The organism is Microbacterium sp. NPDC056569, from assembly GCF_042793475.1.
Lineage (GTDB): Bacteria > Actinomycetota > Actinomycetes > Actinomycetales > Microbacteriaceae > Microbacterium.
On the sequence record NZ_JBHTUV010000007.1, the window covers coordinates 170,756 to 228,426 of the forward strand.

49 protein-coding genes and 1 riboswitch (2 of these 50 running past the window's edge) are annotated in these 57,671 nt (G+C 71.2%); of the genes, 24 read left to right on the forward strand and 25 right to left on the reverse strand.

Translation table 11 applies throughout. From position 1 onward, the window contains the following. From ACFQ7C_RS10270 to ACFQ7C_RS10315, 10 genes are all read left to right on the forward strand, one after another. Window positions 1–193 carry the final stretch of an HpcH/HpaI aldolase/citrate lyase family protein gene (locus ACFQ7C_RS10270; RefSeq protein WP_378900033.1) on the forward strand. Its footprint begins 626 nt before the window's first position, so the window shows 193 of its 819 coding nt (coding positions 627–819); its start codon lies off the left edge, out of view; the stop codon is at window positions 191–193. A 71-nt stretch (window positions 194–264) separates the two neighbouring features. Beyond that, entirely contained in the window at window positions 265–1,062 is a 798-nt protein-coding gene (locus ACFQ7C_RS10275) for a transglutaminase family protein (protein WP_378900036.1), read from the forward strand. Between the two features lie 40 nt (window positions 1,063–1,102). Continuing rightward, window positions 1,103–1,675: a hypothetical protein gene (locus ACFQ7C_RS10280; RefSeq protein WP_378900039.1), complete on the forward strand. Its 573-nt coding sequence runs from the start codon at window positions 1,103–1,105 to the stop codon at window positions 1,673–1,675. A gap of 76 nt (window positions 1,676–1,751) precedes the next feature. Continuing rightward, entirely contained in the window at window positions 1,752–2,132 is a 381-nt protein-coding gene (locus ACFQ7C_RS10285) for a YciI family protein (protein WP_378900042.1), read from the forward strand. Beyond that, a complete protein-coding gene (locus tag ACFQ7C_RS10290) occupies window positions 2,132–3,187 on the forward strand; it encodes an RNA polymerase sigma factor (RefSeq protein WP_378900045.1) in 1,056 nt (351 codons plus the stop codon). Before ACFQ7C_RS10285 ends, ACFQ7C_RS10290 begins: the two co-directional genes overlap by 1 nt. A gap of 309 nt (window positions 3,188–3,496) precedes the next feature. Then, on the forward strand, window positions 3,497–4,351 hold the full coding sequence (locus ACFQ7C_RS10295) for a transporter substrate-binding domain-containing protein (protein WP_378900048.1): 855 nt from the start codon (window positions 3,497–3,499) through the stop codon (window positions 4,349–4,351). A gap of 22 nt (window positions 4,352–4,373) precedes the next feature. After that, window positions 4,374–5,219 (forward strand): amino acid ABC transporter permease, encoded by an 846-nt coding sequence (locus ACFQ7C_RS10300; protein ID WP_378900051.1) that lies wholly within the window; start codon window positions 4,374–4,376, stop codon window positions 5,217–5,219. Further along, complete coding sequence (locus ACFQ7C_RS10305) at window positions 5,216–5,950, forward strand: amino acid ABC transporter ATP-binding protein (protein ID WP_378900054.1); 735 nt, start codon at window positions 5,216–5,218, stop codon at window positions 5,948–5,950. Before ACFQ7C_RS10300 ends, ACFQ7C_RS10305 begins: the two co-directional genes overlap by 4 nt. Before the next feature lie 156 nt (window positions 5,951–6,106). Then, window positions 6,107–6,568, forward strand: coding sequence for a MarR family winged helix-turn-helix transcriptional regulator (locus ACFQ7C_RS10310; RefSeq protein ID WP_378900057.1), 462 nt, complete (start codon window positions 6,107–6,109; stop codon window positions 6,566–6,568). Then, a complete protein-coding gene (locus ACFQ7C_RS10315) occupies window positions 6,565–7,212 on the forward strand; it encodes an NAD(P)H-dependent oxidoreductase (RefSeq protein WP_378900060.1) in 648 nt (215 codons plus the stop codon). Before ACFQ7C_RS10310 ends, ACFQ7C_RS10315 begins: the two co-directional genes overlap by 4 nt. Before the next feature lie 2 nt (window positions 7,213–7,214). Here the strand turns inward: ACFQ7C_RS10315 and ACFQ7C_RS10320 are convergent, their stop codons facing one another. Further along, window positions 7,215–8,096 (reverse strand): bifunctional methylenetetrahydrofolate dehydrogenase/methenyltetrahydrofolate cyclohydrolase, encoded by an 882-nt coding sequence (locus tag ACFQ7C_RS10320; RefSeq protein ID WP_378900063.1) that lies wholly within the window; start codon window positions 8,094–8,096, stop codon window positions 7,215–7,217. Further along, window positions 8,093–9,367, reverse strand: coding sequence for a serine hydroxymethyltransferase (gene glyA, locus ACFQ7C_RS10325; RefSeq protein WP_378900066.1), 1,275 nt, complete (start codon window positions 9,365–9,367; stop codon window positions 8,093–8,095). The genes ACFQ7C_RS10320 and glyA overlap by 4 nt, the downstream gene beginning before the upstream one ends. A 47-nt stretch (window positions 9,368–9,414) precedes the next feature. Beyond that, a riboswitch (ZMP/ZTP riboswitch) is annotated at window positions 9,415–9,499 on the reverse strand. 151 nt (window positions 9,500–9,650) lie between these two features. Between glyA and ACFQ7C_RS10330 the strand changes: the two genes are divergently transcribed. The 5 genes from ACFQ7C_RS10330 (at window position 9,651) to ACFQ7C_RS10350 (ending at window position 16,479) form a co-directional block, all read left to right on the forward strand. Then, a complete protein-coding gene (locus ACFQ7C_RS10330; RefSeq protein WP_378900234.1) occupies window positions 9,651–11,171 on the forward strand; it encodes a beta-N-acetylhexosaminidase in 1,521 nt (506 codons plus the stop codon). 27 nt (window positions 11,172–11,198) lie between these two features. Then, window positions 11,199–12,335, forward strand: a complete 1,137-nt coding sequence (gene nagA / locus ACFQ7C_RS10335) for an N-acetylglucosamine-6-phosphate deacetylase (protein WP_378900069.1) — start codon at window positions 11,199–11,201, stop codon at window positions 12,333–12,335. 307 nt (window positions 12,336–12,642) lie between these two features. Next, on the forward strand, window positions 12,643–14,595 hold the full coding sequence (locus ACFQ7C_RS10340) for a sigma-70 family RNA polymerase sigma factor (RefSeq protein ID WP_378900072.1): 1,953 nt from the start codon (window positions 12,643–12,645) through the stop codon (window positions 14,593–14,595). A 79-nt stretch (window positions 14,596–14,674) separates the two neighbouring features. Beyond that, on the forward strand, window positions 14,675–15,091 hold the full coding sequence (locus ACFQ7C_RS10345; RefSeq protein WP_378900075.1) for a YrdB family protein: 417 nt from the start codon (window positions 14,675–14,677) through the stop codon (window positions 15,089–15,091). After that, window positions 15,088–16,479 (forward strand): FAD-binding oxidoreductase, encoded by a 1,392-nt coding sequence (locus tag ACFQ7C_RS10350; RefSeq protein WP_378900078.1) that lies wholly within the window; start codon window positions 15,088–15,090, stop codon window positions 16,477–16,479. Before ACFQ7C_RS10345 ends, ACFQ7C_RS10350 begins: the two co-directional genes overlap by 4 nt. A 54-nt stretch (window positions 16,480–16,533) precedes the next feature. Here the strand turns inward: ACFQ7C_RS10350 and ACFQ7C_RS10355 are convergent, their stop codons facing one another. From ACFQ7C_RS10355 to ACFQ7C_RS10380, 6 genes are all read right to left on the reverse strand, one after another. Further along, window positions 16,534–17,313: a glucosamine-6-phosphate deaminase gene (locus ACFQ7C_RS10355; protein ID WP_378900081.1), complete on the reverse strand. Its 780-nt coding sequence runs from the start codon at window positions 17,311–17,313 to the stop codon at window positions 16,534–16,536. Further along, a complete protein-coding gene (locus tag ACFQ7C_RS10360) occupies window positions 17,306–18,259 on the reverse strand; it encodes an ROK family protein (protein ID WP_378900084.1) in 954 nt (317 codons plus the stop codon). Before ACFQ7C_RS10360 ends, ACFQ7C_RS10355 begins: the two co-directional genes overlap by 8 nt. A gap of 43 nt (window positions 18,260–18,302) precedes the next feature. Then, window positions 18,303–19,220, reverse strand: a complete 918-nt coding sequence (locus tag ACFQ7C_RS10365; protein WP_378900087.1) for a carbohydrate ABC transporter permease — start codon at window positions 19,218–19,220, stop codon at window positions 18,303–18,305. After that, the gene (locus ACFQ7C_RS10370) at window positions 19,220–20,176 is read right to left on the reverse strand and encodes a carbohydrate ABC transporter permease (protein ID WP_378900090.1); all 957 of its coding nucleotides are present in this window, start codon (window positions 20,174–20,176) and stop codon (window positions 19,220–19,222) included. The genes ACFQ7C_RS10365 and ACFQ7C_RS10370 overlap by 1 nt, the downstream gene beginning before the upstream one ends. Window positions 20,177–20,252: 76 nt before the next feature. Continuing rightward, complete coding sequence (locus ACFQ7C_RS10375) at window positions 20,253–21,587, reverse strand: extracellular solute-binding protein (protein ID WP_378900093.1); 1,335 nt, start codon at window positions 21,585–21,587, stop codon at window positions 20,253–20,255. 127 nt (window positions 21,588–21,714) lie between these two features. Continuing rightward, complete coding sequence (locus ACFQ7C_RS10380) at window positions 21,715–22,914, reverse strand: ROK family protein (protein ID WP_378900096.1); 1,200 nt, start codon at window positions 22,912–22,914, stop codon at window positions 21,715–21,717. A gap of 220 nt (window positions 22,915–23,134) precedes the next feature. Between ACFQ7C_RS10380 and ACFQ7C_RS10385 the strand changes: the two genes are divergently transcribed. Further along, window positions 23,135–25,252 (forward strand): L,D-transpeptidase family protein, encoded by a 2,118-nt coding sequence (locus ACFQ7C_RS10385; protein ID WP_378900099.1) that lies wholly within the window; start codon window positions 23,135–23,137, stop codon window positions 25,250–25,252. Window positions 25,253–25,385: 133 nt separating this feature from the next. Here ACFQ7C_RS10385 and ACFQ7C_RS10390 read toward each other — a convergent pair whose 3' ends face one another. After that, on the reverse strand, window positions 25,386–27,599 hold the full coding sequence (locus tag ACFQ7C_RS10390) for an NADP-dependent isocitrate dehydrogenase (RefSeq protein ID WP_378900102.1): 2,214 nt from the start codon (window positions 27,597–27,599) through the stop codon (window positions 25,386–25,388). 146 nt (window positions 27,600–27,745) lie between these two features. Between ACFQ7C_RS10390 and ACFQ7C_RS10395 the strand changes: the two genes are divergently transcribed. Both ACFQ7C_RS10395 and ACFQ7C_RS10400 read left to right on the forward strand, forming a co-directional pair. Next, window positions 27,746–28,198, forward strand: a complete 453-nt coding sequence (locus ACFQ7C_RS10395) for a GNAT family N-acetyltransferase (RefSeq protein WP_378900105.1) — start codon at window positions 27,746–27,748, stop codon at window positions 28,196–28,198. A 161-nt stretch (window positions 28,199–28,359) separates the two neighbouring features. Continuing rightward, a complete protein-coding gene (locus ACFQ7C_RS10400) occupies window positions 28,360–29,328 on the forward strand; it encodes an acetylxylan esterase (RefSeq protein WP_378900108.1) in 969 nt (322 codons plus the stop codon). A gap of 31 nt (window positions 29,329–29,359) precedes the next feature. Here ACFQ7C_RS10400 and ACFQ7C_RS10405 read toward each other — a convergent pair whose 3' ends face one another. Both ACFQ7C_RS10405 and ACFQ7C_RS10410 read right to left on the reverse strand, forming a co-directional pair. After that, a complete protein-coding gene (locus tag ACFQ7C_RS10405; RefSeq protein ID WP_378900111.1) occupies window positions 29,360–31,495 on the reverse strand; it encodes an alpha-galactosidase in 2,136 nt (711 codons plus the stop codon). Further along, entirely contained in the window at window positions 31,492–32,514 is a 1,023-nt protein-coding gene (locus ACFQ7C_RS10410; protein ID WP_378900114.1) for a LacI family DNA-binding transcriptional regulator, read from the reverse strand. The genes ACFQ7C_RS10405 and ACFQ7C_RS10410 overlap by 4 nt, the downstream gene beginning before the upstream one ends. Window positions 32,515–32,803: 289 nt before the next feature. Between ACFQ7C_RS10410 and ACFQ7C_RS10415 the strand changes: the two genes are divergently transcribed. From ACFQ7C_RS10415 to ACFQ7C_RS10440, 6 genes are read left to right on the forward strand one after another with little or no spacing between them, the layout of a single operon-like run. Beyond that, window positions 32,804–34,117: an ABC transporter substrate-binding protein gene (locus tag ACFQ7C_RS10415; protein WP_378900117.1), complete on the forward strand. Its 1,314-nt coding sequence runs from the start codon at window positions 32,804–32,806 to the stop codon at window positions 34,115–34,117. A 21-nt stretch (window positions 34,118–34,138) separates the two neighbouring features. After that, complete coding sequence (locus ACFQ7C_RS10420) at window positions 34,139–35,131, forward strand: carbohydrate ABC transporter permease (RefSeq protein ID WP_378900120.1); 993 nt, start codon at window positions 34,139–34,141, stop codon at window positions 35,129–35,131. Beyond that, the gene (locus ACFQ7C_RS10425; RefSeq protein ID WP_378900123.1) at window positions 35,128–36,033 is read left to right on the forward strand and encodes a carbohydrate ABC transporter permease; all 906 of its coding nucleotides are present in this window, start codon (window positions 35,128–35,130) and stop codon (window positions 36,031–36,033) included. Before ACFQ7C_RS10420 ends, ACFQ7C_RS10425 begins: the two co-directional genes overlap by 4 nt. After that, on the forward strand, window positions 36,030–38,546 hold the full coding sequence (locus ACFQ7C_RS10430; RefSeq protein WP_378900126.1) for a glycoside hydrolase family 2 protein: 2,517 nt from the start codon (window positions 36,030–36,032) through the stop codon (window positions 38,544–38,546). Before ACFQ7C_RS10425 ends, ACFQ7C_RS10430 begins: the two co-directional genes overlap by 4 nt. Beyond that, the gene (locus ACFQ7C_RS10435) at window positions 38,543–39,514 is read left to right on the forward strand and encodes a glycoside hydrolase family 113 (RefSeq protein WP_378900129.1); all 972 of its coding nucleotides are present in this window, start codon (window positions 38,543–38,545) and stop codon (window positions 39,512–39,514) included. The genes ACFQ7C_RS10430 and ACFQ7C_RS10435 overlap by 4 nt, the downstream gene beginning before the upstream one ends. Next, window positions 39,511–40,425 (forward strand): N-acetylglucosamine kinase, encoded by a 915-nt coding sequence (locus ACFQ7C_RS10440; protein ID WP_378900132.1) that lies wholly within the window; start codon window positions 39,511–39,513, stop codon window positions 40,423–40,425. Before ACFQ7C_RS10435 ends, ACFQ7C_RS10440 begins: the two co-directional genes overlap by 4 nt. Window positions 40,426–40,682: 257 nt before the next feature. Here ACFQ7C_RS10440 and ACFQ7C_RS10445 read toward each other — a convergent pair whose 3' ends face one another. From ACFQ7C_RS10445 to ACFQ7C_RS10510, 14 genes are all read right to left on the reverse strand, one after another. Next, a complete protein-coding gene (locus tag ACFQ7C_RS10445) occupies window positions 40,683–42,512 on the reverse strand; it encodes an ABC transporter ATP-binding protein (RefSeq protein ID WP_378900135.1) in 1,830 nt (609 codons plus the stop codon). Then, a complete protein-coding gene (locus tag ACFQ7C_RS10450) occupies window positions 42,494–44,353 on the reverse strand; it encodes an ABC transporter ATP-binding protein (protein ID WP_378900138.1) in 1,860 nt (619 codons plus the stop codon). The genes ACFQ7C_RS10445 and ACFQ7C_RS10450 overlap by 19 nt, the downstream gene beginning before the upstream one ends. 393 nt (window positions 44,354–44,746) lie before the next feature. After that, on the reverse strand, window positions 44,747–45,256 hold the full coding sequence (locus ACFQ7C_RS10455) for a methylated-DNA--[protein]-cysteine S-methyltransferase (RefSeq protein ID WP_378900141.1): 510 nt from the start codon (window positions 45,254–45,256) through the stop codon (window positions 44,747–44,749). Beyond that, on the reverse strand, window positions 45,253–46,854 hold the full coding sequence (locus ACFQ7C_RS10460) for a DNA-3-methyladenine glycosylase 2 family protein (protein WP_378900144.1): 1,602 nt from the start codon (window positions 46,852–46,854) through the stop codon (window positions 45,253–45,255). The genes ACFQ7C_RS10455 and ACFQ7C_RS10460 overlap by 4 nt, the downstream gene beginning before the upstream one ends. A gap of 62 nt (window positions 46,855–46,916) precedes the next feature. After that, window positions 46,917–47,162 carry a hypothetical protein gene (locus ACFQ7C_RS10465; RefSeq protein ID WP_378900147.1) on the reverse strand — a complete coding sequence of 82 codons (246 nt, stop codon included), beginning with the start codon at window positions 47,160–47,162 and terminating at the stop codon, window positions 46,917–46,919. Beyond that, entirely contained in the window at window positions 47,159–47,542 is a 384-nt protein-coding gene (locus ACFQ7C_RS10470; RefSeq protein ID WP_378900150.1) for a hypothetical protein, read from the reverse strand. The genes ACFQ7C_RS10465 and ACFQ7C_RS10470 overlap by 4 nt, the downstream gene beginning before the upstream one ends. Further along, window positions 47,535–50,045, reverse strand: coding sequence for a hypothetical protein (locus tag ACFQ7C_RS10475; RefSeq protein WP_378900153.1), 2,511 nt, complete (start codon window positions 50,043–50,045; stop codon window positions 47,535–47,537). Before ACFQ7C_RS10475 ends, ACFQ7C_RS10470 begins: the two co-directional genes overlap by 8 nt. Beyond that, window positions 50,042–50,335 (reverse strand): hypothetical protein, encoded by a 294-nt coding sequence (locus ACFQ7C_RS10480; protein WP_378765147.1) that lies wholly within the window; start codon window positions 50,333–50,335, stop codon window positions 50,042–50,044. Before ACFQ7C_RS10480 ends, ACFQ7C_RS10475 begins: the two co-directional genes overlap by 4 nt. Then, window positions 50,332–50,661: a WXG100 family type VII secretion target gene (locus tag ACFQ7C_RS10485; RefSeq protein ID WP_378900156.1), complete on the reverse strand. Its 330-nt coding sequence runs from the start codon at window positions 50,659–50,661 to the stop codon at window positions 50,332–50,334. Before ACFQ7C_RS10485 ends, ACFQ7C_RS10480 begins: the two co-directional genes overlap by 4 nt. 80 nt (window positions 50,662–50,741) lie before the next feature. Beyond that, a complete protein-coding gene (locus tag ACFQ7C_RS10490) occupies window positions 50,742–51,035 on the reverse strand; it encodes a WXG100 family type VII secretion target (protein WP_109212292.1) in 294 nt (97 codons plus the stop codon). A gap of 118 nt (window positions 51,036–51,153) precedes the next feature. Beyond that, window positions 51,154–51,894, reverse strand: coding sequence for a hypothetical protein (locus tag ACFQ7C_RS10495; protein ID WP_378900159.1), 741 nt, complete (start codon window positions 51,892–51,894; stop codon window positions 51,154–51,156). A 76-nt stretch (window positions 51,895–51,970) separates the two neighbouring features. Next, window positions 51,971–52,642, reverse strand: a complete 672-nt coding sequence (locus ACFQ7C_RS10500) for an FHA domain-containing protein (protein WP_378900162.1) — start codon at window positions 52,640–52,642, stop codon at window positions 51,971–51,973. 118 nt (window positions 52,643–52,760) lie between these two features. Further along, window positions 52,761–57,092 carry an FtsK/SpoIIIE domain-containing protein gene (locus tag ACFQ7C_RS10505; RefSeq protein ID WP_378900165.1) on the reverse strand — a complete coding sequence of 1,444 codons (4,332 nt, stop codon included), beginning with the start codon at window positions 57,090–57,092 and terminating at the stop codon, window positions 52,761–52,763. After that, on the reverse strand, window positions 57,089–57,671 hold the 3' portion of the coding sequence (locus ACFQ7C_RS10510; protein ID WP_378900168.1) for a hypothetical protein. Its footprint extends 467 nt past the window's final position; the window shows 583 of its 1,050 coding nt (coding positions 468–1,050); its start codon lies off the right edge, out of view; its stop codon occupies window positions 57,089–57,091. Before ACFQ7C_RS10510 ends, ACFQ7C_RS10505 begins: the two co-directional genes overlap by 4 nt.

The window sequence follows — 57,671 nt, forward strand, 5'->3', positions numbered from 1 at the left end:
CGCGGGCAAGCCCGTCGGCGTCAACGCCTTCGATCCCGCCGTGGCCCAGGCGTACCTCGATGCCGGGGCTTCGTTCGTGCTGGTCGGCGCCGACGTAGGGCTCCTGGCCCGCGGCTCGGAGGCCCTCGCCACGCGCTGGGTCGCAGCATCCGTCCCCTCCGACGGCGCCGCAGGCGAGCGCGCCTCGTACTGAGCGAGCGACCGCTGCACAGCGCAGCTGTCAAGGCCACCCACCGGGCGTCTCCGCCATGACACCCTGGGCGCATGCAGCGTGATGTCGCCAGCCGGATCGTCCTCAACGTCACCGTCCCCGCGGACCTGGTCTTCGCGGTCGCGGTGTCGGGCCACTACACGCCGAACCCCGAGGAGTTCCGGGCGACGCTCGACGGCTCGCCCATCGAGTCGCACGAGCTCTCGGACGCGCACGGCACCCGGCTGCACCGGCTGACCAGCGCACCGGGCGAACTCGTCGTCGAGTACCGTGCCCGTGTGCTCGGCCCGGGCAACACCGCGATCGCCCGCGAGCCCGACCTGCTCACGTACGGACGCCCGAGCCGCTACGCCGAATCGGACGCGCTGGCCCCCACCGCCGCCGCGGAATTCGCGGGCATCGAGGATCCGGGGGCGCTCCTCACCGCGGTCTCGTCGTGGGTGGGCACGCGCCTCTCCTACGTCCCCGGCTCGTCGCTCCCCACCGACGGCGCGGTCCGCACCCTGCTCCAGCGCCGAGGCGTGTGCCGGGACTACGCGCACCTGTGCGTGGCGCTGCTCCGGGCGCTCGGCATCCCCTCCCGCATCGTCGCCGTGTACGCGCCGGGACTCGATCCGATGGACTTCCACGCCGTCGCCGAGGCATGGATCGACGACGCCTGGCGGGTGGTCGATGCGACCACCCTCGCTCCGCGCCAGACGCTCGTGCGCATCGCCACGGGTCGCGACGCCGCCGACACCGCCTTCCTCACCGTCGTCTCGGGTCGCGCCGATCTCGTCGACCTGGCCGTCACGTCGACGGCGGACACCCTCCCGGCCGACGACATCGACGAACGGGTCTCGATCGCCTAGTCCCCGCGCGACGAGGTCGCCGACGTGGCACAGTGAAACCATGAAGAAGTGGGTCGTGCGGTTCGCGTCGCTGCTCGTGTTCAACATCGTCGTGCTGCTGGTCGTCGGCTGGCTCACTCCGGCGCGCGTCGGCTGGGCCGCGCTGTGGGCCGGCATCGTGCTGACGGCGCTCGTCATCTGGATCAAGCCGCTCGTCGAGAAGTGGTTCCGCTCGATGGCGGCGAAGTCCGCGAACCAGCGCACCAAGGCCGGCGAGAAGCTCGTCGAGTTCCTGCTCGCGTTCGCCGTCGCGTTCCTCGTCTGGATCGTCACCGTCGTCTTCACCGGCGTCTCGATCGGCGGCGGCATCTTCGGCGCGTTCTGGGGCTGGGTGATCCCGCCCGTGATCCTCCTCATCGGCTGGGCGATCTACGGCGCCATCGACGACAGGGTCGAGACCCACGCGGGCACCCTGTACGACAAGGCGACCGGGTCGAAGACCTCCGCTTCGCGGGACACGGATGCTGCCGCCCCGCCGATCCCCAGCCCCGAGGCATCCGCCGGCCGCAGGGAACTGAACGACGGGCTCACCGACGAGCAGCGACGCATGCTCGACGAACTCGGCAAGGGCTGATTTCGCGCGACCTGTCGATCGGGGCGGACGCCGATCGTCATAGGGGTGTCGACAGACCTCCAGAAAGGACGACACCATGCGATACGCACTCCTCCTCCACTACCCCGAGATGACCCCCGAAGACATGGGCGACGACGCCTGGGCCGAGGGCATGCGCGAGTTCGACGAGTACGCCAAGGCGCTCGACGACGCCGGCGTTCTGATCTCGGCCGAGGTGCTGCAGCCCTCCGCCGTGACCACGACGGTGACCGCGCCCGACGGCACGCTGCGCGTGCAGGACGGTCCGTTCGCCGACACCAAGGAACAGCTCGGCGGAACGTTCGTCATCGATGTCGCCGACCTCGACGCCGCCATCGGCTGGGCCGGCAGGGCGCCGTCGATCAGCTGGGGCACCGTCGAGGTGCGCCCCAGCGCGACCCGTTTCGAGAACGGCGCCTGGACCCCGTTCGCGAACTGATGCCCGCCGCCTCCGACTCCCGTGCGGTCGCCGAGCGCACCGCGCGGGAGTCCTACGGCCGCATCCTGGCGGTGGTCGCCGCCACCACGCACGACGTCGCCCTCGCCGAGGACGCCCTCGCCGACGCGTTCGAGCGGGCACTGCGCACGTGGCCGGAGGACGGCATCCCCGCCAATCCCGAAGGGTGGCTGGTCACCGTGGCCCGTAACCGACTGCGCGATGCGCTCTCGTCGGCGGTGAGCCGGACGGGTGTGCCGCTCGACGACGGGATCGGCGCGGTGCGAGCGGACGAGCGGGAGGTCGATGCGCTCACGGCGCTGGAGCGGTCCGAGGCCATCCCCGACCGTCGACTCGAGCTGCTCTTCGCCTGTGCACATCCGGCCATCGACCCGGCCATCCGCACGCCCCTCATGCTGCAGACCGTGCTCGGCTTCGAGGCGGCCGAGATCGCCCGTGCCTTCGGCGTGGCGCCGGCGACGATGGCGCAGCGGCTGGTGCGCGCGAAGCGGCGGATCCGTGACGCCGGCATCCCGTTCCGCATCCCGACTCGCGCCGACATGCCGTCGCGGCTGCCCGCCGTGCTCGAGGCGGTGTACGGCGCCTACGCCATCGGCTGGCTCGACCAGGGCGACGAGCCGCGGGAGTCGCTCGCCGACGAGGCGCGATGGCTCGCGGTGCTGACCGCGACGCTGCTCGACGACGAGCCCGAGGCGTGGGGGCTCGCTGCGCTCCTCACCTACGCGCAGTCGCGGGCCCTCGCCCGCGTCGACCTGCCGTGGCCTCCGCTCGACGAGCAGGACCCGGCGCTGTGGGATCGCACGCTCATCGCCGAGGGCGCGGCACTGCTGCGCCGCGCCTCGGCGCTCGGGTCGCCGCTCGGGCGCTTCCAGCTCGAGGCGGCGATCCAGGCGGTGCACTGCGACCGCGCCCGCACCGGCGCCCTCGACGTCGAGGCCCTCGTGAAGCTCTACCGCGGGCTCGTCGCGATCGCGCCGACCGACGGTGCGCGACGGGCCCTGGCGGCGGCGGAGGCGCGGCTCGCGTCCGCGTCGTGATGACGCTGCCGGGCCGCGGCATCCGTCTTCCGCATTGCGCTGTCGAAATCGGCATCCGCTGCCATTCGGAACAGCCACGGATGCCGATTGCGGTAGCGCGAGCGCACCCGACCGTGCCGGAACAGCCGCGGATGCCGATTGCGGTGGCGCGGGGTTCTTGGGGGACGGATGCTGTGGATCCCGGCTTCCCCGGCATCGGACGTGTAACAAACCGACCCGTACCGACCGCTGCGCCGAACCCGTCGACAAGATGGAAGGACCCGCGCCGCGACAGCACGCACGCGCGGGCACCCGACTTCTGGAGGCATCATGTCGCGCCGCATCCCTCTCGTCCGCATCGCCGCCGTCGGCGTCGCCCTCGCGGCCCTCGCCCTGACCGGCTGCGCGTCGGGCTCCGCTCCGGCGAACAGCGAGTCGTCGGCCGCCGACGCGGGCTACCTCACGCCCGGCAAGCTCACGATCGCCACCGGCGAGACGGCGTACGAGCCCTACGTGATCGGCGACGACCCGGAGTCGGGCGAAGGGTTCGAGGCAGCCGTCGCGTACGCCGTGGCCGAGGAGCTGGGCTTCGCCGCCGAAGACGTCGAGTGGGTGCGGACGAGCTTCGAGTCGGCGATCGCGCCGGGACCGAAGAGCTTCGACTTCAACATCCAGCAGTACACGATCACCGACGAGCGGAAGCAGGCCGTCGACTTCTCGTCGCCGTACTACGAGGCCAGCCAGTCGGTCGTCGCGCTGAAGGGCGGTGCCGCCGAGGGCGTCACCGACATCGCCGGACTCAAGGACCTGGTCCTGGGCGCGATGTCGGGATCCACGAGCGCTACCACGATCGAGGAGGCCATCGCCCCCGACACGGCACCCCAGCTGTACAGCTCCAACGAGGACGCGGTCGCCGCGCTCAAAGCGGGCCAGATCGACGCGATCGTGCTCGACACCCCGACGGCGTACACGGCCGTGAACTTCTACATCGACGACTCCTTCACGGTCGGCGAGCTGCCGGCTGCGGGGGTCCCCGACCAGTGGGGCCTGCTCCTGGCGAAGGACTCCCCGCTGACCGCGGACGTCACCGCGGCCGTCGACACCCTCCGCGAGAACGGAACGCTCGACGAGCTCGAGGAGGAGTGGCTCTCGGTGCTCAGCGAAGGCGTGACACAGCTGAAGTGACCGCATCGGCTACGTTCGTCCGGTGACCACGCACCAGCCCAGCGCGCTCGAGCTCGACCGTCGCGCCTACCGGCGCCGCCGCTCGCGGCAGTCGGTGCTCATCGCGATCGCGTCGTCGCTCACGTTCGCCGTGATCGTCTGGGCGACGGTCATCAACACCGAGGGCTGGTCGAAGGTCCAGCAGTCGTTCTTCAACCTCGACGTCGCGATCCAGGCACTGCCCAAGGTGTGGGACGGCTTCCTGATCAACCTGCAGGTTCTCGCGTATTCGGTCGTGACCGTCGCCGTCGTCGCTCTGGTCATCGCCGTGCTGCGGACGCTTCGCGGGCCGGTGTTCTTCCCCGCACGCGTGCTCGCCGCCGGGTACACCGACCTCTTCCGCGGCCTGCCGTTCATCATCGTGCTCTACCTGATCGGCTTCGGGCTGCCCACCATCACGAACACCCGCATGCCCGTGGTGCTGCTCGGGGTCATCGCCGTGACGCTCACCTACTCCGCGTACGTCGCCGAGGTGATCCGGGCCGGCATCGAGGCGGTGCACCCGTCGCAGCGCCTCGCTGCCCGGGCCCTCGGACTCGGCTACGTGCAGTCGCTGCGCCGCGTCGTGCTTCCCCAGGCCTTCCGCAAGATCACGCCGCCCCTGATGAACGACTTCATCTCGATGCAGAAGGACGTGGGGCTGATCTCCATCCTCGGTGCGGTCGACGCGATCGCCGCCGCCCGGTCGGTGGCGTCCCTCACGTACAACTTCACTCCGTACGTCGTGGCGGGCGTCCTGTTCATCCTGCTCGCGATCCCGACGATCCGGCTCACGGATTGGTACACGGCCAGGCTCCGCGAGCGCGAGCAGGCAGGGGCGATCCTGTGACCGCCCTGCTGCGCGCGACCGGCATCCACAAGTCGTTCGGCGAGCGCGAGGTGCTGCGCGGCGTCGACCTCGAACTGGCGACCCACGAGGTCGTGGCCCTCATCGGCGCGAGCGGATCGGGCAAGTCGACGCTGCTGCGCTGCCTCAACCTCCTCGAGCCGATCGACGACGGGCAGATCTTCCTCGACGACGAGGACATCTCCGACCCGCGCGTGGACGCCAATCGCGTGCGCGCCCGCTTCGGGGCGGTGTTCCAGAGCTACAACCTGTTCCCGCACCTCACGGTGCTCGACAACGTCACGCTCGCGTCGCGGGTCGTGCACCGCCGGCCGCGCCGTGAGGCCGAGGCGCACGCGCTCGAACTTCTCCGCCGCATCGGGCTCGCCGACCTCGCGCACGAGCACCCCGACCGCCTCTCCGGAGGCCAGCAGCAGCGCGCCGCGATCGTGCGGGCGATCGCGACCGATCCCGAGGTGCTGTTCCTCGACGAGATCACGTCCGCCCTCGATCCCGAGCTCGTCGGCGAGGTGCTCGAGCTCGTGCGGCAGCTCGCCGCCGACGGCGCCACGATCCTGATGGCGACGCACGAGATGGCGTTCGCGCGGGATGTCGCCCACCGCGTGGTGTTCCTCGACGCGGGCACGATCGTGGAGCAGGGACCGCCGTCCGAGGTGCTCGCCGCGCCCCGGGAAGCTCGCACCCGGGCGTTCCTCGCGCGCTTCACCGCCTGATCCCTTCTCTCCGGGCCGGTCACTTCACGTGATCTCACCGAGCGCACGCGTTATGCGCGGGCATAACGGGTCACCTCGGTGCGAACAGGTGATGTGAACATGGGGAGGCGAGTCAACTTGTTGACTTATGGTGAGTCAACTGGTTTACTCACTGATGTGTCCGACCGCCTGACCTTCACGCTCCACGAGCTCGTCGCTGAGCTCGACGCGTTCGCCGACGCCGCCCTGCAGGCGGGGTACGGCGTGACGTTCAACCACTTCCAGTTCCTCGCCGTGCTCTACGACCACGAGCCCGTCGACATGACGACGCTGGCCCGGTGCCTCGGCGTCACGAAGGCCGCCGTGAGCAAGCGGGTGCCGGCGCTCGTCGAGGACGGGTGGATCACCGCGGCTTCGCAGCCCGGTGCGGGCCGCAGCATCCTGCTCGCCCTCACGCCGAAGGGCACCGCCCTCGTGCGCGACGCGGGCGAAGTGCTCGAGCGCGAGTTCGCCGCGATGCTGACGCACCCCTCCCTCGCGGGCGATCCCATCGACGCTCCCCGCCTGAACGCCCAGCTCGTCGCCCTCACCGCCTTCATCCAGCACCAGCCGACCGCCCCACAGGAGACCCCCGCATGAACGCTCCCCGCATCCTCGTGATCGTCGGCACGCCCTTCGCGAGCAGCCTCAACCACGCCCTGGCCAAGTCGTACGCCGACGCGGCCCGCGCCGGCGGCGCCGAAGTGCGCGTCGTCGACCTCGCGAACGACGCCGTGCCGCGGCATCCGTCCGAGCGCGATGAGGTGCGCCTGCCCCGCACCGACGCCGACGTCCCGCTCACGCCCGAGGTCGCGGCGTATGTCGCGGACGTCGACTGGGCCGACCACCTCGTGTTCTTCTTCCCGCAGTGGTGGGGGTCGCTTCCCGGCGCCCTCAAGACGTGGATAGACCGCGTGTTCGTGCGCGGCTTCGCGTACCGCTACCGGCCGACCGGGCGGCTGTGGGACAAGCTGCTCACCGGGCGCAGCGCGCGCATCGTCATGACGATGGACTCGCCCAGGTTCTGGGACGCGTGGGTCTACCGCGACGCGCCGATCCGGTCGCTGCGCAACGCGACGCTGCAGTACTGCGGCGTCAAGGTGCGGGGCGTCACACGGCTCGCGGAGGTGCGCCACAGCACCGACGCCGACCGCGAGCGCTGGGTGCGCGGCATGGCCTCGTTCGGGGCGACGGATGCCGAGTCCGTCGCCCCGCGCACGCGCGACGAGCTCGTCGCGGCCTGACGTCAGGCCAGCGACCGCTCGGCGGCCTCGACCACGTTCGTCATGAGCAGCGCCACGGTCATCGGCCCCACCCCACCCGGGTTGGGCGAGAGGTAGCCGGCGACCTCGGCGACCTCGGGCGCGACATCGCCGTGGACGCGCGACTTGCCCGTCTCGGGGTCGTCCTCGCGGGTGACGCCGACGTCGAGCACGGCGGCGCCGGGCTTGACGTCCTCGGCACGCACGATGTGCTTGACGCCCGCCGCAGCCACGATCACGTCCGCCTGGCGCAGGTGGTGCGACAGGTCGGCCGTGCCGGTGTGCGTGAGCGTGACCGTCGCGTTGATCTCGCGGCGCGTGAGCAGCAGGCCGATCGAGCGCCCGATCGTCACGCCGCGGCCGACGACGACGACGTCCTTGCCCTTGAGGTCGTAGTCGTTTCGCAGCAGCAGCTCGATCACGCCTCGCGGCGTGCACGGCAGCGGCGTCGTGATCGGGGAGTTGACGTTGAGCACGAGTCGGCCGAGGTTCGTCGGGTGCAGGCCGTCGGCGTCCTTCGCGGGGTCGATGCGCTCGAGGATCGCGTCGGTGTCGAGGTGCTTCGGCAGCGGCAGCTGCACGATGTACCCATGGCACTCGGGGTCGGCGTTGAGCTCGTCGATCAGCGCCTCGACCTCAGCCTGCGTGGCGTCGGCAGGCAGCTCGCGCTGGATCGAGTTCATGCCGATCGCCTCGGATTCGCGGTGCTTCATCCCGACGTAGAGCTGGGACGCGGGGTCGGCGCCGACGAGCACCGTGGCGATGCCCGGCGTGATCCCCCGCGCCTTCAGCGCGGCGACGCGCTCGCGCAGCTCGTCCTTGATCTCGGCGGCCGCGGCCCTGCCGTCGAGCTTGAGCGCGGTCACTGCTGGAGGCCCGGGTACAGGGGGAAGGCGGCGGTCAGCGCCGCGACGCGAGCGCGCAGCGCCGGCACGTCGGCGTTCGGCTGGAGAGCCAGCGCGATGACGTCGGCGACCTCGGTGAACTCGGCGTCGCCGAAGCCGCGGGTCGCGAGCGCCGGCGTGCCGATGCGCAGGCCCGACGTCACCATCGGCGGGCGCGGGTCGTTCGGCACGGCGTTGCGGTTCACCGTGATGTGGATCTCGTGCAGGAGGTCCTCGGCCTGCTTGCCGTCGATCTCGGCGTGGCGGAGGTCGACGAGCACGAGGTGCACGTCGGTGCCGCCCGAGCGCACCGCGATGCCGGCGCCGGCCACATCGGGCTGCGAGAGGCGCTCGGCGATGATGTGGGCGCCGCGCAGCACGCGCTCCTGACGCTCCTTGAACTCCGGGGTTGCCGCGAGCTTGAATGCGGTCGCCTTCGCGGCGATCACGTGCATGAGCGGGCCGCCCTGCTGGCCCGGGAAGACCGCGGTGTTGATCTTCTTGGCGAGGTCGGCGTCGTTGGTGAGGATGAAGCCCGAGCGCGGGCCGCCGATCGTCTTGTGCACGGTCGACGACACGACGTGGGCGTGCGGCACCGGGTTCGGGTGCAGGCCCGCGGCGACGAGGCCCGCGAAGTGGGCCATGTCGACCCACAGCGTCGCACCGACCTCGTCCGCGATCTCGCGGAACTTCGCGAAGTCGAGCTGACGCGGGTAGGCGGACCAGCCCGCGATGATGACCTTGGGCTGGTGCTCGACGGCGAGGCGGCGCACCTCGTCCATGTCGATGGTCGAGGTCTCGGGGTCGACGCCGTACGCGACGATGTTGTACAGCCGGCCCGAGAAGTTGATCTTCATGCCGTGCGTGAGGTGGCCGCCCTGGTCGAGCGACAGGCCGAGCAGCGTGTCGCCGGGGCGTGCGATCGCGTGCAGCACCGCGGCGTTGGCGGTCGCGCCCGAGTGCGGCTGGACGTTCGCGAACTCGGCGCCGAACAGCTCCTTCGCGCGGAGGATCGCGAGCTCCTCGGCGACGTCGACCTCTTCGCAGCCGCCGTAGTAGCGGCGTCCCGGGTAGCCCTCGGCGTACTTGTTGGTGAGCACCGAGCCCTGCGACTGCAGCACCGATACCGGCACGAAGTTCTCGGAGGCGATCATCTCGAGGTAGCCGCGCTGACGCTCGAGCTCGCGGTCGAGCACCTGGGCGATCTCGGGATCGACCTCGGAGAGGGGGGCGTTGAAGAACTGATCGGTCATGCGATCTCCTGACGACGGCTTGCTTCGAATTCCCCGGAGTCGGGGTCCACATCGGCCCAGGCGTGCGGTCGAATGCCGTAGTCGGTCGCTCCCCGGTGGTGGCCCACCTCAACGCCAGTCGCGACACACCGAGCATAACGGAACACGAACCGCTAGGCTGAGTCCGATCCCTTTTGTTAGGACTCTTTACATGAATCGTCGACGAGGACGGACTGTCGTGGCAGCGATCCTCGCCGTCGCACTGCTGGCCGGCTGCACCCCGGTCGCACAGAATGGAGACACCGTGTCGCTTCCCGCCGTCGTCCCCGCCCCCGTCTCGATCGAGACGGGCTCCGGCGCGCCGTTCAGGCTCACGTCCGCCACCACGGTCACCGGAGAGACGGATGCTGCCGCCGCCCTCTCCGCGATCGTCGGGGCCCGCACCGCGCTGGCGCTCGCGGACGGCGACGGCGACGGCGACGGCATCGAGCTGCGGATCGACACCGGCACCGGCGGACCGGAGTCCTACCGGATCGTGGCGGACGAGGCATCCGTCTCCGTCACCGGCGCCGATGCGGCCGGACTCTTCTACGGCGTGCAGACCTTGAGCCAGATCATCGCCCGCGACGAGCAGGGATGGACGGTGCCCGCCGTCACCATCGACGACTCCCCGCGCTTCGCGTACCGCGGCGTCATGCTCGACGTCGCCCGCCACTTCCACCCGGTCGAGACGGTCAAGGGCTACATCGACCGCGCGGCGTCGCTGAAGCTCAACGCGCTGCACCTGCACCTGACCGACGATCAGGGCTGGCGCATCCACCTCGACTCGCGGCCCGAGCTCACCGAGAAGGCGTCGGCGACCTCGGTCGGCGGAGACCTGGGCGGGTTCTACACGAAGGCCGACTTCCGCGAGATCGTCGAGTACGCGGCATCCCGTCACATGATCGTCGTCCCCGAGATCGACATGCCGGGCCACACGCACGCGGTCGGCCTCGCGTACCCCGAGCTCGCCGAGGACCCGACTCTCAGCGACCACATGCGCGAGATCATCCGCGACTACGGCGGCGAGGAGCCGCGGGCGGGCTCCCCGTACGACGGCATGGCGGTCGGGTTCTCGTCGCTGAAGATCCACGACGAGGCGACCTACGACTTCGTGGCCGACGTGTTCGGCGAGCTGGCCGCCATGACGCCCGGCCCGTACCTGCACTTCGGCGGCGACGAGTCGCTCTCGACGACCGACGAGGACTTCGCCGTCTTCGTCGCGCGCGCCAGCGCCATCATCGCCGACCTCGGCAAGACGCCGGTCGCATGGCACGAGGCCGGTGCGGCCGCCGACGTCGCCGACACCACCGTCGGCCAGTACTGGGGCTTCCTGACGCCGCAGGAGGGCGCCGCCGAGAAGGCGACCGCGTTCATCGACAACGGCGCGCAGCTGATCCTGTCGCCCGCCGACGCGATCTACCTCGACATGAAGTACCCCTCGGGTCCGGAGCTGGGCCTCACGTGGGCGAACGGCCCGACGAGCGTCGAGCGCGCCTACTCGTGGGAGCCCTCCGACGTCGTGCCCGGCGTCGACGATGCGGGCATCCTCGGCGTCGAGGCGCCGCTGTGGACCGAGACGATCCGCACGTCCGCCGACATCGACACGATGGCCTTCCCGCGCGCGGCCGCGGCCGCCGAGGCGGCGTGGTCCCCCGCGACGGGGGCGAGCGAGCTGCGCACGTGGGCGTCGTTCCGCGAGCGCGTCGGCGCCCTCGGCCCCCTGTGGACGAGCATGGGCATCGGCTTCCACCCGTCCGACGAGATCCCGTGGGCCACGGAGTGACCCCCGCCGAGTGATCCGGAGCACCGCATGAGCACCCTCGTCCACTCCGTCCGCCTGCTGGGCTCCGCCTCGGTCGACAGCGACCGCACCGACGGGTGGGCGCTCTTCGACGCCGGCCGCGTCGCGGCGACCGGCGTCGGCGGCGACCGGCCCCACGCCAGCGAGGTCGTCGACGGCGGGAACGGATGCCTCCTCCCGGGCTTCATCGACATCCACGGGCACGGCGGCGCCGCAGCGAGCTTCGACGACGGCCCCGAGGCGATCGCCACGGCACGTGCGGTTCACCGCGCGCACGGCACCACGCGCGCGGTGCTCTCGCTCATCACCGCCCCGATCGACGACCTCGCGGCCCGGGTGGCGACGGTCGCCGACCTGTGCGACGCCGACCCCACGATCCTCGGCTCGCACCTGGAGGGGCCGTTCCTCGACCCTGGCCACAAGGGCGCCCACACCGAGTCGCTGCTGCGGGCGCCGGACGCGGCATCCGTCGACCGTCTGCTCGAGGCGGGACGCGGGACGATCCGCCAGGTCACGCTTGCGCCGGAGCGCGAAGGCGCTTTCGACGCCATCCGCCGCTTCGTCGACGCCGGCGTGGCGGTCGCCGTGGGCCACACGAACGCGGACGCCGCGACGACGCGGCGCGCCTTCGACGCCGGCGCGACGCTCATCACGCACGCGTTCAACGCGATGCCCGGCATCCACCACCGCGCTCCCGGCCCCGTCGTCCCGGCCGTGCGCGACGAGCGGGTGACGCTGGAGGTCATCGCCGACGGCGTCCACGTCGACCTGGAGCTCGTGGCGACGCTGTTCGAGGTCGCCGGCGACCGGATCGCGCTCATCACCGACGCGATGGCGGCCGCCGGGGCACAGGACGGACAGTACGAACTGGGCGGGCTCGCCGTGCGGGTGACCGACGGGGTCGCACGCCTCGAAGAGGGTGGCGCGATCGCCGGCTCGACGCTCACTCAGGACGCCGCTCTGCGCCACGTCGTGGGAGTCGGCGTGCCGCTCGAGGTTGCTTCGCACGCGCTCAGCCGGCAGCCCGCGCACGCGATCCACCGCGACGACCTCGGCTCCCTCGACGTCGGCTCGCTCGCCGACGCCGTGCTGCTCGACGACGCACTCGCGGTGCGCCGCGTGTGGGTCGCCGGGCGCGAGGTCTGAGCCCGCGCACGTGAAAGGCGGGGCCGAAGGTCCCTCCCCCGAGATACCTCCGAGCCCCGCCTTGTCCGCGGGAATCCCGCGGGGGGCGGTCGCCGCTGTGCCCCACACAAGGGCGGCCTGCCACTCTGACGAAAGAGACGGCGACGGCGGCGATCTATTACGCGAGTTCTGGAAATTCGTTCGGAGCGGATGCTGCGCCTTCGACTCGCAGACCTGGTCAAATCCGGGGGCGGCGACGACAATGGAACGAGCCGCGGTCGCACCCGGGATCGACGTCGTCGATGTGCGCCGCGGAACTGGGGGATCCATGGACCACGAGGAAGTGCAGGAGCACGAGACCGACGTCGTCACCGACGCCGACGCCGATCTCGTCCTGCGGACGCGATCGGGCGACACCGACGCGTTCGCGGAGCTCTGGCGGCGCCACTACCGCGCGGGCGTCACCGTCGCGCGAAACATGACCTCGAGCCTCGATGCCGACGACCTCGTACAAGAGGCGTATACGCGCATCTACCACTCGATCGTCCACGGCGGCGGGCCGACCGGATCGTTCCGCGCGTACCTCTTCACCAGCATCCGCAACACCGCAGCAGCGTGGGGGCGCGCGCGCCGCGAGACCGCGTACGAGGAGCTCGACGGCGTCGAGGATCCGTCGGGCGTCGAGCACGAGAGCGAGGCCGCGCTCGACCGCGGCCTCACGCATCAGGCCTTCCGCAGCCTTCCGACGCGGTGGCAGGAGGTGCTCTGGTACTCCGAGATCGAACGCATGAAGCCCGCCGAGATCGCGCCGCTGCTCGGCATGAAGCCGACGGCGGTCGCGCAGCTGACGTTCCGCGCACGGGAAGGGCTGCGCGAGGCTTGGATCCAGGCGCACCTGCGGTCGGTGGCCGACGGCTCTGACTGCGAGTGGACCATCGAGCGCCTCGGCGCCTACTCGCGCCTCAATCTGGGCCGCCGCGACCACGCGAAGCTCGAGCGGCACCTCGCGGACTGCACGCGGTGCTCGATCGTCGCGAGCGAGGCCAGGGAGGTCTCGAGCCGGCTGGCACTCGTGCTGCTGCCCATCGCGCTCGGCGCGGTGGGCACCGCGGGCTACCTCGCGACCGTGCAGGGCGGCGGCGCACCGCTCGTCGCGCTGGCGTCGATGCCCTCGAGCATCGTCGATGGCGCCGTCACGATCGCCCCCGGCGGAGTCGCCGGCGCCGGTGCCGGTACGGTCACCGCCGCCCCGGGCGGCGTCGTGGGCGCGGGCGCGGGCACAGTCACCATCGCGCCGGGCGGAGTCGCGGGCGCCGGTGCGGCCGCGACGTCGGCCGGCGTGGGATCGGCGGGGGCGGTCGGCGCAGCAGGGGCGACGACCGCCGTCGCTTCCTCGGCGGCGGTGTTCGGCACGTCGGCGGTCGCCGGAATCGGTGCCGCCTCCGGGATCGCCGCCGCGAGCCTCGTGGTCGTCAGCGGCGTGGTCGCCGCCGCGGTGATGCTCCCGGCCGCCGCCGCTCCGGAACCGGTGCCGTCGCCGACACCGACGAACAACGTCGTGGCCGAGGACGCCGGAGCCCCGGCCCTGCTGGCGGACGAGTCGGGCGACCCCGCGCGCCAACTGACGGCGGAGACCGGCCCCGACCCCGCCGACATACCTGTCGTCCCGGCCGTCGATGCCGGCGACGCCCACGGCGACAGCGACGCCCCGGCGGACGGCGCTGCGGGCTCGGGCGGTGGGAAGGCCACGGGCCAGACCGGCAACGGCAAGGCGGAGGGCGACAGCGGGAGCACCTCGGGCAACAACGGCAGCACCTCGGGGAACAACGGCAGCACCTCGGGCAACAACGGCAGCACCTCGGGCAACAACGGCAGCACCTCGGGCAACAACGGCAACCCGACGAGCAACAACGGAAACCACGGCAACGGAACTGGCAACGGGAACGGCAACGGCAACGGCGCCGACTCCGCAAACGGCACCCCCACGAACGGCACCGGCGCGGGCAACGGCGGCGTCACCGGCAACGGCGGTTCGACGGGCAACGGCACCCCGGCCAACGGCACCGGCAACGGCAACGGCGGCGTCACCGGCGTGAACCGCGCCGTGCCCAAGCGCGCCGCGGGCGTGCCACAGGGCCACGGGCGCGGCCTCGCCGACCAGGGTGCGCCCGCGCCCGCCGCTCCGGCATCGGTCGAGCCCACAGCCGCCGACACGGCCGGCACCACCGAGGTGGCGGAGACCGAACCCGCAGCGGCCGACCCCGCAGACGGCGGGAACTGAGCGTTCGACCGCTGCGACGTGCGTCGCGCGCCCGACCGCCCGGCGGACGCGTCCTGCGCGCCGCCGTAGACTGGAGGCCATGTCCGACACGCCGAACGTCACTCCCGCGCGCCCTGCCGAGCCGGCGCCCGGAACGCGCGCGCCGCTGGCCGATGGCAAGGCTTCGCCGCTGGCCGCGATCGACCTGATCGCGTTCGTGTGCCAGATCCTCGCGTTCGGCACCCTCGCCCTGTGGGGCTTCGCGATGTGGCCGTTCCCGTGGAACATCGTCGCCGGCATCGCCGCCCCCGTCGTCGCCATCCTCCTTTGGGCGCTGTTCGTGTCGCCCCGCGCCGTGTTCGCGGTGCACCCGTTCGTGCGCGCGATCGTCGAGCTCCTGGTCTACGCGGCCGCGACCGCCGCCTGGTGGTCGATGGGCAACGCCTGGATCGGCCTCGCGTTCGGCGTCGTCGCCGTGACCGCGGGGGTCGTGGCGGGCCGCCGGCGCCTGTCGTGACCTCGGGCGCCGACGCGCTCGCCCTCCTCGGCGCGGCACTCGGCGACAGCGTCGACACGTTCCCGGCCTCGCTCGCCGCCGCGCGCGCCGACAAGTCCGGGCACGCAGCATCCGGTCTCCCGCTCGCCGTCGTGCACGCCCGCAGCATCGAGGACGTGCAGGAGACCCTCCGCATCGCGAGCCGCACCGGCACGCCGGTGGTGACCCGCGGCGCCGGCACCGGCCTCGCCGGGGGCGCCAACGCCGGACACGGCGAGATCGCCCTGTCGGTGCGCGGCATGGACCGCATGCTCGAGGTGCGTCCGGACGACCTCCTCGCGGTCGTCGAGCCCGGCATCCTCAACGCCGACCTCAACGCAGCCCTCGCCCCCTACGGACTCTGGTGGGCACCCGACCCGGCGAGCCGCGCGATCTCGACGGTCGGCGGCAACATCGCCACGGGCGCCGGCGGACTGCTGTGCGCCAAGTACGGCGTGGTGCGCGATGCGGTGCTCGGCGTCGACCTCGTGCTCGCCGACGGCCGGCTGCTCCACCTCGGCCATCGCACCGTCAAAGGAGTCACCGGTCTCGACCTGACCTCCCTCGTCGTGGGGTCCGAGGGCACGCTCGGCGTCGTCGTGGGCGCCACGCTGAAGCTCCGCCGGCTCGTGCCGGGCGAGGTGTGCACGATCGCCGCCACCTTCCGCGACGTGCGGACGGCGGCCGAGGCATCCGCCGCGGTCACCGCGTCCGGCGCGCAGCCGGCGATCATGGAGCTGATGGATGCTGCGTCCCTCGCGGCCGTCCATGCCCTGCTGTCGCTCGCGCCGCCCACTCCGGGCGCCGCGCAGCTCACGATCCAGACCGACGGCCCCGCCGCGACCGCCGAAGCCGACGCGATCGCCGACGTGCTCCGCGCCGCCGGCGGGAGCGTCGCGGTCTCGCACGATCGCGAGGAGGGCGAGCGGCTGCTCGCGATCCGCCGTTCCATGCACCCCGCCATGGAGACGCTGGGCACCGCCCTCATCGAGGACGTCTCGGTGCCCCGCAGCGCGCTGCCCGCCATGTTCGACGAGATCGCCCGCGTCGAACGCGAGCACGGCGTCGCGATCCCGACTGTCGCGCACGCCGGCGACGGCAACCTGCACCCCAACTTCATCTTCGACGCCGAGCCTGACGAGTTCGGCGTGGTCGAGGCGCCCGACCACATCTGGGCGGCAGCCGACGACCTCTTCCGGGCGGCGCTGCGCCTCGGCGGCACGCTCACCGGCGAGCACGGCGTAGGCGTGCTCAAGCGCCGGTGGCTCGCCGACGAGCTCGGTGACGATCAGTGGGAGCTGCAGCGGCAGATCGCGCGCGTCTTCGACCCGCAGGGCATCCTCAACCCGGGCAAGGTGTTCGCGCGCTGAGTCGCGGCATCCGTCGTCCGGATCCGTTCTCCAGATCGCCGACGTCAGCGGCGGTCAGATGCCCTGCCAATCGGGCTTGTTGTCGTACGCGTAGCGGTAGTAGCCGGCGCGGGTCAGCAGCGACGCCGCGGCCTCGTCGACGACGACGGTCGCGTGAGGGTGCAGCTGGATCGCCGAACCCGGCACCGACGCCGACAGCGGGCCCTCGACGGCGCCCGCCACCGCGGCCGCCTTCCCCTCGCCGAACGCCAGCAGCACGAGGTGCCGCGCGCGCAGGATCGTGCCGAGCCCCTGGGTGATGCAGTGCATCGGCACGTCGTCGACGGAGTCGAAGAAGCGCGCGTTGTCGCGGCGGGTCTGCTCGGTGAGCGTCTTGACGCGGGTGATCGACGAGAACGACGAGCCCGGCTCGTTGAAGCCGATGTGGCCGTCGGTGCCGATGCCCAGGATCTGCAGGTCGATCCCGCCCGCGTCCCGGATGGCCTCGTCGTACTCCTCGCCGTGGTGCTCGATGCCCTCCGGCGTGCCGTCGGGCGTGCGGATGAGCTGCGGGTTCAGGCCGAGGGGGTCGACGACCTCGCGCGTGATCACCGAACGGTAGCTCTCGGGATGCGCCGGGTCGATGCCCACGTACTCGTCGAGCGCGAATCCGCGCACCCGCGACACGTCGACACCCTCGAGGCGCGGACGGAGCGCCTCGTACACGGGAAGCGGCGTCGACCCGGTCGCCAGGCCCAGGACCGTCTCGGGGTTCTCACGCACCAGCCCGGCGATGTGGTCGGCGACGAGCGCGCCCGCCGCCTGCTTGTCTCGGACGATGACGATCTCAGCCATGGACCAGTGCCTCCTCGGCGTCGTGTGTGGCGTCGCCCTCCGCCCCCACCAGCGCGGCCCCGAGGGCGGCCGCCGGCGAGCCCGGCGGCAGCAGCTCGACCCGTTCGATCAGGTGCAGTGAGCGCATGAACGGGGATGCCTCGGCACTGGCCGAGAGCTCGGCCGCGACATCCGTCATCAGTCGATCGCCCAACGCCGTCACACCCCCTCCGAGGACCACGATATCGACGTCGGCGGTCAGCACCAGTACCCGGATCGCGGCCGCGACGCCGCGGGCGAGTCCCGCGCGCAGCTGCCGGGCGGACGGGTCGCCCGCGTCGGCGGCGTCGAACACGTCACGCACCGGCAGCGCCGAGCGCTTCGCCCACCGCTCCGCGATCGCGCCGCCGCCCGCGAGGGCCTCGATGCAGCCTCGCTGGCCGCAGCGGCACAAGGGTCCGTTCGGGTCGACGGAGATGTGGCCGACCTCGCCGGCGGTGCCCCGCGCGCCGCGCCACAGCACGCCGTCCGACACGATGCCGGCCGCGATGCCCGTGCCCAGGTTGAGGTACGCCATCGACCCCGGCACCGGGGCGCCGTCGCGGGTGTGCAGCGCGTGCGCGCCCAACGCGGCGGCCTTGACGTCGTTCTCGACATGCACCGGCACGCCCAGCGCGGGCGCGACGGCGGCGGCGAGGTCGAGCTCATCGACGCCGAGGTTCACCGCGTGCACGACGCGTCCGGTGCCGGGCTCGATCTGCCCCGGTATTCCGACGCCCACCGAGCGGACGGCCGAGAGGTCCACCCCGGCCTCGGAGCCGAGCGCGCGCACGGCGTCGACGACCGTCTGGGCCACAGCATCCGGTCCCCATCCCGTCGGGATGCGGAGGCGACCGGCGATCCCGCCCTCGGCATCGACCGCGACCGCGTCGGTCTTGGTCCCGCCGACGTCCAGCCCGACCTTCATCGGCCGACCTCCCCGTGGGAGGCGGCGTCGTCCTTCGTGCGCATCAGCCCTTGACCGCCCCCGCGACGAGACCGCTGGTCATGCGGCCCTGGACGATCACGAAGAAGACGATGACGGGGATCGCCACGATGGTCGAAGCGGCCATCACCTCGCCCCAGTCGATCGCGCGGCTCGAGCTCTGCTGCACGAAGCCGCGCAGCCACAGCGGAAGGGTCTGGTTCTCGGCGTTCATGATCACCAGCGCGACCGTGAACTCGTTCCAGCACTGCAGGAAGGCGAACACGCCGGAGGCCACGAGCCCGGGGGCGAGCAGCGGCAGAGTGATGCGCATGAACGCCTGCGTACGGCTCAGTCCGTCGACCATGGCCGCCTCCTCCAGCTCGGCGGGGACCCCGGTGACGAAGCCGCGCAGCATCCACACCGTGAACGGCACGACCGCCGCGATGTAGAGCAGGCTCAGGCCGAAGACGTTCGACAGGAGGCCCAGCTCGCTCATCATCTTGTACTGCGCGATGAACAGGCCCTCGGCGGGCAGCATCTGGATGATCAGGATCGCGAGCACGAAGGTGGTGCGGCCCCGGAAGCGGAACCGGCTGATCGCGACCGAGGCGAGGAACGCGAAGAGCAGGCAGAAGAACACGGCGATCACCGTGACCGCGAGGCTGATGCCGAGCGCGCCGAAGAACGACCCGTCGATCACGCCGCGGTAGTTGGCGAACGAGCCCCCGAACGGCAGGAACGTGGGCGTGAACGACTCCAGCGTCGCCGACGACAGCATCGACGAATTGACCATCCAGTAGACGGGGAACACCCAGATCACCGCGACGACGATCGCCAGGATGCTCCAGCCCCACCTCGCGGCCCGGCCGCGCGGACGGCGCTCAGCCGCCGGGGCGGAGGTCCGGGACGTGCCCGAGCGGGCCGGCGACGTGGTCGGCGCGAGTTGTGCGGACGCGGACATCAGGCCTGGTCCTCCTTCAGAAGACTGCGGATGTAGAACCAGCTGAGCAGGATCGTGAGTGCGAGCACGAAGATCGCCATCGCGGCGCCCTGACCGAAGTTGAGGCCGGCGACGCCCATCTTGTAGATGTACGTGCCGAGCAGGTCGTAGTCGCTCGAGTTCGAGCCGGCGTCCTGCAGCATCGTGATCTGCGTGAACACGCGCAGGTCCCAGATCAGGTTGAGCAGCAGCACGATCATGATGACCGGGCGGATGATCGGCAGGACGATGTAGCGCAGGCGCTGCCATCCGGTCGCGCCGTCGAGCTGGCTGGCCTCTACCATCTCGGTCGACACCTGGGTGAGGCCGGCGTACGCCGAGAAGGCGACGAACGGCACCGACATCCAGATCACGATGACCGACGCGACGATGAAGAACACGAAGGGCTCGCCGCCGATCCAGTTGAACTGGTTCATGTCGACGCCGGGGATGAGGTCCAGCAGGTAGTTGACGACACCGCGACGGCGGTCGAACAGCCAGATCCAGACGGTCATGGCGGCCACGACGGGCATGGCCCAGGCCAGCAGCAGAGCGAGCTGCAAGGTGATGCGCACGCCTGCGTGGACGCGCGTCATCAGCAGCGCGAGCGCCATGCCGATGACGACGGTCACGGCCGCGGTGACGAGGCAGAAGATCACCGAACGGATCGCGACCTCCCAGAACGTCGGGCTCGTCGCGACGGCGATGTAGTTCTCGAGCCCGACGAAGTCGGGGGCCTTGCCGCCGAGCTGCTGCAGGGCGCCGTACTTCTGGAAGGACGTGATGACCTGCCACACGACCGGATAGCCCATGCCGAAGAGCAGGATGGCGATCGCGGGGATCAGCAGGAACAGGGGAACAGGTGAGCGACGGCGGGCGCCGACGGCTTCGTCGACGCGGTCCTCGCGGTCGATCGTGGTGGGGGCAGGAACTGCCATGCCCGCCTCCTCAGGGGGTCTCGCAGGGGGCCGGGGTCGCGGACGCGCGTCCGCGACCCCGGGATTGCTGAAGGTCTCAGCCGTTGATGATGGCGTCGATCTTCTCGTCGTACTCGGCGGCGAGGGCCGGGATGTCGCCACCCGACGCCACCTTGCCGAAGAACTCCTCGAGGATCTTCTGGCCCTCGACCGCGGCCCAGCCCGGGGCCGCCGGGGTGAGCTTCGAGTTCAGGGCCGACTCGATGAGTGCCGAGGCGAAGATGTCGTCGCCGAGCGAGTCCACGAACGTGGTGTTCGCCGGCCCGAGGCCGTTCTGGCCGAGCATCTGCTGGTACTCGTCGGAGAAGATGATGCGCAGCAGCTCCTTGGCGCCGGCCTGGTTCTCGCTCTTGGCCGAGATGCCCAGGTTCGAGCCGCCGGCGAAGACCGGAGCGGCCTCACCCTCGGTCGTGCCGGGGAGCGGGAAGACGCCGAACGTGTCGTCGTTCCACTCGCGGACCTCGGTCACCGTGCCGTCGTCGGCGGTCTTCTCCTCGACGAAGTCGCCGATCGACCAGTGCGCCCAGCCGGGTGCGATGATCGTGGCGGCCGTCGGCGGGTTGCCGTTCTTGTCGTTGTTGATGTTGACCCACGGAGTGCTGTCGTCCTCGGTGGCCGGAGCGTTGGAGGCGTTCGCGAACAGGTCCTGGAACTGCTCGAGACCCGTGATGGTCTTCTCGTCGCTCAGCGTCGAGACCCAGGTGTCGCCGTCCTTCTTCGCGAGCTCCCCGCCGTTGGCGAAGATCCACGAGATGCCGTTGCGCCAGTCCTCGCCGCCGATGTAGAAGCCGGACTGGTCGTCGGTGCGCAGCGTCTTGACGTCCTCGTTGAACTGCTCGAGGGTCGTCGGAACGTCCAGGCCCGCGGCCTCCCAGATGTCCTTGCGGTACGTGATGTACCTCGAACCGAAGTAGTACGGCAGCGCGTACTGGGCGCCGTCGACCGTTCCGACGTCGACGAACGACTGGAGCAGGTCCTCGCCGCCGAGCTCCTCGTACACGCCGCTCAGGTCGCTGAACGCACCCGAGGTCGTGAAGGTCGGCGACCAGGTGTTGCCGATCTCGGTCACGTCGGGGGTGTTGTTCGCATCGGGAAGCTGGTTCGCGAGCTTCGTGAGCGCGTCGCCCCACGACTGCTCCTCGATCGTGAGCGTGCCGCCGGTGGCGTCGTTGTACTCGGTCTTGAGGTACTCGCGCAGCTCGTCAGGGGTGTCGCCGCCCATGACCCAGAACGTGATGTCCTGGTCCTTCGCGCCTTCCGGGTCGAAACCGGAGGCGTCGTCGGATCCACCGGACGTGCCGCCGCCGGCGCAGCCGGCGAGCACCAGTGCGGAGGCGCCGATGAGCGCCACAGCCCCAAGCGTCTTCTTCATGGTGTGTTCCTTCGTGTTCTCTTGGTGTTCGGGTGGGCCGGGTGACCCATCCGGGGTCGGAGGCTCCGTGGGGAGCTTTCCGTGGTGTTTCGGGATCCGGGGGGATCCGCCGGGGAATCGCGCTGTGTCAGGACACCCCGAGTTGTCCGGACAGGACCATGACGGCGGCGCCGCGCAGGACGATGTCCTGGCCTTGCTCCGTCATCCGCACCCGCACGCCCTCGTCGACGGACGGCGCGAGCGTGCGCGCGCGGAGTGTCTCGACGGTCTGCTCCGCCAGGGAGCCGCCGAGGAGTTCAGGGGGGCCGGAGAGGACGATCTCCGACACGTCGAGTGCGCCGACCACGGGTGCCAGCGCGATGCCGAGCCGCTCCCCCGCGTCGCGGAGGATGCCCTCGTGGGCGGCGGGATCGGATGCCGCGCTCAGCCGCGACGTCAGTGAGGGCACCGACAGCCAGGCCTCGAGGCAGCCCACCTTGCCGCAGGCGCACTGCGGGCCGCCGTCTGTTCCGACGGTGACGTGGCCGATCTCGCCGGCGGCGAAGCGGCTGCCGCGCATCGGCTGACCGGCGAGCAGCAGGCCGGATCCGACGCCTCGGCCGACCTTGACGAGCAGCACGTCGTCGGGCGCACCGCCGAAGGTGTACTCGGCGAGGACAGCGGCGTTGGCGTCGTTGGCGACCAGGACGGGGACTCCCAGCGCGCCGCGCAGCGCGCCCTCGAGGTCGAAGCCGGCCCAGCCGAAGTTCGGCGCCGTGAGGATCACGCCGCGGTCGTCGACGACACCGGGCGTGCCGACGCCGATGCCCAGCACGGGTGCGTGCGAGTCGGCGACCAGGGTGCGGGCGAGCTCGACGACCGTGTCGACGAGGCCGTCCGCGGGGGGAACCGCCACCTCGCGGCGCACGACGATGCTGCCGTCGAGCGTCAGCACCGCGCCGATGAAGGTGTCGCTGCCCGACAGGTCGAGGCCGATGATGCGGTGCCCCGCGTGGTCGAGGTCGACCAGGATGGCGGGCTTGCCGGGGCCCGACGCCTCGCGCACGCCCATCTCGGCGACGAACCCGTCGGCGATGAGCTCGGCGACGAGGTCGGAGATCGTGACCCGGGTGAGCCCCGTCTCGCGCGACAGGTCGGCGCGACTCATCGCACCCTGGTGGAACAGAGTCTGCAGCAGGAGTGAGCGGTTGTGGCCGCGCGCGTGTTCGGGCAGCACCTTCGCGCCCTGGCGGAGCGTACGTCCAGGAGCGAATGCGCGGGCATGCGTGGTGGGGCTCTGCGGCGTGTCGATAATGGAAGGGCCGCGTCGCGCTTCCGTGTTGGGCATGTTTGTTAGTAGACCTTACGAACTAACTTTTCGCAAGTCCTCGGAGCTGATTTGAGCGGATGCTTTACAAAACCGTGATGCACCGTGTTCCGATCGTTACGCGGCCACCCGCGGGTTTCCTGGCGTGACCGGCGGTTCGTGCGTGACCAGGACGTGACCTCAGCACACGGGCATGTCGCCTACCATGGTGGGAAGCGTGGATCACAGTCGGGGGTGTGGCGTGACGAATCTGGCGACCGAGTCGCAGGCCGGTAAGGCGTCCGGGGACGACGCCGTCCAGGCCGAGCAGGCCGTCGAGGACGAGCAGTCCGCATCGGCGGACAAGCCGGCACCGGATGCCGTGGACGAGACGGATGCTGCGGCCCCGGCGGATGCCGAGGCGACGGCCTCCGTCGCGCCCGCGGACGCGGAGGACTCCCCCGCTGAGGAACCGGAGGCCGAGACCACTGAGGCGCAGGACTCCGAACCCGAGCCGGAAGCGGAATCCGACATCGAGCCCGAAGACGAGGCCGAGCCCGTCGACGACGCCGAGCCGGTCGATGACGCAGAGCCTCTCGACGACGCCACGTCCGTCGACGACGCCGAGCCGGTCGATGACGCAGAGCCGGTCGATGACGCAGAGCCGGTCGACGACGCCGAGCCCGTCGACGACCCCGAGCCCGAGGCGGAGCCGGAAGACGAGACCGTGCCGGCAGACGAGGCCGAGCCGGAGGCGTCGCCCGAAGACGAGACTGTGCCGGCAGACGAGCCAGCGCCCGCTGACGGGCCTGAGTCTGACGACGACGCCGGGACCGAGGCATCCGTCACCTCCGACATCGACGCTGAGACCGTCGCCGTCGCGACGGCCGCGCTCACCCCGGCGGCCGCGACAGCCGTCGTGCCGCCGGCCGACCTCTCGGCCGCGACGGCGACGCCCGTCGCCACGGCCACCGCTCCTGCGGACGGCTCCCCCACGTTCGCGTGGGCGCCTGCCGAGCCCAAGCCGAAGAAGAAGCACACCGCGATCTGGATCAGCGCGGCGGCCGGCGTGGCCGTGGCCGGCCTCGTCGTCTCGTCGCTCGTGCTCATCGCACCCGGCACCACTGTCGCCGGTGTGCCCGTGGGCTGGCTGACACCCGGCGCGGCCGCCGAGGCCATCGAGCAGCGCCTGGCGGAGACGACCGTCGTGCTCACGGGCGCAGGCGAGGACGCCGAGATCACCGGTGCCGAACTCGGCGCTGACGTCGACGCCGAGGCGCTCGCCGAGGCCGCGTTCGCGCAGCATCCGATGTGGAACCCGACCGCGTGGTTCGCGGCGACCGACGCGGAGATCGCGCTCGATCCTGCAGCGGCCACGGAAGCACTCCGCGAGGTCGCGCCCCAGCTCTACACCGATGCCACCGATGCCACGCTCGCGTTCGACCCTGCCACCGCGTCGTACGTCGCGACGCCGGCCGTCGCCGGCACCGGGATCGACGTGGGCGCCGTCCAGGACGCGATCCAGGCGGCCTTCGAGGCCGGACAGACGCGCGTGCAGCTCGATCCGGTCTCGGCCGAGGTCCCCGCCGACATCTCGACCGAGACCGCCGACGCGACCGTCGCGCAGCTGAACGGCATGCTCGACACGGCCGGCTTCTACGTCGGTGCGGAGCGCACAGTGCCGATCGATCGCGCGACGCTGGCCGCGTGGCTGACCGTCGCGCCCGACGCCGAGAACGCCGCGTACGAGATCACGGCCGACGAGGCCGCGATCCAGGCCGCGGTGGACGGGCTTCCCGCAGCGATCAACCGGCCGGCCGAGAACGGCGCCGTCATCACCAACTCGGCGGGCAAGGTCCTCCGCGAGGAGGCGCCCGGGATCTCAGGGCGCGAGGTCGGCGACACCACGAGCTTCGCCTCCGACTTCGCCACGCAGCTGGCCGCGGGCAACGCGGTGTTCGAGACGCCCGTGACCGAAGTCGCGCCCGTCGTCTCCACCCTCGCCCGCACGGTCGAGGTCGACCTCTCCAGCCAGACCGCGACCCTCTTCGAGAACGGCAACGTCGTGGCCTCGTACACGATCTCGTCGGGACTCTCCGGCACGCCGACGCCGACCGGGCACTTCACCGTGAACGCCTTCACCCGCATCCAGGACATGGGCGCGCTGTGCTACAACCCGGCCGCGGTGAACAGCTACTGCACGAAGGACGTGCCGTGGATCACATGGTTCGCGCCCGACATCGCGTTCCACGGCGCTTCCAACTTCCGCAGCCGTCTGGGCTTTCCGCAGAGTCACGGCTGCGTGAACATGTGGAACGACGACGCCAAGTTCGTCTACGACTGGACCGCACGCGGCACCGAGGTCTGGGTCCACTCCTGATCGCGGCGGTCACGCCTCCACGCGGACGCGCCGGTGGCGCCCCAGGCCAGGGCTCCGCGACCCCGGCGGCGACAGCCCCGAAGACGACGAGAGGACGGATGCCGCAGCATCCGCCCTCTCGTTTCGTCGTGATCTACAGCGAGTCGATGACCTCGTTGAACGTCTGCGACGGACGCATGACACCCGCGACCAGGTCGGCGTCGGGGCGGTAGTAGCCGCCGATCTCGACGGCCGAGCCCTGTACGGCGAGGAGCTCGTCGACGATCTTCTGCTCGTTCGCCGCAAGGGCCTCGGCCACGGGGGCGAAGGCCGCCGCGAGCTCGGGGTCGGCCTGCTGCTTCGCGAGCTCCTGCGTCCAGTACAGCGCGAGGTAGAAGTGGCTGCCGCGGTTGTCGATCGTGCCGAGCGCGCGGCCGGGAGACTTGTCGTTCTCGAGGAACGTGCCGGTCGCGGCATCCAGCGTGTCGGCCAGCACCTGTGCCTTCACGTTGCCGGTGAAGTCGGCGAGGTGCTCGAGCGACGCGGCGAGCGCGAAGAACTCGCCGAGCGAGTCCCAGCGCAGGTAGTCCTCGGCGAGGAGCTGCTGGACGTGCTTGGGAGCCGAACCGCCCGCGCCGGTCTCGAAGAGGCCGCCGCCCGCGAGCAGCGGGACGATGCTCAGCATCTTGGCGCTCGTGCCGACCTCGAGGATCGGGAACAGGTCGGTGAGATAGTCGCGCAGCACGTTGCCGGTGACCGAGATGGTGTCTTCGCCCTTGCGCAGGCGGTCGAGCGAGTACTGGGTCGCTGCGGCCGGCGCGAGGATCTCGATCGTGAGGCCGTCGGTGTCGTGGTCGCCGAGGTAGGTCTTCACCTTGGCGATGAGGGCCGCGTCGTGCGAGCGGTTCTCGTCGAGCCAGAACACGGCGGGGGCGCCGGTGGCGCGGGCGCGGGTGACGGCGAGCTTCACCCAGTCGCGGATGGCGACGTCCTTGGTCTGGGTCGCGCGCCAGATGTCGCCCGGCTGGACGGCGTGCTCGAGGAGCACATCGCCCGCCTGGTTCACGACCTGGACAGTGCCGGCGGCGGCAAGTTCGAACGTCTTGTCGTGGCTGCCGTACTCCTCGGCGGCCTGCGCCATGAGGCCGACGTTCGGGACGGTGCCGATGGTCGCGGGGTCGAGCGGGCCGTGCGCGATGACGTCGTCGATCACGGTCTGGTAGACGCCCGCGTACGACGAGTCGGGGATGACGGCGAGCGTGTCGGCCTCGCCGCCGTCGGCGCCCCACAGCTTGCCGCCGTTGCGGACGAGTGCCGGCATCGACGCGTCGACGATGACGTCGGAGGGCACGTGGAGGTTCGTGATGCCCTTGTCGGAGTTGACGTACGACAGGCGCGGGGTGTCGGTCGCGGCGGCGAACGCGGCAGCGATCTCGTCGCCGCCCTCGACGTTCGCGAGGCCCGCGAGGATCGCGCCCAGGCCGTCGTTCGGGGTGAGACCGGCCTCGGCGATCTTGTCGCCGTAGCGGTCGAACACGTCGGCGTAGTACGCCTTCACGACGTGGCCGAAGATGATCGGGTCGCTGACCTTCATCATCGTCGCCTTGAGGTGCACCGAGTACAGGACGTCTTCGGCCTTGGCGGTCTCGAGCGTCTCAGCGAGGAACGCGTCGAGCGCGGCCGCCGACAGGAACGTGGCGTCGACGATCTCGCCGGGGAGCACCTTGATGCCGGTCTTGAGCTCGGTCGTCGTGCCGTCGGCGCCGGTGAAGCGGACCGAGAGCACGTCGTCGGCGGGGACGACCGCGGTCTTCTCGTTGGACTTGAAGTCGTCGTGGCCGAGCGTGGCGACGCGCGTCTTCGACCCCTCGCCGAACGCCTTGTTGCGGTGCGGGTGCTTGCGCGCGTAGTTCTTCACCGACAGCGGCGCGCGGCGGTCGCTGTTGCCCTCGCGGAGCACCGGGTTGACCGCCGAACCCTTGATGCGGTCGTATCGGGCCCGCACGTCCTTGTCTTCGAGCGACTGCGCCTCGTCCGGGTAGTCGGGGATGTCGTAGCCCTGCGACTGCAGCTCGGCGATCGCGGCCTTGAGCTGCGGGATCGACGCCGAGATGTTCGGCAGCTTGATGATGTTGGCCTCGGGGAGCGTCGCGAGGCCGCCGAGCTCGGCGAGTGCGTCGCCGACCTGCTGCTCGGGCGCCAGATTCTGCGGGAACGCCGCGAGGATGCGGCCCGCCAGCGAGATGTCGCGCGTCTCGACGTCCACTCCCGCCTGGCGGGTGACGGCCTGCACGATCGGCAGGAACGATGCGGTCGCGAGGGCCGGTGCCTCGTCGGTGTAGGTGTAGATGATGGTCGAGTCGGTCACCAGTCACGTCCTTCTTGCGGGTCGGCCCTCAGCCTATCGCAAGCGGCCGAGATATCTCGACGTCAAGATAATTCTCCGTATGAACACCGTGTTAATCCGAGACGCGGACGATGCTGGATGCCGCCATGGGGGCTAGCCTGTGGTCCATGGGTGAACTGCGACTCGTCGAACTGTCCGCCGCGACCATCGTGGCGGTCAACAATATGTCGCTCAAGCCCGGCCAGGAGGAGTTCCTGTCGCCGGTGAGCTACGGCATCGCCGCGACGGTCGTGAACCCGCAGACGACCTGGCAGCGCGTCGTGGTCGACGGCGAGGAGGTCGTCGCCTTCGTCAGCGGCAACTTCGACCTCGACGACCCCCAGGAGCACTTCCGCTCGGTGCTCTGGCGCATCAACGTCGACGCCGACGACCAGGGCCGCGGCGTCGGCCGCTTCGCCGTGGCGGGCCTCCTCGAAGAGGCCCGCAACCGCGGAATGGACCACGTCAATGTCATCTACGAGGCCGGCGAAGGCGGTCCGCAGGCGTTCTTCGAGCGTGTGGGCTTCACACCGGTCGGCGAGACCGAGTACGGTGAAGTCATCGCAGAGATCCGTCTCTGACGCAGAGCCGCACGATCGACCCGAAGACCTCCCCACACAGCGCCCGCCGGGCGCCCAGAGACCGGCGGCGGGGCCTCGAATACCCCTCCCCCATCGAGACCCCGTCGCCTTCTCGATCTGTCGCGTCGAAACGCTTCCGCAGCACGCGCTAATGTAAGCGCGTGCCGAGATTCGATCTGCCCCTCGCCGAGCTCGCGGACTACACGCCCGACGTTCGCGAACCCGCCGACTTCGACGCCTTCTGGGCCGACACGCTCGCGCAGGCGCGGCAGTGGGACGCCGCACCCGACGTGGTGCGCCTGGAGACGCCGTACACCCTCGTCGACATCTTCGACGTCACCTTCCCCGGCTTCGGCGGTGACCCCGTCAAGGCGTGGCTGACGCTGCCGGCAGGCGCCGAGCGCCCGCTTCCCGCCGTCGTCGAGTACCAGGGCTACGGGGGCGGCCGCGGTCTTGCCGGCGAGCGCCTCGGCTGGGCGGCCGCGGGGTACGCGCACCTGTTCATGGACACCCGAGGTCAGGGCTCGATGTGGGGCTCGGGCGGCGACACGCTCGACCCGCACGGCACCGGCCCCTCGTCCTCGGGCTTCATGACCCGCGGCATCGAGGACCCCGCCACGTACTACTACCGCCGCGTGTTCACCGACGCCGTGCGCGCCGTCGACGCCGTGCGTTCCCTGCCGCAGGTCGACGCCGACCGCGTCGCGGTGTGCGGCGGCAGCCAGGGCGGCGGCATCGCGATCGCGGTCGCGGGTCTCTCCGACGGTCTCGTCGCGGTCATGCCCGACGTGCCGTTCCTGTGCCACTTCGAGCGCGCCGTCGGACTCACCGGCGACGACCCCTACCAGGAGGTGGTGCGCTACCTCGCCGTGCACCGCGGTCGCGACGAGCGCGTGTTCGAGACGCTGTCGTACTTCGACGGCGTCAACATGGCGAAGCGGGCGGATGCCGCAGCCCTGTACTCCGTCGCCCTCATGGACACCATCTGCCCGCCGTCGACCGTCTACGCGGCGTTCAACCGCCACACCACGGCGACGAAGCGGATCGAGGTCTACACGCACAACGGCCACGAGGGCGGCCAGGCGTTCCAGTTCCCGAAGCAGGCCGCCTTCCTCACCGACCTGCTCTGACCCCGGTCCGCTCTGACCCGGTGCGGAAAGGTCAGACGGCCTCGAGGTGGAGCACGAACGCCTGCAGCGGCCACAGCGTCGGCAGCTGCAGGCCGACCTCGGCGAGCAGCGAGCCGGGCAGTTCGATCTCGCTGGCGGTGAACCACTCGGGCGCGATCCAGCCGTACTCCGCGGCACCGATCTCGCGGCGCACGCGCACGCGGTAGCGGCGGTCGCGGTCGAGCCCGGGCAGGCGCAGGCGCTCGGCGCGCGCGTCCTCGAGGCTCGCGACCGTCGCCACGACCACGACCGCCGACCCGTCGGCGACGAAGGCCGTCGCCCGCCAGGCGGGATCGCGGAGCTCGGGGTGCAGCATCCGTCCGCCGTGGACGACCGGCCGCAGCTCCTTGTAGAGCGCGGCGAAGCGCGTGATCGCGGCGGTCTCTTCGTCGTCGCACGACAGGATGTCCCACTCGAAGCCCGCCGACCCCATGAGGCTCGTCGCCATCCGGTACGACAGCGCCGTGGTGCGCCCCGACGAGTGCGACGTCGTCGGACCCACGTGCGCGCCGACGAGCTCGGGCGGCAGCAGCAGGCCGGTCCAGCGCTGGATGTCCTGCCGTTCCACCGGGTCGTTGGAGTCGCTCGCCCACACGCGGTCGCTGACCTCCAGGATGCCGAGGTCCGTCCGCGCGCCCCCGCTCGAGCAGGACTCGATCTCGAGGGACGGATGCCGCGACTTCAGCTCCGCGATGAGCTCGTACACCGCGATCATCTGGGCGTGACCTCCGGGGCGCCCGTCGTGCACGCTCTCGACCAGGTCGCGATTGTGGTCCCACTTGATGAAGTCGATGCCGAGCTCGGCGACCAGCGCGTCGATCTGCCCGAGCACATGGGCGTAGGCGTCGGGATTCGCGAGGTTCATCACGTACTGACCCCGCCACGACACGCCGGGATCGTGGTCCAGATGGCCGGGGTCATGCAGCAGCCAGTCGGGGTGGGCGCGCGCGACGTCGGAGTCGAGGCTGATCATCTCGGGTTCGAACCACAAGCCGAACTGCATCCCCAGGTCGTGCACGCGCGCCGCGAGCGGGCCGAGCCCGTCGGGCCATATCGACCGGTCGACGACCCAGTCGCCGAGGCTGGTCGAGTCGTCCCGCCGGCCCTGGAACCAGCCGTCGTCCAGCACGAAGCGCTCGATGCCGACCTCGGCCGCGCGGTCGGCCAGCGCGGCGAGCCGGTCGGCATCGTGGTCGAAGTACACGGCCTCCCACGTGTTGAGCACGAGCGGTCGGACGGAAGACGGATGCTGCGGCCGCGCCCGCAGCCACGTGTGCGCGCGGTGCGCGAAGCCGTCGAGCCCCTCGGCGGTGTGCACGAAGGCCGCGCGGGGCGCGCGGTACTCGTCGCCGGGCGCCAGCCTGATCTCCCCAGGCCGGAGCAGCTCGCCGGCGCCGATGAGCGTCACCGCGTCGGTGACGCGGTCGATCCGCGTCGTGAGGTCGCTGGACCACGCGAGGTGCACACCCCAGAGCGCGCCGTCCTGCCAGCGCGGAGCTCCGATCCCGGCGATCACCGCGACCGGATTGTCGTGCCCGGGGCGGCCGCGACGCGTCTGCCGCACGGTGGCACCCGCCGGCATCGGCGTCACGACCGGACGCTTCTCGCGTGTCCAGCGCCCGTCGAACGTCAGCAGCGTGTCGGTCGTCGACGACACCGGAAGCGTCGCCTCGAGCCAGTCGACGTCGACGGGCTCAGCATCCGGGGCTCCTTCGTGTGCGAGCGCGTGCTGCACCCACACGACACCGCCGGCCTCGATCCCGACCGTGATCGACAGACGGAGAGCGGATGCCGCATCCCGCGCCACGACGATGAACGACGTGTCGTCGGCCGTCACGGTCGCCACGACCCAGCGCGCGTGGTGAACCACGCCGTCGCGACGCAGCTGCATGCCCGGCCGTCCGGTCCATCCGTCGCCCTCCTGGGGCGACAGCGAGACCTGCCACGCCGCGTCGAGCGTTCCGGGCGGGGTCTGCCGGCTCAGCGCCTTCGCGAGCGCGTCGGCGTCAGCATCCGTGATGCCGCCCACCGGCGCACCCCAGTGCAGCACGTGCGGAAGGCCGGGGCCGCGGGCGTCGACCAGCACGCCGACGCCCGCGCTCTCGAGACGGATGAAGCCGGGGGTCATGCGGTGGTCCTCTCTGCGGGGATGCGTTCGCCGGTGCCGCGCTCGACGATCCACGTCGGCATCTCGAGCTGTCGGGTGAAGCCGGCGGGGTCCTGCATGCGCTCGATGGCGAGCGTCGCGGCCGCCTTACCGAGCGCCAGCGGGTCGTAGCTGACCACGGTCACCCCGAGCACGTCCGCGGTGTCGAAGTCGTCGAAGCCGACGAGCGCCGTGGCGTCGTCGCCGCGATCGCGCAGCACACGCAGCGCCCCGATCGTCACGCGGTTGTTGCCCGTGATGATCGCCGTCGGCGCGTCGGGCTGATCGAGCAGGTCGGCGATGAAGCCGTCGGCGGGAACCGCGAGGTCGTCGGCGAGGCGCTCCCACCGTGACGAGTCGGTGATCCCGTACGCGGCGAGCGCGTCACGATAGCCACGGAGTCGCTCCGCCTGCGTGTAGACGGATGCCGGGTTGCAGATGTAGCCGATGCGGCGATGACCCCGCGCGAGCAGCCGTGTCGTGGCGTCGAACACCCCACGGTGGTTCTCGAGGACGATCGAGTCCGCCACGAGGTTCCGCGCCGGCCGGTCGATCGCGATCACGGGGGTGCCGAGGTGCCGCTCCCCCTCGAGGTAGGACTGGTCCTCGGCGACGGGGATGAGCAGCAGCGCGCCCAGCCGCTGGCCGAGGAGGGCGTCGGCGACGCGCTCCTCTCCCTCGGCCGTGTCGTCGGTGGTCGCGACGACGAGCGAGAAGCCGTGCGCCGACAGCTCGCGCTCGATGCCGGCGGCGAGCTTGTAGTAGAACGGGTTGTTCAACTCGCCCATGATGAACCCGATGGTGTTGGTCGGGCCGCCGCGGCGCAGATTCCGCGCCAGCGGGTTGGGACGAAAGCGCAGCCGCTTCGCGGCGCCGAGCACGCGCTCGACGGTGTCGGGCGCGACGAGATCGCGGTGGGTGAAGACGCGTGAGACCGTCTTCGAGCTCACTCCCGCGAGCCGCGCGACGTCTTCCAGTGTCGCGCGCTGCTGAACCGTCATCGGGCCTCCTTGCCGTGCAGGCTTCACGCTAGCACCGCGATGACGGAAATGTCCACGTAGGACATTTCAGCGACATTGAGGCGCAGCATGCGCAGTTGATTACAAAATAATCCCAGTTCGAAGGTGTTTCTTCTCGGAATCGCGACTGCCGGACAGGACAAGACAGCGCTGACATACGACGCTTGCGGAACCGTTTCGAAGATGCATATTCTGACCGCGCGACGAACCACGCAACGGTGCGACGACGCGCACCGGCAGTTCAAGGGCGAACCTGACAAGGAGACATCACATGGCGAAGAAGGCTTTCGCGGGCATCGCGCTGCTGGCGACCGCCGCGGTCGCGATCAGCGGCTGCGCGGGCGGCGGCGCGAGCGACGCCGACAACACGATCGACGGCGAGGTCAAGGGCGACATCAAGGTCGTCACGTGGCGCACCGACCTCGTCGAGGACGGCACGTTCGACAAGTACGCCGAGGAGTTCAACAAGGAGTACCCCGACGTGAACGTCACGTTCGAGGGCATCACCGACTACGCGGGAGAGATGCTCACGCGCATGAGCACCACGAACTACGGCGATGTCATCGGCATCCCGGCGATCAAGCCGGAGCAGTACGAGCAGTTCCTCGAGCCGCTCGGCGACACCGCCGACTTCGAGGACACGTACCGCTTCCTGCCCGCAGCGAGCTACGACGGCACGCAGTACGGCATCGCATGGGGCGGCAACGCCAACGGCGTCGTCTACAACAAGAAGGTCTTCGAAGAGGCCGGCGTCACCGCGCTGCCGACGAACGAGGACGAGTGGCTCGAGGCGCTGCAGCAGGTCAAGGACAACACCGACGCCATCCCGCTCTACACGAACTACAAGGACGGCTGGCCGCTGACGCAGAGCTTCGGCAACCTCGGCGTCGTCACCGACGACGCCGACGCGCCGATCACGATGGCCGAAGACACCGCTCCGTGGACCGAGGGCACCGACGTCTACGCGATCGACTCGCTGCTGTACGACAGCGTCGCGGCCGGCCTCACCGAGGATGACCCGCTCACCACCAACTGGGAGCAGTCGAAGGTCGACCTCGGCACCGGCAAGATCGCGGCGATGACGCTCGGCTCATGGGCGATCTCACAGATGCAGGCTGCCGCTGAGGACAACGGCGCGTCCGCCGACGACATCGGCTATATGGCCTTCCCGGCGAACGTCGACGGCACGCAGCTCGCCGTCATCGGCGGCGACTACAACCTCGCCGTGAGCAAGCACTCCAAGGCCAAGGCCGCGGCCTGGGCGTGGATCCAGTGGGTCGTCGAGGACTCCGGCTACACCGAGGCACAGGGCATGATCTCCCCCGTCATCGACAAGCCGCTCCCCGACAACCTCGCCGGCTTCGAGGAGGCGGGCGTCCAGCTCATGGAGATCAACCCCGCCCCCGCCGGCAAGGAGGGCCTCATCAACAACGTGGCCGACGACGCGCAGATCGACCTCTACGGCCCGATCTACCGTCAGAAGCTCGTCGACATCGCCCGCGGCGCCGCCGACGGCGACAAGGAGAGCTACTTCGCCGAGCTGAACGAGCGCTGGGGCGCCTCGGTCGAGAAGCTCCAGGGCTGAGCGGACGGGGACGGCAGCGACATGGCCATTGCGACACCCGGTGCGGCACCGGCGGATGCCCCTGCCGTCCTCTCCGCGCCCGTGCGGGCGCGCCGGTTCGGCGGGTCACCCCGCCGGACCGGCCGCCGGCGCGGCGGCTCCGCCGGACGGAGCGTCCTCCAGCACCTCACCCCGTGGTTCTTCCTGGCCGGGGCGGTGGGACTGCTGCTGCTGTTCACCTACTGGCCGGCGGTGAACCTCTTCTACTTCAGCGTCACCGACTGGGACGGCATCGACCTCCAGAAGAACTTCGTGGGGCTCGACAACTACGTTCAGGTCTTCACCGACCCGCGCATCTTCTCGGTGTTCGGCGTCAGCCTCTACTACTTCTTCGCGTCCTTCGCGCAGATGGCGATCGCGCTGTACTTCGCGACGATCCTCAGCTTCTCGACGCGGTTCTCGAACCTCTTCCGCGGCATCCTGTTCTTCCCGTACCTCATCAACGGTGTGGCGATCGGGTTCGTGTTCCTCTATCTGTTCCAGCCCGGCGGCACGCTCGACACCGTGCTCAGCTGGTTCGGCGTCAGCGACCCGCCGCAGTGGCTGGGCAACCCCGACGTCGTCAACTGGTCGCTCGCCGGCACCTCGGTCTGGCGCTACACCGGCATGAACTTCGTGCTCTTCCTCGGCGCGATCCAGTCGATCCCGCACGAGCTGTACGAGGCGGCCGACCTCGACGGCGCGAGCCGCTGGCAGCAGTTCTGGGCCATCATCTTCCCCGGCATCCGCCGCGTCATCGGGCTGTCTTTCATCCTCGCGATCGCCGGCAGCCTCAGCGTCTTCGAGATTCCGTTCATCATGACCGGCGGCGCCAACGGCTCGGCCACGTTCGTGATCCAGACGCTGCAGACCGCGTTCACCTTCCGGCAGGTGGGCCTCGCGTCCGCCATGGCCGTGGTCCTCCTGGCGATCGTGCTGGTCGTGACCTGGATCCAGCGAAAGGTGTTCCCCGACGAGAAGGTCGACCTGACATGACCACCACCACCGAAGACCTCCGCACGATGCCGCAGCGCACGACGCCGCCGCGCACCACCCGCGGCCGCTCGCCGCTCGAGCGCCTCCGCGGCGTGAGCGCGACGACGGCGAAGTACCTCAGCCTCATCGTCGCGGCGGTCGTGACGCTGCTGCCCCTCTCGGTGCTGCTGTTCGCGAGCCTCAAGACCGCCCCGGAGTACGCGCAGACCGGGCCGTTCGACCCGCCGGAGAACTGGCTCAACTTCGACAACTTCGTCACCGCGTTCACGAGCGGCAAGATGCTCGAGGGGTTCGTGAACACCACGATCGTGCTCGTCGTGTCGCTCGCCGGCACGATCTTCATCGGCACGATGGCCGCGTACGCGCTCGACCGCTTCTCGTTCCGCGGCAAGAAGCTCGTCTTCGGGCTGTTCCTCGTCGCGACGCTCATCCCGAGCGTCACCAGCCAGGTCGCGACGTTCCAGCTCATCAACGGTCTCGGCCTCTACGACACCAAGGCCGCGCTGATCCTGCTCTTCATGGGCACCGACATCATCGCGATCTACCTCTTCATCCAGTTCATGCAGTCGATCCCGGTCTCGCTCGACGAGGCCGCGATGATCGACGGCGCCAACCGCTGGACGATCTACTGGCGCATCGTGCTGCCGCTCCTGCGCCCCGCGATCGCGACGGTCGTGATCATCAAGGGCATCGCGGTGTACAACGAGTTCTACGCACCGTTCCTCTACCTGCCGTCGGAGGGCCTCATCTCGACCTCGCTGTTCCGGTTCAAGGGACCGTTCGGCGCCCAGTGGGAGGTCATCTCGGCCGGCACCGTCCTCGTCATCATCCCCACTCTCATCGCCTTCCTGCTGCTTCAGCGCTGGATTTACAAGGGCCTCACCGCAGGAGCCGTCAAGTGACCTCTTCCCTCTCCTTCCGTCCGATCGACGCCGGCTGGACGCTCCAGGCTTCCGCTGGTCCCGTCCCGGATGGATTCATCACGGATGCTGCCGCCGCCGTCCCCGCGACGGTGCCGGGGTGCGTGCACACCGACCTGCTGGCGGCGGGTCTCATCCCCGACCCGTTCCTCGACGACAACGAGTCCGCGCTGGCATGGATCGGACTGGTCGACTGGACGTACGCGACGACGTTCACGTGGGCGCCGGACGACGCCGACCGCACGGATCTCGTGTTCGAGGGCCTCGACACCGTGACGACGATCCTCCTCAACGGCCGCGAGATCGGCGCGACGGCCAACCAGCACCGCTCGTACCGGTTCGACGTGCGCGACGCGCTCGTCGAGGGTGAGAACGAACTCGTGGTGCGGTTCCGCTCGCCCGTGAAGTACGCCAACGAGCAGAGTGTCGCGCTCGGCGTGCGCCAGCGCCCGTACCCCCTCCCCTACGACGCGATCCGCAAGTCGGCGTGCAGCTTCGGCTGGGACTGGGGCATCGCGACCTACACGAGCGGCATCGTGAAGCCGGTCGGACTCGAGTCGTGGTCGGTCGCTCGCCTCGCCCAGACGCGCGTCGTCGCGACGCCGGACGGCGACGGCGGGTCGATCACGGTGGAGGTGGAACTCGAGCGCGCCGGGTCCGCAGCATCCGTTCCGCTCTCCGTGCACGTCGCGGTGAACGGACCCGGACTCGACGACGACGCGCTGCCGGGCACGACCGTGGTGGTCGAGGGAGAGCGCGCGCGTGTGCGTCTGGACATGCCGGCCGTCGAGCGCTGGTGGCCCGCGGGCTACGGCGAGCAGCCGCTGTACGTCGTGGACGTGCGGCTGCACGGCGACGGTCCTGACGTGATCGATGCGACACATCGGGTCGTCGGCTTCCGCGACGTGCGCTGGGACGTGACGCCCGACGAGGCGGGCACGCCGTTCACCCTCGTCGTCAACGACCAGCCGGTGTTCGTCAAGGGCGTCAACTGGATCCCCGACGACGCGCTCACGGTCCGCGTCACGCGCGACCGGCTGCGGCGCCGTTTCGAGCAGGCGCTCGACGCGAACCTCAATCTCATCCGGGTGTGGGGCGGCGGACTCTACGAGTCCGACGACTTCTACGAGCTCGCCGACGAGCAGGGCCTGCTGGTGTGGCAGGACTTCCTCTTCGCGTGCGCCGCGTACGCCGAGGAGGACCCGCTGCGGTCCGAGGTCGAGGCGGAGGCGCGCGAGAACATCGTCCGGCTCGGTCACCACGCCTCGCTCGTGCTGCTCACCGGCAACAACGAGAACCTCTGGGGCTACGAGGACTGGGGCTGGAAGCTGCGCCTCGACGGCAAGACGTGGGGTGCGCACTACTACTACGAGCTGTTCCCGGCGCTCGTCGCCGAGCTCGCGCCGCACGTGCCCTATGCGCCGGGCAGCCCCTTCAGCCCGGGCGCCGGCTGGGACGGCGAGGCGCAGACCGGGCCTCACCCGAACGACGAGCAGCACGGGTCGATGCACCTGTGGGAGCAGTGGAACCGCGAGGACTGGCACACGTACCGCGACCACCGGCCGCGGTTCGTCGCCGAGTTCGGGTGGCAGGGTCCGCCGGCGTGGAGCACTCTCGTGCGCTCCGTCTCGGACGCGCCGCTGACACCGGAATCGCCGGGCATGATCGTGCACCAGAAGGCGATGGAGGGGAACACCAAGCTCTCGAACGGCTTGATCCCCCACTTCCGGATGCCGGAGGCCATGGAGGACTGGCACTGGGCGATGCAGCTCAACCAGGCGCTGGCCGTGCGCACTGCGCTCGAGCACTTCCGCTCATGGGCGCCGCACACGCAGGGCGCGATCGTGTGGCAGCTCAACGACTGCTGGCCGGTCACCTCGTGGGCCGCGATCGACGGCGATGAGCGTCCGAAGCCGCTGTACTACGGGCTGAAGCACGCGTTCGCGCCACGCCTGGCGACGATCCAGCCTCGCGGCGGCGACCTGGCCGCCGTGCTGGTGAACGACACCGCCGAGACGTGGGAGGGCGAACTCCTCGCACGCCGGGTCGGGTTCGGCGGCGACGAGCTCGCGCGGTTCGCGACGGCGGTCTCGCTCGCCCCGCGCGAGACCGTGACCGTCGCGCTGCCCGGCGACGTGGCGACCGCCGGCGACGCGGCGTCCGAACTCGTGGTGGCGGGCGTCGACGATGTGCGGGGCTCCTGGTTCTTCGCCGAGCCGCGCGATTCGGCGCTGGGCGCTGCCGACGTCGACGTCCGCACCGAGCCGACCGCCGGCGGCACGCGGGTCACGCTCACCGCCTCGACGCTGGTGCGCGACCTCACGCTCCTCGTCGACAAGGTCGACCCCGACGCCGTGGCGTCCGACGCGCTGATGACCCTGCTTCCCGGCGAGAGCGCGACGCTCGTCGTGCGCCACGACGGCGAGGGGCTCGCAGCATCCGTCCTGTCCGATCCGCGGGTGCTGCGCACCGCCAACGAGCTGGTCGTCTCGTGACCGCGGAGACCGCCCAGGCACTCGGGCCGTACGTGGCCGGAATGACCTGGGGATGGACCGGCGTGCGCGGAACGTGGGCGACGCCGGAGGCATCCGAGTCGATGCGGCTGATGGCGGACCACGGCGTGAACTGGACAGCCCTCGCCTATTCCGCCCTGCAGGACACGGCGCAGTCGACCGAGGTGCGGTTCCGCGAGGAGCCGACCGTGACCGACGACGAGATCGTGTGGGCGATCCGCGAGGCGAAGGCGCTCGGGCTGAAGGTGTGCCTCAAGCCCGTCGTCAACGTCGCCGACGGCACGTGGCGCGCGTACATCGGATTCTTCGACCAGGACGTCCCGGGCGAGCCGACGTGGTCGGAGTGGTTCGCGTCCTACCGGGAGTTCATCGTGCACGCGGCGCGGATCGCCGAAGTCGAGGGCTGCGAGATGCTCTGCGTCGGGTGCGAGATGGTGCGCGCCGACGCCCGCGAGGCCGACTGGCGCGAGCTCATCGCCGCCGTGCGGGCCGAGTACTCCGGCATCGTGACGTACAACTGCGACAAGTACCAGGAGGACCGCCTGGGCTGGTGGGATGCCGTCGACGTCGTGACCTCGAGCGGCTACTACCCCGTCGACGCGTGGGAGGCCGAGCTCGATCGCATCGAACGGGCCGTCGCCGCCATGGGCAAGCCGTTCTTCTTCATGGAGGCCGGCTGCCCGTCGCGCGAGGGGTCGCCGGCGCGACCGAACGACTGGTCGCTGCCCGGCGAGGTTTCGGGCGACGAGCAACTGCGGTACTACAGGGTCATGTTCGAGGCGTGCGCGCAGCGCGCCTGGGTGGGGGGATTCATGTTGTGGGACTGGCCCGCGCGGCTGTACTCCGCTGAGGAGGCCGCGTCGAACGACGACTACTGCCCCTACGGCAAGCCCGCGGGCGAGTATCTCCGCGTGCAGTACACGGCGCTGTCGGCGGGGGCCGCGCGATGACCGCCGGGGTCCTCGCGATCGACGCGGGCCAGACCGGCATCAAGGTGCGCGTGCGCGAGCACGACATCGTCTTCCCGGGCATCCGCACCGGCGAACCGCTCCTCCCTCAGCTCGCAGCTGTCGCGCGCGCCGCGATCGAGCGCACGGGCGCCGAGATCTCCGTCGTGAGTGCGGGGGTGTCAGGGCTGACCACGCGGGAATCGGATGCTGCCGCCTTCCTCGCCCGGATCGACGACGCCGCCGTGCACGAGGTGATCCTCGCCCACGACTCGACGACGTCGTTCCTCGGGGCTCTCGGCGACACGAGGGGCGCGGTCGTCGCCGCGGGCACCGGGGTGGTGACGCTCGCGGTGGGCGCCTCGCGGGTGGCCCGGGTCGACGGGTGGGGATACCTCATGGGCGACGCGGGCAGCGGCTACTGGATCGGCCGCGAGGCGCTCGACGCCGTCATGCGCGAGTACGACGGCCGCGGGCCGACGACGGCGCTCCGCGCCGTCGCGGAGGAGCGGTGGCCGGACCTCAGCCAGGCGTACATCCACCTGCAGTCCGATCCCGAGCGGGTGAGCGTCGTCGCGTCGTTCGCGGCCCACGTCGCGCGGCTTGCCTCGGACGGCGACGCGGTGTCGCAGAACATCACCGTCCGCGCCGGCGGCGAACTGGCCCACAGCGTCGAGACGGCCCTGCGCCGGGTGCGCTCCGGCGACGAGGGCGAGCACTTCGCCGCGTGCGCGATCGGCGGCGTGTTCCGCTCCCCGCAGCTGCGCGAGGCGTTCGCGTCGCACATCGCCGCGAGCGAGTTCGACGTCACGCTGGTCGAGCCCCTCGGCCACGGCATCGACGGCGCCGCCGCCCTCGCGGCCCTCGCGCCGCAGCATCCGCTCGCCCACGCGGTGTCGATCGCCCACGCCTGAGCCGGCCCCGCACACCCCCCCACCCACCCCCCATCCACCCCCACCTCCTGCTCACCTGTCGCAACCTGTCGCCCGGCGTGGCACTTTGCGGCAGGTGAGCAGATCGGGGGTGTGCTCACCTGTCACAACGTGTCGCCCGGCGTGGCATTTTGCGACAGGTGAGCAGATTCGGGGCGGGCGGGCGAGCAGCGGAGACGACGGATGCCCCGGCCCTGTGTGGACAGGGGGGCCGGGGCATCCGGGGTCTCGGCGGGGGTCTAGACCAGCGACTCCCGCCACGCGGCGTGGAGCTGGGCGAACTTGCCGGTGCCGCCGATCAGCTCCTCGGGGGTGTCGTCCTCGATGATCTGGCCGTGCTCCATGACCAGCACGCGGTCCGCGATCGCGACCGTCGACAGGCGGTGCGCGATGATGATCGCAGTGCGGTCGGCGAGCAGCGTCTGCAGGGCGTCCTGGATCTGGCGCTCCGACGGGATGTCGAGCGACGCCGTCGCCTCGTCGAGGATCAGCACCGCCGGGTCCGCGAGGAACGCCCGCGCGAACGAGATCAGCTGGCGCTGCCCCGCCGACACGCGTCCGCCGCGCTTGTTGACGTCGGTGGCGTAGCCGTCGGGGAGAGCCTGGATGAAGGCGTCCGCTCCGACAGCGCGTGCCGCGGCCTGGATCTCCTCGAGCGTCGCGTCGGGCTTGCCCAGCGCGATGTTGTCGGCGACCGTGCCGCTGAACAGGTACGCCTCCTGCGTGACCATGACGATCGCGCGGCGGAGGTCCTTCGGGTGCAGGCTGCGCAGGTCCACTCCGTCGAGCGTCACCGCACCGCGCGTCGGGTCGTAGAACCGCGACACGAGCTTGGCGAGCGTCGACTTGCCGGCGCCCGTCGTGCCGACGAGCGCGATGGTCTGCCCGGCCGGGATGTCGAGCGAGAAATCCGGAAGGATGACGCGATCCTGCGAGTAGCCGAAGAGCACGTCGTCGAACCGGATGTGGCCCTTCGCCGCCCAGAGGTCGACCGGGTGCTGGGGATCGGGGACCGTGGGCTCCTCCTCAAGGACTCCCGACACCTTCTCGAGAGCCGCCGTCGCGGACTGGTACGAGTTCAGGAAGAACGCGACCTCCTGCAGCGGTGAGAAGAAGTTGCGGACGTACAGCACCGCCGACAGCAGGAACCCGATCTCCATCGCGCCGTCGACGACGCGGATGCCGCCCCACGCGATCACGATCGCGAGGGTGAACGACGCCACGGCCATGAGCCCCGGCTCGAATGTGCCGAACAGGCGGATCGAGCGCATGTTGACGTCGCGGTAGTCCATCGCCAGACCGCCGAACTCCTCGTCGTTGCGCGGCTCCTTGCGGAAGGCCTTCACGGCGCGGATGCCCGTCATCGTCTCGACGAACTTCACGATCACCTTGGCGCTGATGACGCGCGACTCGCGGTAGACCAGCTGCGAGCGCGTGTAGAACCAGCGCATCAGGAGGAAGAGCGGGATGCCCATCACCGTGAGGATCACGCCGGACTGCCAGTCGACGATGAAGAGCGCCACCAGCGTGAACGCACCGTACAGGATGCCCGAGACCAGCTCGTTGAGTCCGCCGTCGAGGAGCTCGCGGATCGTGTCGAGGTCGCTCGTCTGCCGCGAGATGATTCGGCCCGACGTGTACGACTCGTGGAACTCCAGGCTCAGCCGCTGCGTGTGCAGGAAGATGCGCTTGCGGAGGTCCAGCATGATCGCCTGCGTGAGGCGCGCCGCGACGACGACGTACCAGCCGATGAGGGCAGCGCCGCCGATCGCGGTGACGAGGTAGACGAGGACGACCAGGATCGTCGGCATCCAGTTCATCTGCTCCACCGCTGCGGGCAGGGCGTTGTTGATGCCGATGCCGATGAGCCAGGGGCCCGCGACGCGCAGTGCCGTCGAGACGACGAGCACGATACCCGCGAGGATCAGCTGCCCCCGCACCGGGGTGATGAGCGAGCCGAGCAGGCGCAGCGAGCGCTTGCGGATCGCCTTGCTCTCGGCGCGCGTGTAGTCGGAGCGGTCTTCGCCGCTCGTTCCGGTCACCGTGGTGCTCACAGGGTCACCTCCCATTCCTGGTCTTCCTGTCTGGCCCGCAGTCGCGCTTCCTCGACTTCGAGACTCGAGATCACGTGGCGGTAGTGCTCGCTGGTGCGCAGCAGTTCGGAGTGCGTGCCGACGGCCGTCACGCGTCCGGCTTCGAGCAGCGCGACGCGGTCGGCGAGCGTGACCGTCGACGGGCGGTGCGCGACCACGAGGGCCGTCGTCTCGTGCAGGACCTCGCGGAGCGCGTCCTCGACGAGCGCCTCGGTGTCGACGTCGAGCGCCGACAGCGGGTCGTCCAGCACGAGCACGGCGGGCCGCGCCGCGACGGCGCGCGCGAGCGCGAGGCGCTGGCGCTGACCGCCGGAGAGCGACAGGCCCTCTTCGCCGATGATCGTGTCGACGCCGTCCGGCAGGTCGTCGACGAACGACGCCTGCGCCACGTCGAGCGCCTCCCGCATCACCCGCTCGGCCTCGGGGCTGCCGGGCACGAGGTCTTCCCGGCCGAGCAGCACGTTGTCGCGCACGGACTGGGAGAACAGGGTCGCGTCCTCGAAAGCCATGCCGATGTGCCGGCGCAGCTCGCCGAGCGTCAGGTCGCGCACGTCGACGCCGTCGAGCGTCACGCGGCCGCCGGTCACGTCGTACAGGCGGGTCGGCAGCGTCGTGAGGGTCGTCTTGCCCGAACCGGTGAGACCCACGAGCGCCATCGTCTCGCCCGGCCGCAGCACGAGGTCGACGCCGTCGAGAAGGTCGCGCTCGCGCTCCGCAGCATCCTGATACCGGAAGTGCACGCCCTCGAACGCGAGCTCGCCGCGCGGCTTCGCGATCGTGGCCGGAGTCTCGGGGTCGACGATCGTGTTCTGCTCGTCGAACACCTCGAAGATGCGGTCGGTCGCGGTGCGCGCGTCGAGGAGGAACGAGAACAGGAAGCCGATGGACTCCATCGGCCAGCGCAGGACGGTGGCCATGGCGAAGAAGGCGATGAGCTCGGCGCCCTGGAGCTGGCCGAGCGCCGTGAGGTAGATCCCGGCGCCGAGGCACAGCGCGAACGCGATGTCGGGCAGCAGCACGAGCCAGAACCAGATCCAGCCGACGGCGCGCGCCTTGCTCAGCTCGGTCTCGCGCAGCGTCTCGGCCTGGCGCGTGAACTTCTGCAGCGCGTGCTTGCCGCGGCCGAAGGCCTTGAGCACGCGGATGCCGTGCACGCTCTCCTCGACAGAGGTGGCGAGGTCGCCCGCCTGGTCCTGCGACTGGCGCGCGAGCGTGCCGTACGACTTCTCGAAGCGGTACCCCGCGTACCAGAGCGGCGCGGACGTCACGAGGAAGATCGTGCCGAGCAGCCAGTGCCAGCGGAACAGCAGCGCCGTGCCGACGACGATGGTGATCACGTTGACGACGAGCAGCACGAGGCCGAAGGCGAGCCAGCGGCGCAGCATGCTGATGTCCTGCATCATGCGGCTCAGCAGCTGCCCGGACTGCCACCGGTCGTGGAACGCGACCGGCAGGCGCTGCAGGCGCGAGTAGAACGTCTGGCGCAGCTCGTACTCGACCATGGTCGCGGGTCCGAGCACGAACCAGCGACGGAGCCAGACCATGAGGGCCTCGGCGAGGCCCAGCGCGAGGATCGCGGCGGCGCCCCACGCGATCAGCGCGATGTCGCCGGACGCGATCGGCCCGCCGACCACCTGCTCGAGCACGAGCGGGATGGTCAGCGCGAGGAGGCTCGCGACGAGCGCGCTGGCGGCGCCCATCGCGAGACGCGGAAGCACCGGCTTCGCGAAGGGAAGGAGCCGGGCGAGGGCTCTGAAGGTGGACAGTTCGGACCGTTGCGGCTGTTCTGATCGTTCAGCGAGGGCGGTGGTGGTCATGATCCTTGTAGGGGTGTTGCGATGACCCGTCGTCGGGTCGCGTGGCGACGGCGCGTGGGAGCGCTGTCATGAGAAGGAGCTTCCTCGGGAGGAACGCTCCGGGGGACGGCGGTATGCCGAATCCGGCAGAGCCGGCAGGTGCGAGGAGCGGATCTACCCCTGAACGCGGGGACGCGGCAGCCAGGAGACGGTGCGGGGTCCCGCGAGACGGAGGACGAAGGCGGTCTTCGCGGCGACGGCGGCCTGATACATTTCTTCCTCCTTGGGCTCAGCGGAAAGGGCTGTGCGCGCCGCTAGGTCGTAGCGACGCGACAGCCCTCCAGCATATCCCTGGGAATTCTCTGAAAGCAACAACCGCTTTCCGGTCCCCCGGAAAGCGGGTGCAGCGGTGGTTCAGACGAGCGCGGGCACCGCCGCTTCGCGGTCGAGCAGGCGCTGCTTGACGGGAAGGCCCCACGCGAACCCGCCGAGCGTGCCGTCGGTGCGCAGCACCCGGTGGCAGGGCACGAACAGCGCGGGCGCGTTGCGCGCGCAGATGGATGCGGCGGCCCGCACCGCGCTCGGAGACCCGAGCTCGACGGCGAACTCGCTGTAGGTGAGCGGGCGTCCGGGTGCGATCCGCCGCAGCGCCGCCCAGCCGGCGAGCTGCATCGCGGTGCCGTGCTGCGACACCTCGACCGTGTCGATGGCGGCGAGGTCGCCGCCGTAGTAGGCGGCGACGGCGGCGGCAGCATCCGTCTCGCCGGTCTGGACGGATGACGGACGCACGCGTTCCCCGAGCCGGGCGAGGATCGCTTCGGTGTCGGCGGTCCAGCCCGAGGCGAGCACCCGCCCGCCGCCGTCGGCGAGGAGCGTGAACGCGCCGTCGGGCGTGTCGACGGTCTGGATGATGGCGGTCGTCATGACATGCCTCCGGTGGTCGTGAGGGTGGGGACGGACGGAACGGATGCTGCGCCCCGGCGCGCTGCGGCGGGCTTCGGCGGGACGGCGTGCCACAGGTGGGCGGTGAGGTAGCTGCGCCAGGGGGCGGTGCGGGCGGCCCAGTCGTCGAGCGCCCGCGGGTCGGCGGGGAGTCCCGTCGCGGCGGCGCCCGCGCGCACGGCGACATCGCCGGGGAGGAAGACGTCGGGGTCGGCGAGCACGCGCATGCGGACGTAGTCGGCGGTCCAGGGTCCGATCCCGGGCATGGCGAGGAGTGCGGCGCGCTGGTCGGCGGCATCGTCGCCGGCCGTGAGGGTGAGCGAGCCGTCCGCGAGGGCCGCGGCGGCACCGGTGATCGACCGGATGCGCGCGGCGGGACCGCGGAGCACCTCGGGGCCGTGATCGGCGATGGCCGCCATCGTCGGGAACAGTCGCACGGGCTCAGGACTTTTCTCGGGGCCGGCGCCGGCCGACGTCCCCGTGTCGGCCGAGAGCATGCCCGCGAATGCGGGCACCTCCTCGCCGAGTGCGGTGGTGAGCGCCGTCAGCGCGGTGCGCGCCGCGACCACGGTGATCTGCTGTCCGACCATCGCCCGGATCAGCATCTCGTGCGGGTCCGCCGCGCCCGGCACCCTGATGCCCGGGAGCGCGGCGACGAGCGGAGCGAGCTCGGGATGCCTCGCCAGCGACTCGTCGACCGCGTCCGGGTCGGCGTCGAGGTCGAACAGGCGGCGCGCCCGCGTGACGAGTGTGGACAGATCGGCGAGGTTCGTCAGCGCGGCCCGCAGCCGCACCCGCCCAAGGTCGTCGAGGCGGAGCTCGAACCAGGCAGGACCGTGCGGCAGGCGGAGCGTGCGGGCGAAGGTCGACGCCGTCGCCCCCTCGGCACCCGGGATGGCACGAGCCGCCATCCACGCGAACAGACCGGGGGCGTCCAGCGTGCCGCGGTGCGGAAGTGCGAGGTCGATGGTGACACCGGGTGCCGACGTGACCGGCCCCTCGTGCCGTGCGACACGGCGTCGGGCGCGAAGTTCGAGCGGCGGCATCCCGAACACCTCGCGAATGGTGTCGTTGAACTGGCGCACGCTCGCGAACCCCGATGAGAACGCGACGTCTGCGGCAGAGAGATCGGTGCCGACGAGCAGCATGCGCGCGGTCTGCGCGCGGTGCGCGCGGCTCAGGGCGAGGGGGCCGGCGCCCAGCTCGGCCGTGAGCAGCCGGGTCAGGTGCCTCGGCGAGTAGCCGAGACGGCGGGCGAGCCCGGGCACGCCCTCGCGCTCGACGACGCCATCGGCGATGAGCCGCATGGCGCGCCCGGCGGTGTCACCGCGGAGGTTCCACTGCGGCGAGCCGGGTGCCGCCTCGGGCAGACAGCGCTTGCACGCGCGGTAGCCGGCCTCGTGCGCGGCGGCACTCGTCGGATAGAACGTGACGTTCGACGGCTTCGGCGTGCGCGCGGGGCAGCTCGGGCGGCAGTAGATGCCGGTCGAGCGCACCGCCGTGACGAACTGCCCGTCGAAGCGGGCGTCGCGCGAGTCGATCGCGCGGTACCGCTCTTCGAACGTCATAGCCAGGCTCATGCCTCCAGCCTGACACGCTCCCCCGACATCGGCTCGCGGAAATCGGACATGGCTGTGCGGTGTCAGTCGAGCCCTGCGAGTCGTTCGCGCTCCTCCAGATCGGGCAGCCGTTCCAGAGCCTGGTCGCGGGTGATCACGCGGGGGGTGACGATTCCTTCCTCCCAGTACGTGCCGCAGCGGCCGCAACGATAGACCTGGACCTGGAAGTCACGACTCTGCCCCAGCAGCCGGGGCTCGTCGGATCGCCAGATCCATTTCTCCCGGCACCAGGGACACCCCCTCCCGTCGGCGGGTTCGCTGAAGGTCATGCTCCTGGCGTCTGCTTGGCGCGAATCTCGTCGAGCAATTGCGGCGACAGATCGAATCCGGAGTTGGCCGTGCGGACGAGCACCCCGATTCCCGGTCGCACTCCTCCGAGGGCGTCGCGCCCTCTCATCGACGCGGCGTAGCGCGCGAGATGCGAGACCTGCCCGGCCGTCGCCAGCGAGTCGAACATCACGACGTGCTGGATCCCATCGATCGTGACCAGCACGGGCTGGGTGGGTGATGTCATCGGATCGGTCGCGCTCGGCAGTACGACCGGGGCGTCGAGGAATGCCGCCACCAGCTCATCGACGGTGGCGCGACCCGCTTGCGCCGCGGTCGCCGCGCGGTCGAGAGCGTTCTCATTCGACTCATCGTCAGCCATGGATCGCAATCACCTCCCAGTTTCCTCCGTCGAGGAGGCGGAAGATGATGGTACCGCTCGGCATCGGGCTGCCTCCATCGATGACGAACTCCCGCGTCGGGTTGAGGAAGAACTCGTCGCCCACCTTCACCGCCGTGTGGCCGCCGGGGACGAAGTGCTCCCACCCACCCGCGTCGGTGTAAGTGGGGAGCCGTTGCGGCACTCCATCGAGCGGGACCATCATGCCGAAGACATCGTCGCCGTTACGCCAGGCGTTCATGGCGCTGGGGGCCATGCCGCTCTCGATGGCGGCGCTCAGACTGTCGTACACGTGGGAGGCATCCGCTTCCGGCATGAAGAACACGGCGTCGCCTGGTCTGCCCAGGTTCGCGCCGCCCAGCCACAGGTCCAGCTGCTCGGGCCCGAAGAAGCGCACCCCGTTCTCGTAGTGGACGGAATCCCCCGGGTCGCCCAGCATGTGCGTGTCCGCCGTGGGGTCGGGAGTCCCCGGATCTGCGCCTGCGGCCACGCCGTCAGCCGGCGCCGGAGAGACCGCGTCCGCGGCGTCGGGAACGTCGGCAGGCGAGCCGATGTCGTCGGCTCCGTCGGCCCCGTCGGCCCCGTCCGCCAGCTCATCGAACTGGCGGTCGATGTCCGCCTCGAGCTCGTCGAACTGGCGGTCGATGTCCGCCTCGAGCTCGTCGAACTGGCGGTCGATGTCCGCCTCCAGCTCGTCGAACTGGCGGTCGATGTCCGCCTCCAGTTCGTCGAACTGGCGCGAGATGTCGTCGGACGTGGTCGGAGCATCGCCGCCGTGCGGAGCGGTGGGGGCGTCCGCGCCGCCCGTCGGGGCGTCCACGCCGCCCGTCGGGGCGTCCGCACCACCGGTCGGCACGTGAGGCGCGTCCACGGTCGGCGTCGGGCTGTGGCTGTCACCCACCGGCGGGGTGACGTCCACCGACGGCGACTGCGGCGCCTGGCCCTCGGGAATGCGGATGCCGCCACCGTCGCCGCCACTGCCGCTGCTGTCGCTCGCGCCCGTCACCTGAGGACCGTCGTAGTCGGGCCGCGTGCCGGAGCCACCGTCGCCCGCGCCGCTGCCGGCACTGTCGCTTCCGCCGGTCACCTGGGGACCGTCGTAGTCGGGCTGGCGCCCGATGCCGCTGCCGTCGCCGGTGCTCGGGCCGTCGGATCCGCCGATCCGCGGACCCTCGGCGTCGGGAGTATGGACATTGCCGCTGCCGGGGTCCGCCGCGTTCGACGTGCCGCCCCGGCGTCCACGGATGGACATGCCCGCACCCATCACACTGCCGCCCGCGCCGCCGATGATGACCTGGCGGATGTCGACGCCGTCGCCGTTGAGCAGGCCGTTCGACGCGCCGCTGGACGCACCGCCGGCGCCGTTGGCCAGCGCCTGCACAGCCACGCGCTGGCCGTACTTTCCGAACGCCAGCGCCACCGTGTCGGTGACGGCGCCGCCGACGAGGCCGCTGCCCATGGCGACGAGGAGGTTGCCGTCTCTGCCCTTCACCAGCAGCTCGGACGAGCCGGCGGCGAGAGTGCCCGACGTGACGCTCACGACGATGCGCGCGGTCCGCTGGAAGCGGTTCGCGAGCGGGACGACGCGGGCCGAGATCGCGGCCAGCCGCGCCACGATGCGTGCCGCCGTGCCCGAGACCTTCGTGAGGAACGTGACGATCCGCTGCGCGACCAGGATGATGCGGGCGGTGAGGCCGCCGCCCGCGACGACCGCGCTCGCGCCGAAGGTGAAGACGCTGAGCGCGGCGCCGATCGCGACGGTCGCCGCGATCTCGATCGCGAGCTGCACGAGCATCTGGATGACCTCGCGGTGCGCCTCTTCGACGTCGGTCGCGTACTCGCGGCAGAGGTCGCCGACCTCCGAGATGTCACCCGCGGCGGCCGACACGTCGGTGGCGAAATCGCCGACCTCGGAGCGGAGCTTCGCCAGTTCGGCGCTGTTGAGGCCCATGAGCGCGTTGTCGGCCTGGCGGATCTCCGTTGCGAGGGCACGGACGTCCTTCTCGACGCCGTCCCACGTGGTGCCGGCGCTGCGCAGCTTCGCGACGTCGGCGTTGGGCCACATCATGCCGACGAAGTCCTTGACGACGTCCCACGCGTCGGGGGTGTCGTCGCTGCCGCCGAAGGCCGAGGGCGGCGCCCCGACGCTCACGGGGGTGCGCGCCGGTCGCACGGTGAAGGACCCGGCGGGCTTGCCGCCTGCTGCCTCCTCCGCGGCGGCGTGGTTCCAGCCGCTCTGCATGATGGCGCGGTCCATCGTGTTCGCGAGCACCGCGATGTCGGAGAGCGCCTGCAGGGCGTCGCGCGCCATGTCGTCGTAGCCCTGGGCGAGCTGCTCGCCGCCGGGGTCGTCGCCGGCCATGCGGGCGTACTGGCCCAGCGAGCTGCGGGCGTCCGACAGACGGTTCGCGGCGGACTCGCTGATCGCGCGGAACTCGTCGGCCGCGGCGATGTACTGCGTCGGGTCGATTCTTCTCTGGCTCACAGGCTGGCCCACATCGTCTGGGTGTCGGTCTGAGCGGTCTCGTACGCCGTCGCGGCGTCGCCCGCCCACGTCTTGAGGTCCTCGGCGAAGGCGCGGAGCGAGACGGCTCCGACCTGCCACGTCTGCACGCGTGTCAGGAACTCCACGCTCGCGACACCCGACCACTGCCCGGTGGCGGCGGCCGTGGCGCCCGCCGCGTGGGTCTCGAGGTCGGTGCAGTACTGCACGAGGTTCGACAGGGTGGTCTCGAGCTCGCGCAGCTGCGCGATGTCGAAGGTGTGCTGACTCATGCGTGCTCCCCCGGCTGCCGTGCGCTCACCCGCGAGGTACGCGACGCGGCGGTCAGACCAGCCTCCGTGGTCGCATATCCCGCCTCTGCGCCCTGCAGGCGCGCGACGATGTCGGCCAGCGCAGCACGCGTGGTCGCGGCACCGGCGAGCCATTCGGCCCAGGAGGTCGCGAACTCGTCGGAGGCGTCACCTGTCCACGAGGCGCCGACGACCGAGTTGACGGATGCCGAGACCTGGGCCACCCGCGCGTCGAAGTCTGCGAGGGCCGCAGCCATCGACGCCGCCGAGTACCCGAGCGCAGGGGTCGATACGGAGAAGTGCGCCACGACAGCGCTCCCTTCACGTCGATCATCGCCCCCGCAGGGGCGGTCGGACCGGGCCGACGGCCCGGTCCGTCACGGACAGGTCAGGCGCGGAAGCTGTTCGAGATGTTGTTCTCGGACTCCTCGTAGGCCAGCGCCGCCTTCGACAGCTGGTCGCTGATGCCGTTGAGGGACTCCTTCAGCTGAAGGCCGGCAGCATCCCACTGCTCGTACAGCTCGTTGAACGACTGCGACGCGGCCCCACCCCAGTCACCCGCGATCAGGCCCTGGACCAGGGACTTGAGGTTGCTCAGCTGCGACTCGATCGCGGTGGCGCCCGACGCCAGCTGGTTCGCGACGCCCGAGAGCGACTCGGAAGTGACCTTGATGTCCGCCATGGGATCCTCCGTGGGTTCGTGGGCGGTGTCCGCCCGCGTGAAACTTTCGGTCTCATCCTGACATGCACAGCGGTCGGCGCCATGGGGACAATTCCCCATGGGTGCCGGATGCCGCGGTTCAGGCGACCGTCAGTCGCTTTCCGCCGCCCATTTCCAGCGTCGCCTTGGCGACGACGCCGTTGTCGGACGTGAACTGGAACGGGACGCCGTTGAGGGTCGTCGCCGCGCGCAGCGCCTCGCGGACCTGATCGCACTGCTCGCGGTTGAGGGCGACATCGAGGTTGAGCACGACCGCGCCGTGATCGTGCATGCCGAGATCGAGCGACGCGACGCGGGGGCCGCTCGCCGCCGCCCGCACGGAGCGCATGTCGTGCAGGCCGATGACGACGGAGTTCAGCGAGCCGCCGGTGTCGTAGGTGAGCTTGCGCAGCCGACGCCCGAGACCCTTGCCCTGGTCGATCGTCGCCCGGTTGTCGGACACGACGACGCCGAGCGTCTGCCCCCAGGTCAGCGGCGGCACGCCGGCGAGGCGCAGGCCCGCCGCATCCACCTCGATGAACACGTCCTCGACCGCCAGGGTCTTCAGCACCCTCCGGCGGGAGATGAGCCCCAGCCCGACGTTGCCCAGCATCACGACGAGCAGGATTCCGAGCAGGACGTACGTGAACGCGCGTCCGAGATCCGTCACGAGCAGCGCAATCATGACCGCGACGACCAGGAGGCAGATGCCGCCCATCACCAGCAGGTAGCGCGTGTTGCGGGCGAGGGTCGCCGTCAGCTGCATGCGGTCGACCTCGAGCCGCAGCGCGCGGCCCGACTGGACGAACTGACGCCACGGATCGGCAGAGATGTCGGTCATGGTGTCTCCTCAGTGCGGAAGGGGGCTGTGGGGCATGGGGCGAGAGCCGCACGGCGGCGGTCCGGCGTCGTCGCGGTCACGCCACGTCGACGATCACGTCGCCCAGGGCGAGCCGGTCGCCCGCCGCCAGCTCGAACGGGACGTCGCGGACGAGCGGATGCTTCCGCCCGGCGCGGACGACGACGGTGCCGTTGCCCGAGCCGGGGTCGGTGGCGGTCGTGCCGCCGTCGGCGCGCGTCTGCACCACGAGGTGCACGCGCGACATGGAACGCGACGGGTCGAGGACCTCCACCGGCACTCCCCCGCGCTGCGCCGCCCCGGCGGCGGGCTGGCGGCCCAGCACGAGCACCCGGTCGACGGGGATCCGGGCACCCCCGGGGAGCAGCAGAGCGAGGGCTCCGGGGGCGGCGGGGGGCGGCGTCCGCAGCGGTCCGGGCGCGGGAGCCGCGGCGGGTGGCGGTGCGGCCGGAGGCGCTGACGTGATCGGCGCGGGCGCCGCGACCGGTGCCGGCGCGGGCGGCTGCGCCACGGGGCGCCCCCAGGCCGGCACGTCGGGCAGCGGCACGGGCGGCAGCTCGGCGGGCGCGTGGCCGGGGGCCGGGGCGTCCTGCCGCCGCCCACCCGTGGTGGGGAAGGGGGGCGCACCCTGCGGGCGCGGCGCGTCGCCGACGATGATCTGCCCGCACGCGGGACAGAACATCGTGTTCGGCCGGACGGCCTCGCCGCAGAAGCGGCAGTGGGTGGTCATGGGCGAGATCCTCGAGATCGCGAGAGCGGCGGCCCCGCCGTGTCCGATGCACGGCCGGCCTGGTTCCACAGTAATCGCTTCGCCCCACCGACGGCTCGCAGCATTCGCTCGCCCTCCGTCACACGCGCAGGTCCGGCACTTGCACCGCGCGGTACTCGCCGCCGAGGAACAGCACACCGCTGCCGGGGCCGCCCCGGCCGACGAGGTGGCGCGGCAGCTGCGCGCCGAACACCTGGGTGCCGATGATCGACGTCGGCGGCGACAGCACGATCCCCGCGCGGCCGCGCTTGGCGTCCGAGACCGGTCCCGATACCGCGGTGCCCGCGGCGTCCGCGGCGATCGAGACCACGAAGCGCAGTCGCGCCCGCGCCGCGACGAACGCGCGCTCCAGCGCCGAGTCGCGGATCGACTCCGCATCGTCGACCACCGCCGTGAGCACCTCGTCGCCGGTCAGCACGGCCTCGATGTGCGCCGCGTCCGACGCCGTCGAGAGCACGGGCGTGCCGTGGGATGCCGCGACCTCGGCGAGCACGGAGCCCGCGGCGGCGACCACCACCATCCGCTGGCCCGCCCAGGCGAGCTGGTGCGCGATGAGAGCCATGGTGTCGGTCTTGCCGCTGCGGCGATCGCCGACCACGACGAAGCCGCCGGTGCCGGGCCAGTCGACGGTGAAGCGCGACAGCGTGTCGCCGCCGACGCCGACGATGGGCGCCTCGGGCATGTCGGGCGCCGCGACCGGCAGCGCGTAGGCGCGGGACAGCCCGATGTGGGTCGGGAGCGGGTCGACCCGCAACGGGACCGGCAGCTCGGCGAGCTGCGGGAACCGGGCGAAGTGCGCGGCGACGTGCTCGACGGTGCCACGCAGTCCGCCGTTCTGCGCCTCGCCGCTCGTGTCGGCCGACAGCACCGCGATCTGCCCCTCGGCACCGGTCGGGCCGAACAGCACCCGGCCGGGAGGCATCTCGGGGGCGATGTCGCGGACCATGATGCCGGCGGCGCGGTAGTCGTTGACGTCGCGCATCGGCAGCGCGTACTGCGTGTCGATGAAGCCCGCGATCTTGTCCGACGGCACGGCGCGATCGGCGGTGATCACCACGCGGATGCCGACGGCAGGCCCCTCGCGCAGCAGGCGCATCACCTGGTCGCGGATGGCGAGCATCTCGTCGGGCGTCATCGATGCCGCCAGGCGCTCCCAGCCGTCGATCACGACGACGGCGTAGGCGAGGGCGTCGCGCGGCGACGCCTGCCGCCGCTGCTCGGCGATGCTGCCGACCGCGGCCTGGGCGAGGACGCTCTGGCGCCGCGAGAGCTCCGCCCCGAGACGCCCGAGCAGGCGCGGCAGGCGCTCGGCATCCTGCGGCGTGACCACCGCGCCGGTGTGCGGGTCGGCCGCCAGCGGCAGGAGCGCGCCGTTGCCGTAGTCCACGACGTACAGGTGGAGGTCGGCCGGGGTGAAGCGGAGGATCGCCTGCGAGACGATGGTCCGCAGCGCCGTGGTGCGGCCGGACCGGCTGCCGCCGAAGAGCAGCAGGTGGGAATCGTCGTGGATGCTCCACAGCAGCGGCTCCTGGCGCTGCTGCGCGGGCACGTCGGCGAGGCCCAGCACGACGGCGCCCTCGGGCGCGGCGTTCTGATCGAAGCGGTCGAGCGGCAGCACCTCGGGAAGCGGCATGAGCCACGGCGACGGGCTCTTCGCGATCCCGAGGATCGCGGCCGCCTGGGTCGCCAGCTGCACGAGCGCGCGCAGGTCGGTGTCGTCCTGGTCGGGGCGGTGCACGCCGGCCTCGGCCGCCGCCGGGAACCGCGGCGGGAGGCCGAGCGTCTGCCACCCCACCTTCGCGACGGGCGGCAGCACGCGCGCCGATCGCTGGTGGCCCACGCGGAGGGCGGCGACCCGTGCTGTCTGGAACGGGATCGGCGAGGCGTCCAGCCCTGCGCGGACGTACCCGCGGCCCGGGGACCCGGCGGGGATGAGCGCGGCGTCGGGCGTGCCGATGACGTCCGCCGAGTCGCCCCGGTCCGTCACGCGCAGGGCCACGCGGAGGTTGATGTTGGACTGCATCTCGGGCGTGATGACACCCGACGGCCGCTGCGTCGCCAGCACGAGGTTGACGCCCAGCGAGCGGCCGACGCGCGCGATGCGGACGAGCCCGGTGATGAAGTCCGGGAGCTCCGTCTTCAGCTCCGCGAACTCGTCCACGACGATCATGAGGCGCGCAAGACCCAGCCGGGCGGCGGCATCCGGATCCTTCTCCCACGCGGCGTCGACGTCCTTCGCACCGATGTCGTCACGCAGCACGCGCTCGCGCCGCTTGAGCTCCGCGTCGAGCGAGGCGAGCGCGCGCTCGGTCTCACGGGCGTCGAGGTTCGTCACCATGCCGACGGTGTGGGGCAGGCGCGCGCAGTCGGCGAAGGCCGACCCGCCCTTGTAGTCGATGAGCACGAAGTTGAGGGCGTCGGGGCGGTTGGCGAGTGCGAGCGACACGACGAGCGTCTGCAGGAACTCCGACTTGCCCGAGCCCGTCGTTCCGGCGACCAGGGCGTGCGGGCCGTCGGCGGAGATGTCGATCGCGAACTCGCCCTCGGTGCCGGCGCCGATGACGACGTACGACTGCCGCGGCACCAGCTGCCATTGCTCGGCGACGGGCCGGGCGTCGTCGAGGTCGATGCCCATGAGCTCGGTGTAGCGCACGCTCGAGGGCAGGGTCGCGTCGTCGCCCACGCCGCGGACGTGCTCGATGGGGCACAGCGCCCTCGCGACGTCCTCCGCGTAGGCCGTCGTGACCTGGTCCACCAGCACCGGCGCGAAGTACTCCTCGGCCGTCTCGACGCGGCCGAGCAGCGGGTCGGCGCCGTCGACGGTGATGACGGATGCCGCCTCCTCGGGCAGCCGCGTGCGGTCGGAGTCGATCGCGATGACGTGGATGCCGAACTGCGCGCCCTTCTCGAGGATCGTCACCATGCCCGGGAGCATGCGGTAGCGGCGTGCCCCGTCGACGACGACGATCAGCTGCGCGTCGGAGCGGCGGTCGCCGCCCGAGCGCATGCGCGCCTCGAGGAGCGCGCCGGCCTCGCGCAGCCGCTCGCGGCGCGTGAGGTCGGTGTTGCCGATGAGGGCCACGGGGCCTGCCCCCGGCTGCACGTGCGGCAGCCACTGCACCCACGACCACTCCGCGTCCTGCTCGCGGTCGCACAGCACCATGAGGTGCAGATCCCGCGGCGAGCGCAGCGTCGCGAGCCCGGTCACGATGGACCGGGCGATCCCGCCGGCCACGTCGGCCGGACCCGAGATCGCGAGCGGGCCGGCGGAGAGGTCGACCGACACCGGCGAGGGCGACGTTCCGACGCGCCGCTCGGCGGTCCGCTCCTTCTGCGGGCCACCCTCGAAGCGGACGTCGAGGGGTACGTCGGCGACGCCCACCCGGACGCGGAGCGAGTCCTCGTCGCTGCGCCGGCGCTCCCACAGACGGGCGAGCGGCCGCGTGGCGATGTCGCGGATGAGCACCGGATCCAGCGCCCGGTACCAGGCGTCGAGCCGCTGCGACCGCACGAGATCCGCGATGCGCGTGCGCGCGGTCGCGATGTCGGCCACCCACTCGGCCTCGGTGCGCTCCCCCTTGCGCCGGGCGAGGCGCTTGTTCGCCATGAACGAGCCGACGACCATCACCGGCGACGCGGCGGCCATGATGAGCATGATCGGCCGCTGGAAGACGATCGCGAGGGTCACGCCCAGCACGATCGGCACGATGGCGGACAGCCACGGCAGGGGTGAGGCGTCGGTCTCGGCGGGCTTGTCGCCCGGAAGCTGGACCACCGGCGTCGCGGAGGGGGTGCGGATGCGCGAGGGCCGGTTGAACGCGTGGGCGCCGAGCTCGTCCACGGTGATGTCGGCGTCCGATGCCGGCGCCATGCCGATGCGCACCACGCTGCTGCCCAGCTGCACCAGGTCGGCCGGCACGATGCGCACCGGGCCTTCCGCGGGCTGCCCGTTGACCAGCACCTGCGCGGCCGGGTCGCTCGGCTCGACGATCGCGGACAGGGGCTGGAAGCTCCCGTCGGCGGCATACCCGCCGGTCGCGGTGATCGTGACGTGACGGGGAGCCAGGTGCGGGTCGGCGACCACGACGTCACCGCCGGTCTCGCGCCCGACCGACACCGGCCGGTCCGGCTGCAGTGGCACCGCCTCGCCCGCGAACGCGCCGGCGACGAACTCCAGCCGGAGGCGCCCGGGCGAGATCACCTGCGGCGACGCGGCGGGCACCACCTGGCCGCTGCGCAGCCCCGATCCGGCGAGCGTCTCGACCGCATCGGCGGACGGGGCGAGGATCGCGGGGTCGACCTGGAGCGACTCGGCCAGCTCCGAGACCGTCGTCGCCTCGTCGACCTTCACCACCCACGAATCGGCGGACGCGGGTGAGTGCCGATCGGCGATCGTCAGGCGCAGGGTCATGGTGTGGGCACTTCCTGGAGGATGCGGGACAGTCGGGACAGCACGGACGCGCCGTCCTCCTCGTCCGGCGGCGGCGCGGGAACGGCGATTCCGAGAGGACTGCTCTCGGACCAGTCGACAGGTATGGGAGAGACGGATGCTGCGCCCCCGGCGTCGTCGCCGAACGTGACGCTCCCGAACGCCTGGTGACCGCGGCCGTCGACCACGCGGAACGAGACCTGGTCGCCGGATGACGGATCCGCGGGGAGCGAGACGGCCCCGTCGGCCCCGCACGTCGCATCGGCGATCGTCGTCGGGCACGAGAAGGCGAGGTCGTCGCCCCATGCGAGGCCGGCGAGGTCGATCGCCCGGACGGGCGCCGACTTCACGTGCAGCGCCAGGGGCGCAGCATCCGTCGTCGCCTCGACCATGCTCACGATCACCTCGGCCGTCGCCGTCTGGCCGGCGTCGTCCTTCACGGAGAGCTCGACCGTCACGTCGCCCGGGGCGTCGGAGCGCACGGCGAGGTGCGTCGGCCCGACGCCCACGTGCGCCGTGGCGGGCGACGCCGCGCCGACGCGCACCGAGGCGGTGTCGGGG

Excerpts from the sequence above, each read along its gene's own strand:
- ACFQ7C_RS10425 (WP_378900123.1), top strand. The coding sequence starts at position 35,128 with ATGACCACCACCACCGAAGACCTCCGCACGATGCCGCAGCGCACGACG.
- ACFQ7C_RS10290 (WP_378900045.1), top strand. The coding sequence starts at position 2,132 with ATGCCCGCCGCCTCCGACTCCCGTGCGGTCGCCGAGCGCACCGCGCGG.
- ACFQ7C_RS10505 (WP_378900165.1), bottom strand. The coding sequence starts at position 57,092 with ATGACCCTGCGCCTGACGATCGCCGATCGGCACTCACCCGCGTCCGCC.
- ACFQ7C_RS10395 (WP_378900105.1), top strand. The coding sequence starts at position 27,746 with ATGGGTGAACTGCGACTCGTCGAACTGTCCGCCGCGACCATCGTGGCG.
- ACFQ7C_RS10490 (WP_109212292.1), bottom strand. The coding sequence starts at position 51,035 with ATGGCGGACATCAAGGTCACTTCCGAGTCGCTCTCGGGCGTCGCGAAC.
- ACFQ7C_RS10345 (WP_378900075.1), top strand. The coding sequence starts at position 14,675 with ATGTCCGACACGCCGAACGTCACTCCCGCGCGCCCTGCCGAGCCGGCG.
- ACFQ7C_RS10375 (WP_378900093.1), bottom strand. The coding sequence starts at position 21,587 with ATGAAGAAGACGCTTGGGGCTGTGGCGCTCATCGGCGCCTCCGCACTG.
- nagA (WP_378900069.1), top strand. The coding sequence starts at position 11,199 with ATGAGCACCCTCGTCCACTCCGTCCGCCTGCTGGGCTCCGCCTCGGTC.
- ACFQ7C_RS10380 (WP_378900096.1), bottom strand. The coding sequence starts at position 22,914 with ATGCCCAACACGGAAGCGCGACGCGGCCCTTCCATTATCGACACGCCG.
- ACFQ7C_RS10340 (WP_378900072.1), top strand. The coding sequence starts at position 12,643 with ATGGACCACGAGGAAGTGCAGGAGCACGAGACCGACGTCGTCACCGAC.
- ACFQ7C_RS10275 (WP_378900036.1), top strand. The coding sequence starts at position 265 with ATGCAGCGTGATGTCGCCAGCCGGATCGTCCTCAACGTCACCGTCCCC.
- ACFQ7C_RS10410 (WP_378900114.1), bottom strand. The coding sequence starts at position 32,514 with ATGACGGTTCAGCAGCGCGCGACACTGGAAGACGTCGCGCGGCTCGCG.
- ACFQ7C_RS10470 (WP_378900150.1), bottom strand. The coding sequence starts at position 47,542 with ATGGCTGACGATGAGTCGAATGAGAACGCTCTCGACCGCGCGGCGACC.
- ACFQ7C_RS10355 (WP_378900081.1), bottom strand. The coding sequence starts at position 17,313 with ATGGCTGAGATCGTCATCGTCCGAGACAAGCAGGCGGCGGGCGCGCTC.
- ACFQ7C_RS10420 (WP_378900120.1), top strand. The coding sequence starts at position 34,139 with ATGGCCATTGCGACACCCGGTGCGGCACCGGCGGATGCCCCTGCCGTC.
- ACFQ7C_RS10315 (WP_378900060.1), top strand. The coding sequence starts at position 6,565 with ATGAACGCTCCCCGCATCCTCGTGATCGTCGGCACGCCCTTCGCGAGC.
- ACFQ7C_RS10295 (WP_378900048.1), top strand. The coding sequence starts at position 3,497 with ATGTCGCGCCGCATCCCTCTCGTCCGCATCGCCGCCGTCGGCGTCGCC.
- ACFQ7C_RS10500 (WP_378900162.1), bottom strand. The coding sequence starts at position 52,642 with ATGACCACCCACTGCCGCTTCTGCGGCGAGGCCGTCCGGCCGAACACG.
- ACFQ7C_RS10465 (WP_378900147.1), bottom strand. The coding sequence starts at position 47,162 with ATGACCTTCAGCGAACCCGCCGACGGGAGGGGGTGTCCCTGGTGCCGG.
- ACFQ7C_RS10405 (WP_378900111.1), bottom strand. The coding sequence starts at position 31,495 with ATGACCCCCGGCTTCATCCGTCTCGAGAGCGCGGGCGTCGGCGTGCTG.
- ACFQ7C_RS10455 (WP_378900141.1), bottom strand. The coding sequence starts at position 45,256 with ATGACGACCGCCATCATCCAGACCGTCGACACGCCCGACGGCGCGTTC.
- ACFQ7C_RS10370 (WP_378900090.1), bottom strand. The coding sequence starts at position 20,176 with ATGGCAGTTCCTGCCCCCACCACGATCGACCGCGAGGACCGCGTCGAC.
- ACFQ7C_RS10365 (WP_378900087.1), bottom strand. The coding sequence starts at position 19,220 with ATGTCCGCGTCCGCACAACTCGCGCCGACCACGTCGCCGGCCCGCTCG.
- ACFQ7C_RS10280 (WP_378900039.1), top strand. The coding sequence starts at position 1,103 with ATGAAGAAGTGGGTCGTGCGGTTCGCGTCGCTGCTCGTGTTCAACATC.
- ACFQ7C_RS10445 (WP_378900135.1), bottom strand. The coding sequence starts at position 42,512 with ATGGGAGGTGACCCTGTGAGCACCACGGTGACCGGAACGAGCGGCGAA.
- ACFQ7C_RS10415 (WP_378900117.1), top strand. The coding sequence starts at position 32,804 with ATGGCGAAGAAGGCTTTCGCGGGCATCGCGCTGCTGGCGACCGCCGCG.
- ACFQ7C_RS10450 (WP_378900138.1), bottom strand. The coding sequence starts at position 44,353 with ATGACCACCACCGCCCTCGCTGAACGATCAGAACAGCCGCAACGGTCC.
- glyA (WP_378900066.1), bottom strand. The coding sequence starts at position 9,367 with ATGACCGATCAGTTCTTCAACGCCCCCCTCTCCGAGGTCGATCCCGAG.
- ACFQ7C_RS10495 (WP_378900159.1), bottom strand. The coding sequence starts at position 51,894 with ATGACCGACATCTCTGCCGATCCGTGGCGTCAGTTCGTCCAGTCGGGC.
- ACFQ7C_RS10285 (WP_378900042.1), top strand. The coding sequence starts at position 1,752 with ATGCGATACGCACTCCTCCTCCACTACCCCGAGATGACCCCCGAAGAC.
- ACFQ7C_RS10480 (WP_378765147.1), bottom strand. The coding sequence starts at position 50,335 with ATGAGTCAGCACACCTTCGACATCGCGCAGCTGCGCGAGCTCGAGACC.
- ACFQ7C_RS10360 (WP_378900084.1), bottom strand. The coding sequence starts at position 18,259 with ATGAAGGTCGGGCTGGACGTCGGCGGGACCAAGACCGACGCGGTCGCG.
- ACFQ7C_RS10440 (WP_378900132.1), top strand. The coding sequence starts at position 39,511 with ATGACCGCCGGGGTCCTCGCGATCGACGCGGGCCAGACCGGCATCAAG.
- ACFQ7C_RS10460 (WP_378900144.1), bottom strand. The coding sequence starts at position 46,854 with ATGAGCCTGGCTATGACGTTCGAAGAGCGGTACCGCGCGATCGACTCG.